Annotated in this window: 54 protein-coding genes and 1 riboswitch (1 of these 55 running past the window's edge); of the genes, 22 read left to right on the forward strand and 32 right to left on the reverse strand. The window is 68.2% G+C overall.

The genetic code is table 11. From position 1 onward, the window contains the following. Nucleotides 1-254: 254 nt before the first annotated feature. On the reverse strand, nucleotides 255-977 hold the full coding sequence (locus tag PIGHUM_RS07340) for an RraA family protein (protein WP_124078749.1): 723 nt from the start codon (nucleotides 975-977) through the stop codon (nucleotides 255-257). A gap of 141 nt (nucleotides 978-1118) precedes the next feature. On the opposite strand from PIGHUM_RS07340, the gene gcvA reads away from it, so the two are divergent. Beyond that, complete coding sequence (gcvA, locus tag PIGHUM_RS07345; RefSeq protein ID WP_124078750.1) at nucleotides 1119-2030, forward strand: transcriptional regulator GcvA; 912 nt, start codon at nucleotides 1119-1121, stop codon at nucleotides 2028-2030. A gap of 18 nt (nucleotides 2031-2048) precedes the next feature. On the opposite strand, the gene PIGHUM_RS07350 is transcribed toward gcvA, so the two are convergent. From PIGHUM_RS07350 to PIGHUM_RS07395, 10 genes are all read right to left on the reverse strand, one after another. Further along, a complete protein-coding gene (locus tag PIGHUM_RS07350) occupies nucleotides 2049-2540 on the reverse strand; it encodes a CinA family protein (RefSeq protein ID WP_124078751.1) in 492 nt (163 codons plus the stop codon). A 10-nt stretch (nucleotides 2541-2550) separates the two neighbouring features. Beyond that, complete coding sequence (locus PIGHUM_RS07355; protein WP_124078752.1) at nucleotides 2551-3066, reverse strand: phosphatidylglycerophosphatase A family protein; 516 nt, start codon at nucleotides 3064-3066, stop codon at nucleotides 2551-2553. Between the two features lie 6 nt (nucleotides 3067-3072). After that, on the reverse strand, nucleotides 3073-4047 hold the full coding sequence (gene thiL, locus PIGHUM_RS07360) for a thiamine-phosphate kinase (protein WP_246013010.1): 975 nt from the start codon (nucleotides 4045-4047) through the stop codon (nucleotides 3073-3075). A gap of 17 nt (nucleotides 4048-4064) precedes the next feature. After that, nucleotides 4065-4532: a transcription antitermination factor NusB gene (nusB, locus tag PIGHUM_RS07365; protein WP_124078753.1), complete on the reverse strand. Its 468-nt coding sequence runs from the start codon at nucleotides 4530-4532 to the stop codon at nucleotides 4065-4067. Beyond that, on the reverse strand, nucleotides 4525-5043 hold the full coding sequence (ribH, locus tag PIGHUM_RS07370; protein ID WP_124078754.1) for a 6,7-dimethyl-8-ribityllumazine synthase: 519 nt from the start codon (nucleotides 5041-5043) through the stop codon (nucleotides 4525-4527). The genes nusB and ribH overlap by 8 nt, the downstream gene beginning before the upstream one ends. Beyond that, nucleotides 5040-6233 carry a bifunctional 3,4-dihydroxy-2-butanone-4-phosphate synthase/GTP cyclohydrolase II gene (ribBA, locus tag PIGHUM_RS07375; RefSeq protein WP_124078756.1) on the reverse strand — a complete coding sequence of 398 codons (1194 nt, stop codon included), beginning with the start codon at nucleotides 6231-6233 and terminating at the stop codon, nucleotides 5040-5042. Before ribBA ends, ribH begins: the two co-directional genes overlap by 4 nt. A 139-nt stretch (nucleotides 6234-6372) precedes the next feature. After that, nucleotides 6373-7137, reverse strand: a complete 765-nt coding sequence (locus PIGHUM_RS07380) for a sulfurtransferase (protein ID WP_124078758.1) — start codon at nucleotides 7135-7137, stop codon at nucleotides 6373-6375. A gap of 95 nt (nucleotides 7138-7232) precedes the next feature. After that, a complete protein-coding gene (locus tag PIGHUM_RS07385; RefSeq protein WP_124078760.1) occupies nucleotides 7233-8228 on the reverse strand; it encodes an XdhC family protein in 996 nt (331 codons plus the stop codon). A 122-nt stretch (nucleotides 8229-8350) separates the two neighbouring features. Continuing rightward, nucleotides 8351-9187 carry an SDR family NAD(P)-dependent oxidoreductase gene (locus PIGHUM_RS07390; RefSeq protein ID WP_124078762.1) on the reverse strand — a complete coding sequence of 279 codons (837 nt, stop codon included), beginning with the start codon at nucleotides 9185-9187 and terminating at the stop codon, nucleotides 8351-8353. Between the two features lie 149 nt (nucleotides 9188-9336). Next, nucleotides 9337-10056 (reverse strand): GntR family transcriptional regulator, encoded by a 720-nt coding sequence (locus tag PIGHUM_RS07395; RefSeq protein WP_124078764.1) that lies wholly within the window; start codon nucleotides 10054-10056, stop codon nucleotides 9337-9339. A 109-nt stretch (nucleotides 10057-10165) separates the two neighbouring features. Between PIGHUM_RS07395 and PIGHUM_RS07400 the strand changes: the two genes are divergently transcribed. From PIGHUM_RS07400 to PIGHUM_RS07415, 4 genes are all read left to right on the forward strand, one after another. Beyond that, entirely contained in the window at nucleotides 10166-11212 is a 1047-nt protein-coding gene (locus tag PIGHUM_RS07400; RefSeq protein ID WP_124078766.1) for an Ldh family oxidoreductase, read from the forward strand. Further along, a complete protein-coding gene (locus PIGHUM_RS07405) occupies nucleotides 11209-12438 on the forward strand; it encodes an iron-containing alcohol dehydrogenase (protein ID WP_124078769.1) in 1230 nt (409 codons plus the stop codon). The genes PIGHUM_RS07400 and PIGHUM_RS07405 overlap by 4 nt, the downstream gene beginning before the upstream one ends. Nucleotides 12439-12464: 26 nt before the next feature. Next, nucleotides 12465-13913: an NAD-dependent succinate-semialdehyde dehydrogenase gene (locus PIGHUM_RS07410; protein WP_124078770.1), complete on the forward strand. Its 1449-nt coding sequence runs from the start codon at nucleotides 12465-12467 to the stop codon at nucleotides 13911-13913. Between the two features lie 169 nt (nucleotides 13914-14082). Then, nucleotides 14083-15510, forward strand: coding sequence for an NAD-dependent succinate-semialdehyde dehydrogenase (locus tag PIGHUM_RS07415; protein WP_124078772.1), 1428 nt, complete (start codon nucleotides 14083-14085; stop codon nucleotides 15508-15510). Nucleotides 15511-15658: 148 nt separating this feature from the next. Here PIGHUM_RS07415 and ribD read toward each other — a convergent pair whose 3' ends face one another. The 3 genes from ribD to glyA form a co-directional block, all read right to left on the reverse strand. Continuing rightward, nucleotides 15659-16816, reverse strand: coding sequence for a bifunctional diaminohydroxyphosphoribosylaminopyrimidine deaminase/5-amino-6-(5-phosphoribosylamino)uracil reductase RibD (gene ribD / locus PIGHUM_RS07420; protein WP_425466689.1), 1158 nt, complete (start codon nucleotides 16814-16816; stop codon nucleotides 15659-15661). A 33-nt stretch (nucleotides 16817-16849) separates the two neighbouring features. Next, entirely contained in the window at nucleotides 16850-17323 is a 474-nt protein-coding gene (nrdR, locus tag PIGHUM_RS07425; RefSeq protein ID WP_124078774.1) for a transcriptional regulator NrdR, read from the reverse strand. A 156-nt stretch (nucleotides 17324-17479) separates the two neighbouring features. Beyond that, on the reverse strand, nucleotides 17480-18724 hold the full coding sequence (gene glyA, locus PIGHUM_RS07430; RefSeq protein WP_124078776.1) for a serine hydroxymethyltransferase: 1245 nt from the start codon (nucleotides 18722-18724) through the stop codon (nucleotides 17480-17482). 146 nt (nucleotides 18725-18870) lie between these two features. Beyond that, nucleotides 18871-19011: riboswitch (ZMP/ZTP riboswitch) on the reverse strand. Nucleotides 19012-19223: 212 nt separating this feature from the next. Between glyA and PIGHUM_RS07435 the strand changes: the two genes are divergently transcribed. The 4 genes from PIGHUM_RS07435 to otnI all read left to right on the forward strand — a co-directional run bounded on the left by PIGHUM_RS07435 (nucleotide 19224) and on the right by otnI (nucleotide 22909). Then, complete coding sequence (locus PIGHUM_RS07435; RefSeq protein WP_124078778.1) at nucleotides 19224-20222, forward strand: Bug family tripartite tricarboxylate transporter substrate binding protein; 999 nt, start codon at nucleotides 19224-19226, stop codon at nucleotides 20220-20222. A 26-nt stretch (nucleotides 20223-20248) separates the two neighbouring features. After that, nucleotides 20249-21067 carry a class II aldolase/adducin family protein gene (locus PIGHUM_RS07440; RefSeq protein ID WP_124078780.1) on the forward strand — a complete coding sequence of 273 codons (819 nt, stop codon included), beginning with the start codon at nucleotides 20249-20251 and terminating at the stop codon, nucleotides 21065-21067. 61 nt (nucleotides 21068-21128) lie between these two features. Continuing rightward, nucleotides 21129-22064: a 2-hydroxyacid dehydrogenase gene (locus PIGHUM_RS07445; protein ID WP_124078781.1), complete on the forward strand. Its 936-nt coding sequence runs from the start codon at nucleotides 21129-21131 to the stop codon at nucleotides 22062-22064. 17 nt (nucleotides 22065-22081) lie between these two features. Continuing rightward, complete coding sequence (otnI, locus tag PIGHUM_RS07450) at nucleotides 22082-22909, forward strand: 2-oxo-tetronate isomerase (protein WP_124078783.1); 828 nt, start codon at nucleotides 22082-22084, stop codon at nucleotides 22907-22909. Here otnI and PIGHUM_RS07455 read toward each other — a convergent pair. From PIGHUM_RS07455 to tyrS, 4 genes are all read right to left on the reverse strand, one after another. Continuing rightward, nucleotides 22878-23771, reverse strand: a complete 894-nt coding sequence (locus PIGHUM_RS07455) for a LysR substrate-binding domain-containing protein (protein ID WP_124078785.1) — start codon at nucleotides 23769-23771, stop codon at nucleotides 22878-22880. The two genes, otnI and PIGHUM_RS07455, sit on opposite strands and share 32 nt — an antisense overlap. Nucleotides 23772-23821: 50 nt before the next feature. Then, a complete protein-coding gene (locus PIGHUM_RS07460) occupies nucleotides 23822-24475 on the reverse strand; it encodes a histidine phosphatase family protein (protein ID WP_124078786.1) in 654 nt (217 codons plus the stop codon). Next, on the reverse strand, nucleotides 24468-25118 hold the full coding sequence (locus PIGHUM_RS07465) for a YbhB/YbcL family Raf kinase inhibitor-like protein (RefSeq protein WP_124078787.1): 651 nt from the start codon (nucleotides 25116-25118) through the stop codon (nucleotides 24468-24470). Before PIGHUM_RS07465 ends, PIGHUM_RS07460 begins: the two co-directional genes overlap by 8 nt. 88 nt (nucleotides 25119-25206) lie before the next feature. Beyond that, on the reverse strand, nucleotides 25207-26484 hold the full coding sequence (gene tyrS / locus PIGHUM_RS07470; protein WP_425466691.1) for a tyrosine--tRNA ligase: 1278 nt from the start codon (nucleotides 26482-26484) through the stop codon (nucleotides 25207-25209). A gap of 270 nt (nucleotides 26485-26754) precedes the next feature. Here tyrS and PIGHUM_RS07475 point away from each other — a divergent pair, with 270 nt between their 5' ends. The 4 genes from PIGHUM_RS07475 (at nucleotide 26755) to PIGHUM_RS07490 (ending at nucleotide 31877) form a co-directional block, all read left to right on the forward strand. Beyond that, nucleotides 26755-28209 carry a M23 family metallopeptidase gene (locus PIGHUM_RS07475; protein ID WP_124078788.1) on the forward strand — a complete coding sequence of 485 codons (1455 nt, stop codon included), beginning with the start codon at nucleotides 26755-26757 and terminating at the stop codon, nucleotides 28207-28209. Continuing rightward, nucleotides 28206-29318 carry an anhydro-N-acetylmuramic acid kinase gene (locus PIGHUM_RS07480; RefSeq protein WP_281279063.1) on the forward strand — a complete coding sequence of 371 codons (1113 nt, stop codon included), beginning with the start codon at nucleotides 28206-28208 and terminating at the stop codon, nucleotides 29316-29318. Before PIGHUM_RS07475 ends, PIGHUM_RS07480 begins: the two co-directional genes overlap by 4 nt. A gap of 414 nt (nucleotides 29319-29732) precedes the next feature. Then, nucleotides 29733-30689: an NAD(P)H-dependent flavin oxidoreductase gene (locus PIGHUM_RS07485; RefSeq protein WP_124078790.1), complete on the forward strand. Its 957-nt coding sequence runs from the start codon at nucleotides 29733-29735 to the stop codon at nucleotides 30687-30689. Nucleotides 30690-30710: 21 nt separating this feature from the next. Then, nucleotides 30711-31877 carry a CaiB/BaiF CoA transferase family protein gene (locus PIGHUM_RS07490; protein ID WP_124078792.1) on the forward strand — a complete coding sequence of 389 codons (1167 nt, stop codon included), beginning with the start codon at nucleotides 30711-30713 and terminating at the stop codon, nucleotides 31875-31877. Nucleotides 31878-31922: 45 nt separating this feature from the next. On the opposite strand, the gene PIGHUM_RS07495 is transcribed toward PIGHUM_RS07490, so the two are convergent. From PIGHUM_RS07495 to PIGHUM_RS07525, 7 genes are all read right to left on the reverse strand, one after another. After that, the gene (locus PIGHUM_RS07495) at nucleotides 31923-32426 is read right to left on the reverse strand and encodes an aromatic-ring-hydroxylating dioxygenase subunit beta (RefSeq protein ID WP_124078794.1); all 504 of its coding nucleotides are present in this window, start codon (nucleotides 32424-32426) and stop codon (nucleotides 31923-31925) included. 13 nt (nucleotides 32427-32439) lie between these two features. Next, complete coding sequence (locus PIGHUM_RS07500) at nucleotides 32440-33759, reverse strand: aromatic ring-hydroxylating oxygenase subunit alpha (RefSeq protein ID WP_124078796.1); 1320 nt, start codon at nucleotides 33757-33759, stop codon at nucleotides 32440-32442. Nucleotides 33760-33902: 143 nt separating this feature from the next. Next, complete coding sequence (locus tag PIGHUM_RS07505) at nucleotides 33903-34658, reverse strand: SDR family NAD(P)-dependent oxidoreductase (RefSeq protein ID WP_222929233.1); 756 nt, start codon at nucleotides 34656-34658, stop codon at nucleotides 33903-33905. 216 nt (nucleotides 34659-34874) lie between these two features. Then, nucleotides 34875-35846 carry a Bug family tripartite tricarboxylate transporter substrate binding protein gene (locus tag PIGHUM_RS07510; protein WP_124078800.1) on the reverse strand — a complete coding sequence of 324 codons (972 nt, stop codon included), beginning with the start codon at nucleotides 35844-35846 and terminating at the stop codon, nucleotides 34875-34877. Between the two features lie 176 nt (nucleotides 35847-36022). Further along, nucleotides 36023-36349, reverse strand: a complete 327-nt coding sequence (locus PIGHUM_RS07515; RefSeq protein WP_124078802.1) for a non-heme iron oxygenase ferredoxin subunit — start codon at nucleotides 36347-36349, stop codon at nucleotides 36023-36025. A 6-nt stretch (nucleotides 36350-36355) separates the two neighbouring features. Next, nucleotides 36356-37801, reverse strand: coding sequence for an MmgE/PrpD family protein (locus PIGHUM_RS07520; protein WP_124078804.1), 1446 nt, complete (start codon nucleotides 37799-37801; stop codon nucleotides 36356-36358). Between the two features lie 36 nt (nucleotides 37802-37837). Next, the gene (locus PIGHUM_RS07525; RefSeq protein ID WP_124078806.1) at nucleotides 37838-38635 is read right to left on the reverse strand and encodes an HpcH/HpaI aldolase family protein; all 798 of its coding nucleotides are present in this window, start codon (nucleotides 38633-38635) and stop codon (nucleotides 37838-37840) included. 252 nt (nucleotides 38636-38887) lie between these two features. Between PIGHUM_RS07525 and PIGHUM_RS07530 the strand changes: the two genes are divergently transcribed. After that, nucleotides 38888-39685: a GntR family transcriptional regulator gene (locus PIGHUM_RS07530; protein WP_124078808.1), complete on the forward strand. Its 798-nt coding sequence runs from the start codon at nucleotides 38888-38890 to the stop codon at nucleotides 39683-39685. A 22-nt stretch (nucleotides 39686-39707) separates the two neighbouring features. Here PIGHUM_RS07530 and PIGHUM_RS07535 read toward each other — a convergent pair whose 3' ends face one another. From PIGHUM_RS07535 to rplM, 6 genes are all read right to left on the reverse strand, one after another. After that, nucleotides 39708-41642, reverse strand: coding sequence for an ATP-binding cassette domain-containing protein (locus tag PIGHUM_RS07535; RefSeq protein WP_124078810.1), 1935 nt, complete (start codon nucleotides 41640-41642; stop codon nucleotides 39708-39710). Between the two features lie 70 nt (nucleotides 41643-41712). Further along, on the reverse strand, nucleotides 41713-42081 hold the full coding sequence (gene erpA, locus PIGHUM_RS07540; RefSeq protein WP_124078811.1) for an iron-sulfur cluster insertion protein ErpA: 369 nt from the start codon (nucleotides 42079-42081) through the stop codon (nucleotides 41713-41715). 190 nt (nucleotides 42082-42271) lie between these two features. Continuing rightward, entirely contained in the window at nucleotides 42272-43084 is an 813-nt protein-coding gene (locus PIGHUM_RS07545; RefSeq protein WP_124078812.1) for a DUF6776 family protein, read from the reverse strand. Then, nucleotides 43084-44160, reverse strand: a complete 1077-nt coding sequence (argC, locus tag PIGHUM_RS07550) for an N-acetyl-gamma-glutamyl-phosphate reductase (protein WP_124078814.1) — start codon at nucleotides 44158-44160, stop codon at nucleotides 43084-43086. The genes PIGHUM_RS07545 and argC overlap by 1 nt, the downstream gene beginning before the upstream one ends. A 341-nt stretch (nucleotides 44161-44501) precedes the next feature. After that, nucleotides 44502-44894: a 30S ribosomal protein S9 gene (rpsI, locus tag PIGHUM_RS07555; RefSeq protein ID WP_124078816.1), complete on the reverse strand. Its 393-nt coding sequence runs from the start codon at nucleotides 44892-44894 to the stop codon at nucleotides 44502-44504. Nucleotides 44895-44904: 10 nt separating this feature from the next. After that, nucleotides 44905-45333, reverse strand: a complete 429-nt coding sequence (rplM, locus tag PIGHUM_RS07560; RefSeq protein WP_087781726.1) for a 50S ribosomal protein L13 — start codon at nucleotides 45331-45333, stop codon at nucleotides 44905-44907. A gap of 390 nt (nucleotides 45334-45723) precedes the next feature. Here rplM and PIGHUM_RS07565 point away from each other — a divergent pair, with 390 nt between their 5' ends. The 4 genes from PIGHUM_RS07565 (at nucleotide 45724) to PIGHUM_RS07580 (ending at nucleotide 49619) form a co-directional block, all read left to right on the forward strand. Next, nucleotides 45724-46239, forward strand: a complete 516-nt coding sequence (locus PIGHUM_RS07565) for a DUF4168 domain-containing protein (RefSeq protein ID WP_160142197.1) — start codon at nucleotides 45724-45726, stop codon at nucleotides 46237-46239. 154 nt (nucleotides 46240-46393) lie between these two features. Next, nucleotides 46394-46837: a DUF2231 domain-containing protein gene (locus tag PIGHUM_RS07570; protein ID WP_124078820.1), complete on the forward strand. Its 444-nt coding sequence runs from the start codon at nucleotides 46394-46396 to the stop codon at nucleotides 46835-46837. Beyond that, a complete protein-coding gene (locus PIGHUM_RS07575) occupies nucleotides 46834-48144 on the forward strand; it encodes a PQQ-dependent sugar dehydrogenase (protein ID WP_124078822.1) in 1311 nt (436 codons plus the stop codon). Before PIGHUM_RS07570 ends, PIGHUM_RS07575 begins: the two co-directional genes overlap by 4 nt. Nucleotides 48145-49193: 1049 nt before the next feature. Further along, a complete protein-coding gene (locus tag PIGHUM_RS07580; protein ID WP_124079051.1) occupies nucleotides 49194-49619 on the forward strand; it encodes an OsmC family protein in 426 nt (141 codons plus the stop codon). Nucleotides 49620-49626: 7 nt separating this feature from the next. On the opposite strand, the gene coq7 is transcribed toward PIGHUM_RS07580, so the two are convergent. Next, nucleotides 49627-50271, reverse strand: a complete 645-nt coding sequence (gene coq7, locus PIGHUM_RS07585) for a 2-polyprenyl-3-methyl-6-methoxy-1,4-benzoquinone monooxygenase (protein ID WP_187697764.1) — start codon at nucleotides 50269-50271, stop codon at nucleotides 49627-49629. Nucleotides 50272-50507: 236 nt separating this feature from the next. On the opposite strand from coq7, the gene PIGHUM_RS07590 reads away from it, so the two are divergent. From PIGHUM_RS07590 to PIGHUM_RS07605, 4 genes are all read left to right on the forward strand, one after another. After that, nucleotides 50508-51542: a porin gene (locus PIGHUM_RS07590; protein WP_160142198.1), complete on the forward strand. Its 1035-nt coding sequence runs from the start codon at nucleotides 50508-50510 to the stop codon at nucleotides 51540-51542. A 345-nt stretch (nucleotides 51543-51887) separates the two neighbouring features. After that, nucleotides 51888-52910: a porin gene (locus tag PIGHUM_RS07595; RefSeq protein ID WP_124078829.1), complete on the forward strand. Its 1023-nt coding sequence runs from the start codon at nucleotides 51888-51890 to the stop codon at nucleotides 52908-52910. Between the two features lie 284 nt (nucleotides 52911-53194). Next, the gene (locus PIGHUM_RS07600) at nucleotides 53195-54643 is read left to right on the forward strand and encodes an efflux transporter outer membrane subunit (RefSeq protein ID WP_124078830.1); all 1449 of its coding nucleotides are present in this window, start codon (nucleotides 53195-53197) and stop codon (nucleotides 54641-54643) included. Nucleotides 54644-54714: 71 nt separating this feature from the next. After that, nucleotides 54715-55661, forward strand: the 5' portion of a protein-coding gene (locus PIGHUM_RS07605) for an efflux RND transporter periplasmic adaptor subunit (RefSeq protein WP_124078831.1). Its footprint extends 175 nt past the window's final position; the window shows 947 of its 1122 coding nt (coding positions 1-947); its start codon is at nucleotides 54715-54717; its stop codon lies beyond the right edge, outside the window.

The following is a 55661-nucleotide window of genomic DNA, read 5'->3' on the forward strand; positions in this document are numbered from 1 at the left end:
CCCCCCTACGCACCAAGGGGAAGCCCACCCCCTACCCGCTTACGCGGGCCCCCTCAAGGGGGCGAAGCGGGTGGACCGGCAGAGCCGGATCCACCGCATCCTGGGGCTAGGCAAGGGATCTTGGTATGCAGCAACTCGCTCTTCTGCCTTACCCTCACGCACGCGAATGTTGAATGACGGGCACAGCGGATCCGGCTTTGCCGGTCCGCCAGTGCCGCCCCCTGGGGGGCGCGCGTAAGCGCGTAGGGGGGTCCTCAACTAGCCGAGGGCAGGTCCCGGATGGGGACGCCGCGGTCGAGGGCGTCGCAGCGCGCGTCCTCCATGGCGGCGCGCTTGCGCGAGAGTTCGAGGATCTCGGCGGCGCGTTCGCGCGGTACGAAGCACACGCCGGTGTCGTCGGCCACGATGATGTCGCCGGGATTGACGCGTATGCCATGGATGTGGACCGGGCCGTTGACCTCGATGGTCTCGATGCGCCACTTGCCGGTGACGGGCGACAGTTCCGAAGACCAGACCGGGAAGCCGACGCGCCGCGAATGCGCCACGTCGCGCACGCCGCCCGAGACGATGGCGCCGATCTCGCCCTGGCGCTTGCCGACCTGGGCCGAGATGCCGCCCATGTTCGATACGCCGGGTACGCCTTCGATCACCAGCACGTCGCCCTGTTCGGCGATGTTGTGCGCCTCGATCTCGGCCATGCCGTTGATGTGGGCGCGGGCATTGTCGTTGGGATGGCCGGGCAACACGGTATTGCGCACCGTCAGCGCCGGACCGACGATGGTCGCGCCGGCGATGGTGGGCCGGAGCAGCGAACCGGGCAGCACGCCCACGATGTTCAGATGGTCCATGACGTCGGACACGATGCCGGTGGCATCGCCCAGGGCCTTGAAACCTTCGATCAGGCCTTCCGGCGGGCGGGGAATGTCCAGGCTGCGGACGCATTTCGGGTCGAGCTTGCCCAGCAGGGTCTTGGTCATGGGGAGGTCTCCATAGGATGCGTTTGGTCCGGGGCCGGCCGCGCCGGCCCAACAGAACGGCTTGTGTGAAGAATTCTCATCGTTTCCCTGGCTCATCACAAACGATTTATAGTCAAATTCGTTGAGTTTTATTCACAGATCATGAGCTACAGGCTGCCTCCGCTCTATCCGCTGCGCACCTTCGAGGCCGCGGCGCGCCTGCGCAGCTTCTCGCGCGCGGCGCGTGAGTTGCACGTCACGCCGGGCGCGGTCAGCCGCCAGGTCCTGGCGCTGGAGGAATTCCTCGGCGCACGCCTGTTCGAACGCGCCAACCGCGAAGTCCGGCTCACGCCGGTCGGCCAGCGCTACCTGGACGACCTGGGCGACGTATTCGAGCGGATGGCCGGCGCCACCCGGCGCGCCATGCGCGGCAGCGACGACCAGCCGCTGCACATCTGGTGTCCGATGACCTTCGCCATGCGCTGGCTGCTGCCCCGGCTGCCCGCCTTCCACGCCGCCCACCCGGGGCAGGACGCGGTCTTCACGACGGCCCTCAAGCCGGTGGACTTCGACACCCACGACGCGGACGTCGCCATCCGCATGGGCGAAGGCGACTGGCCCGGCGTGATGTCGACTTTCCTGGTCGGCATCGAGCTGCTGCCGGTGTGCAGCCCCAGGCTGCTGGAGAACGGGCCGCCGCTGGCCGCGCCGGCCGACCTGGCGCGCCACACGCTGCTGCAATCGGTGGCCCGGCCCGACTATTGGCGGCGCTGGCTGGAAGCCGCCGGCACCCGCGGCATCGATCCCGACCGCGGCCTGACGTTCGAAAGCGTGAGCCTGGCCTACCAGGCCGCGCTGGAAGGCATAGGCGTGGCCATGGGACAGCACGCGCTGGTCGCCGACGACCTGGCCGCCGGACGGCTGGTCGCGCCGCTGGAACCGCGGGTGCCCATAGACAACGCTTTTTATCTCGTCTACCCCGAACGGCGCGCGCAGGATGCGCGCGTGGCGGTGTTCCGCGACTGGATCGTCGCGGCGGCGCAGGCGGGGCAGCGGGATGCCGGGGCGCGATAAGCGCCCGGCCATCCGTTCTCAGAGCGCCAGCACGCCCCGCAGCGCCGCCTCGACCGCGGCGCGGCGCACGCCGGCGCGGTCGCCCGGCAGCACATGGGTCGCGGTGCGCACCTGTACGGCGCCGGCTTCGCGCCATGCCCAGCCGAAGCAGACCATGCCCACCGGCTTGCCCGGCACGGCGCCGCCCGGCCCGGCGATGCCGGTGGTGGACACGGCCACCTGCGCATCGGCGGCGCGCAGCGCGCCGGCGGCCATCTCGGCCGCGGTCTGCTCGCTCACCGCGCCGTGGGCGGCCAGGGTGGCTTCGCTCACGCCCAGTTCGGCGACCTTGGCGGCGTTGGTATAGGTCACAAAGCCGCGGTCGAACCAGGCGCTGGAGCCGGCCACCGCCGTCACCAGCCCGGCCACCAGGCCGCCGGTGCAGGACTCGGCGCTGGCCATCGTCCAGGCGCGCGACTGCAGGAAACCGCCGACCTCGGCGGACAGCGCCATCAATTCGTCGTCGAACATAGTCCCTCCATCAGCCCGCGATGCGCAGGTACAGCGCGAACACCAGCAGCGTATAGAACGCCGCGATCATGTCGTCCCACATCACGCCCAGGCCGTTCTTGAGCTTGCGGTCGAAGTGGCCGATGGGCGGCGGCTTGAGGATGTCGAACAGGCGGAACAGCAGGAAACCGAAAGCCTGCGCCACGGCCGAACCGGGGATGAGCCACAGCACGGTCCAGAACGCCACCATCTCGTCCCAGACCATGCCGCCGTGGTCGGGCATGCCGAGATCGCGGCCGGCGCGGTCGCAAGCCCAGATGCCGAGGGCGAACGCGGCCAGCAGGAACAAGGCCTGGTAGGCGGGCGTCGCCAGCAGCAGGGTCAGCGGCTGCCACAGCACCCAGGCCAGCAGCGTGCCCCAGGTGCCGGGAGCCGGCCGGATCAGGCCGCTGCCCAGGCCGAAGGCGATGGTGCGCGACAGGCGCGCGCGCATCCAGCCGAAGCTGGGAGCGGCGGGCAGCGCGGCGGAGGAGGAAGCGTCGGTCATGTCGTCTCAAGCAAAATGGTCGTAGCCGGCACGCGGCAGGCTGCGCAGCGGTGCGCCCGAGGCGTCGGTCACGCGCAGGCCCGTTCCGGCCTCGACGGCGCCGACGCGGGCCACCGGCACGCCGGCCCGGGCCGACGCCTCGGCCACGCGCGGGCGCGCATCGGCCGGCGCGGTAAAGCACAGTTCATAGACGTCGCCGCCGCCCAGGGTGCAGCGGCGCCGCCAGTCCGGCGGCAGTGCGGCGACCGCGGCCGCGGCCGGCAGGTCGTCGGCGCACACGCGCGCGCCGCAGTTGCTGGCTGCCAGGATATGGCCCAGGTCCTGCAGCAGCCCGTCGGAAATATCGATGGCGGCGCTGGCCACGCCGCGCAGCGCCAGCCCCAGCGCCACGCGCGGCTCGGGCCACTCGAGCGCACGGCGCGTTGCCGCCAGCGCGGCGGCGCGGTCGGCCACCGGCAGCCCGGGCTCGTCCAGCAGCAGCCGCAGGGCCAGGTCGGCGGCGCCCAGTTCGCCCGACACCCAGATGTCGTCGCCCGGCCGGGCGCCCGAGCGCCGCAGCGCGAGCGCCTCGGGCACGGCGCCGAAGACGGTCACGGAAATGGTCGCGCCCGCCCCGCCGCGGGTGGTATCACCCCCCACCAGGGGGCAGCCGTGGGCGTCGGCCAGCGCGTACAGCCCTTGCGCGAACGCCTCCAGCCACGCATCGTCGATGCGCGGCAGCGCCAGCCCCAGCACGAACGCGGTGGGCTGGGCACCCATGGCGGCAAGATCGGAAAGATTGACGGCCAGCGACTTGTGGCCCAGGGCGCGCGGATCGACGTCCGGGAAGAAATGCCGGCCCTCGACCAGCAGGTCGGTGCTGACCGCGGTCGCCGCAGCCTGTGGCGGCAGCAGCGCGCAGTCGTCGCCCACGCCCAGCACGCCAGGCGGGGCCGGCCGCGTGAAATGCCGCCGGATCAGGTCGAATTCGCCCCCCGCCACGATGCCCCCGCCGCCGCTCAGGCGCGGCGGCCGGCCTGCACTTCGGCCGTGCGCGCCTCGGCGGCGAGCTTGTCCAGCACGCCGTTGACGAACTTGAAGCCGTCGGTGCCGCCGAAGGACTTGGCCAGCTCGACGGCTTCGTTGATCACGACCTTGTACGGGATCTCGACGTGATTGATCAGTTCGTACGAGCCGATCAGCAGGATGCCGTGCTCGACCGGCGACAACTCCTCGACCTGGCGGTCCAGGAACGGCGCGAAGCGCTGGCGCAGCGCATCGGCATCGCGCGCGGCGCCGTACAGCAGCGCCTTGTAGTGGCCCAGGTCGGCCTCGGCAAAGCCTTCGGAATCCTGCATGTGGGCATCGACCTCGCCCATCTCGCCGGCATCGGCGCCCTTGAGCAGCCACTCGTAGACGCCCTGCAAGGCGAACTCGCGGGCGCGGCGCCGCGCGCTGCGCGCGTTCTGGCGGCTGGCCTCAGTCATCCTGGTCTTCCTCGTCTTCCTCGAAGTCCTCGTCGTCTTCGTCGTCCTCTTCGGGTTCCAGCGCGGACAGCAGGTTGGCCATCTCGATAGCCGCCTGGGCGCAATCGCGGCCCTTGGTGGCGGCGCGCGCCAGCGCCTGTTCCTCGGTCTCGGTGGTCAGCACGCCGTTGGCGACGGCGATGCCGGTCTCCAGCGAGACGCGGGTGATGGCGGCCGCGCTTTCGTTGCTGACGACCTCGAAGTGATAGGTCTCGCCGCGCACCACCGCGCCCAGCGCGATCAGGGCGTCGAATTCGCCGGTATGGGCGAGCTGGGCCAGCGTCACGCCCAGTTCGAGCGCGCCGGGCACCGAGACGACCATGATGTCGCGCTCGTCCACGCCCAGCTTGCCGAGCTCTTCCAGGCAGGCCTGCAGTTCCTGCTCGCCGATGTTTTCATTGAAGCGGGCGCGCACGATACCGATGTGCAGCCCTTCGCCATTCAGATCCGGGGTCATGGTGTAGGGATTCATGATTGAGCGCCGTCCTTGTTAGTGGGTTGGTCGTGGCCGGCCTCGTAGCCGGTCACGGTGAGGGAAAAGCCCGTCATGCTGGGCAGGCGCACCGGGCGCGCCAGCAGCTTCATATTGCCGACCTGGAGGTCCCGGAGTATCTGCGCGCCGATGCCGTAGGTGCGCAAGTCCATGCGCGGCGGGGCATCGCCGCATGCCGCGCCGCTGCGATCCTGCTCGATCAGCTGCTGGAACTCGGTGACCAGGTCGTTGGAAGCGCCGTCGCAATTGAGCAGGATCACCACGCCGGACTCGGCCTGCGAAATCGCCTCGAGCGCGCTCGGCACGCTCCAGCTGTGGGTGCTCTTGGCCACTTCCAGCACGTCCAGCAGCGAGGTGGGTTCGTGCACGCGCACCAGCGTCTCGCCGTCCTGGCGGATCTCGCCGTGCACCAGCGCCAGGTGCGGCGCGCCGCTGGGCGTGTCGCGGTACATGATGGCGCGGAAGATACCGTGCGCCGTCTGGATGGGCCGCTCGGCCACGCGCTGCACCAGCGACTCGTGCTCGCTGCGGTACTGGATCAGGTCGGCGATGGTGCCGATCTTGATGCCGTGCTGCCTGGAGAACTCGATCAGGTCGGGCAGCCGCGCCATCGAGCCGTCGTCCTTGAGCACTTCACAGATCACCGAGGCAGGCGTCAGGCCGGCCATCGCGGTCAGGTCGCAGCCGGCCTCGGTGTGGCCGGCGCGGGCCAGCACGCCGCCCCGCGCCGCCTTGAGCGGGAAGATGTGGCCGGGCTGGACCAGGTCGGACGGCCTGGCGTCGCGCGCCACCGCCGCCTGTACGGTGCGGGCGCGGTCGGCCGCCGAGATGCCGGTGGTCACGCCCTGCGCGGCTTCGATGGAAACCGTGAAGTTGGTGCCGTGCTTGGTGCCGTTGGCCGAGACCATCAGCGGCAGGCTGAGCTGGCGGCAGCGGTCTTCGGTAAGCGTCAGGCAGATCAGGCCGCGGCCGTAGCGGGCCATGAAATTGATGGCTTCGGGCGTAACGTGCTCGGCCGCCATGACCAGGTCGCCTTCGTTCTCGCGGTCTTCTTCATCGACCAGGATGACCATCCGGCCGGCGCGCAGCTCGGCCACGATCTCCGGCACGGAAGCGATGGCGGACGAACCGCCTTCGGAGGCGGCAATGGGGGAAATGAATGCAGACATGGTGTCGTCCGGCGCGGGGTTGCAGTGCGGTACCGGTGGCGGCGCGCGGGCCGGCCGGAACGCGAAGGAGTAAACCGGGTATTTTAGCCTGCGCCGGAGCGAATGGGCCGCGGAAAGAGGCGTGTCCCGTTCCGGGCGCTCAGCCGATCGGCGCCGGCCCGTCCACGCCCGGCTGCAGGGCCGGATCCAGCGTTTCCCGACCGTCGAACACGAAACAGGCGCCGTCGTAGCCCTCGCCGCCCACCTCCTCGAAATACTTGAGGATGCCGCCCTCGAGCTGATAGATGCGTTCGATGCCGGCCTCGGCCAGGTAGATGGCGGCCTTCTCGCAGCGGATGCCGCCGGTGCAGAAGCTCACCACGGTCTTGCCTTCCAGTTCGCCGCGGTGGGCCTGGACGGCGGCGGGAAACTCGGTGAATTTGCCGATGCGCCAGTCCAGCGCGCCGTGGAAGGTCCCGGCATCGACCTCGAAGGCGTTGCGGGTATCCAGCATGACCAGTTCTCGGCCGTCGTCGTCGCTCCCTTGGCGCAGCCAGCGCGCCACGGTGCGGGCATCCACCGCCGCGGCGCGGTCGGCCTCCGGGCGGATCGCCGGGTGGTTCATGCGGATGATCTCGCGCTTGATCTTGACCAGCAGCTTGCGGAACGGCACGTGGCCGGAACGGCTTTCCTTGACCTCGATATCGGCCAGGCGGCCGCCGAAGGCCTCGCCATGGCGCAGCCACGCGAGCCAGTCGTCGATGCCGGCGCGGCTGCCGGCCAGGAACAGGTTGATGCCCTCTTCGGCCAGCAGCACCGTGCCCTTGAGCCCGCACGCCTGCGCGCGCTCCCGGACCGCCGCCTGCAAGGCGGGCAGATCGTCCAGCGACACGAAACGGTAAGCGGCGATATTGACGACAGACACAACAAAACTTCCTGAAAACCACACTACGGCGGCATAGACTTCGACCGACCCAGGGCACAGCGGATCCGGCTTTGCCGGTCCGCCAGTGCCGCCCCCTAGAGGGGGCCGCGCGCAGCGCGGTAGGGGCTGGGCTCAAATTCTAGCTTGTGATAGCCGTAGCGCTCGGCGGTCATGTGCGCCAGGATGGCCACCGCGATCTCGGACGGCGTGCGGGCGCCGATGCGCAGGCCCACCGGCCCATGCAGGCGCGCCAGGTCGTCGGCAGTGAGGTCGAAATCCAGCAGCCGTTCGCGCCGTTTCCTCTGGTTGGCCCGCGAACCGATGGCGCCCACGTAGAACGCCTCGGACTTGAGCGCTTCCATCAGCGCCAGGTCGTCGAGCTTGGGATCGTGCGTCAACGCGACGACGGCGGTGTGGCGGTCGGGACGCAGTTCGGTCACGGTGTCGTCGGGCATGGTGGCGACCAGCCGCGTGCCCGGTACGTTCCAGCCCTCGGAGTATTCCTCGCGCGGATCGCAGACGATCACCTCGTAATCGAGCGCCTGCGCCATCTGCGCCAGGTACTGCGACATCTGTCCCGCGCCGATGATCAGCAGCCGCCAGCTCGGGCCGTGGGTGGCGACCAGTTCGCCGTCGCCCAGCGCCACGGTATCGGCCGCGTCGCGGGCGGGCTCCAGCGTGGCCCGGCCCGAAGCCAGGTCGAGGCGGCGCAGCACGCGGCGGCCGTCCTCCAGCTTGGCCAACAATTCGTCCAGGCCGCTGTGGCCGGCCACCGGCTCGAGCACCAGCTCTAGCGTGCCGCCACAGGGCAGGCCGAAACGCGTCGCCTCTTCGCCCGATATGCCATAGCGCACCACGCTCGGCACGTCGGCCGGCCAGGCGCCGCTGCGCGCCTTGTCGGCCAGGTCGTCTTCGATGCAGCCGCCGGATACCGAACCGGCAATGGCGCCGTCCTCGCGCACCGCCACCATGGCGCCGACCGGACGCGGCGCCGACCCCCAGGTGCGGGTCACCGTGCCCAGCACGGCGCGATGCCCCTCGCGCCGCCACTGGGCCAGGCGCCTGAGCACGTCCAGATCGACGTTATCCATGATAGTGAGGCATTCCGCTTGCAAGGTCTCCGGCCCGCCATGATAAAGCAGACCGCCGGCCCTGCCCTTCTCAGTCGCGTGGGCGCAGGACACCGCACGGCCTGGGAGTGCGGAGCGCCGCGCTACATGATCGCGGGCTTGTCCACGCGGGGTGCGCGGGCGCCGGCGGCGGCCTGCTCGGCCGGCAGCGACTCGTTCCAAAGCCGGGCGACGTAGCGGCCGCCGGTCTGGCCGTTCGAAGCGTCGGAGCAGAGCCACAGGATGCCACGGCGCATGACCGCGGCCGGCAACAGCTGGCCGCCGTCCGCGGCTTTTCCGCCGGGCATGAACTCGGTGTCGGCGGCGCCGCCGGGCAGGTAGACGTTCACGTCCACCCCCGTGCCCGCCAGATCCTGCGACCATGCGCGCGAAGCGGCTTCCACCGCGGCCTTGCTCGGGCCGTAGGGCGAATAGCCGCTGCGCACCATGGTGACGTCGCTGGTGGAGATGTTGATGATCTTGCCGAATTTCTGTTCGATCATCAACGGCGCCGCGGCCCGGGACATATTGAAAGTGCCGTTGACGTTGGTGTCGACGATGGCGCGCCAGGCACCGGGATCGGTCTTCCAGAAGCGCGCCGGCTCGACGTTGAAGGTTTCGCTGACGATGCGCATGCCGATGCCGGCATTGTTGATGAGGACGTGCAATGCACCGAAGCGATCGCAGACCTCGGCCACCGCGCGGGCGCAATCTTCGTAGCGGGTGACGTCGGCGGCAACGGCGAACATCCGGCCGGCGCCGACGCTGGCCTGGGCACGCGCCACGGTCTCGTGCATGGCGTCCGAGGGGCCCGCGCCGGTGATGGCCACGCGCGCGCCGGCCTCGACCAGTGCCAGGGCCATCTCGCGTCCAAGCCCGCGGGTACCGCCGGTGACGAGGATGACGCGGTCGCGCAGGGATTCGGTGTACTCGGCTGTCATGAAACGGCTCCTGAGAGCGCGGCTGAGCCAAGGCCCTGGCTGGCCGCGCGGGGTTGGGGAATACAACAAGAAATCGTTACGGACCGTGCCGCGCTTCCCGGCCGGTGAAACAGGCCGTATCGGCAGCGTCGTGCCGGCGCATCGGCTTTTCAGTCGAGCAGATCGAAATAAGGCGCCATGCGTTCGCGCGAGCGTTCGATGTGCTCGGTCATGGCGCGGCCCGCCGCATCGCCATCCCCGGCCAGCAAGGCCTGCATGAGAGTCTCGTGCTCCTGGATCGCGTCGTCCTTTACACCCGAATGAAAGCGCAGCCTGAATAAGTGCATGTGGGCATAGAGCCGGTCCAAGGCCTCGGCAGCCAGCAGATTGCCGCTTTCGATGGCGATGCGGGCATGGAAGCGGGCGTCCTGCATCGCAAACTTGCCGTAGGCGAGCTTGGCGTCGCCCTCTTCGGGCGCGGCCATGGCGCGCGCCATGTTCGCCAGGTCCTCGCGGCTGGCGGCGGACATTCGCTGCGCGGCGCGCATGGCGGTATGCGGCTCGATCAGCAGGCGCATGTCGTAGATCTGCTCAAACCTGTCGCGCGAAGGCATGGGCGCGGCGCTGTAGCCGACGTTGTGCGTATTGACCACGAGGCCTTCCGCTTCGAGGCGGATGAGCGCCGCTCGAATCGGTGTCTGCGAGACACCCAGTTCGCGCACCAGCGCATCGACGGCGATACGGCTGCCGGGTGCGATCTTCAGGGAAATGAGCTGGGCCAGCAGCGTTTCGTAGACCGCGGTGCCGAGCGGCGTGGGGCGGACGACCGTTCGACTGGCGCGGGCGGGTTCGGTGTCGTAGTAGCGGCTGGCGCGGGATTCGGAAGACATGTGGGGCTGTGCGGAGATGTCGATAGGGCGAAAGCTTCTGGATTGACGCAATGACGACTGAACGTTAGCATTATTTCGAATAATATTTCCGATCGGATCTGAAATAAAGATGAACGACACCAGATTGTGTAACTGGGTGGAGGCAACCGAGCTCGCGGTCCGGGCATTGCAGCGAGCCGGCGCGCCCGAGGCGCAGGCCCGCACACAGGCCGAACACCTGGTCGAGGCCGAGCTGCGCGGCCGGGCCTCGCACGGCCTGCTGCGTCTGCCCAGACTGGTCGAGCGCATCCATCGAGGCGTGCTCGATCCCGTCACCCGCGGCCAGGGCCGCTGGCGCGGCGCCTCCTTCTTCGAGATGGACGGCGAACGGGGTTTCGGGCCCGTGGTGGCCTATGCCGGGATCGAAGCGGCCCGCGCGCGGGCCCGCGAGACCGGGGTGGCCGTCGTCGCCATCCACAACAACAACCATCTGGGCATGCTGGCGCTCTACGCCGAGCGCCTGGCACGCCAGGGCCAGACGCTGATCGGGCTGTCGACCAGCGAGGCGCTGGTGCATCCCTGGGGCGGACGCCACGCGATGCTGGGCACCAACCCCATCGCCATCGGCGTACCAGCGCAGCCCGAGCCCTTTGTGCTCGATATGGCCACCAGCATCGCATCCATGGGCGCCATCCATGATCACGCCCATCGCGGCGTGCCGATTCCGCAAGGCTGGGCGCTCGATGGCCGGGGCGAACCGACCACCGATGCGGCGGCGGCCAAGCAGGGGGCGCTGGCGCCGTTCGGCCAGGCCAAGGGGTACGCGTTGGGCCTGGCCTTTGAAGTGCTGGTGGCCAGCCTGACCGCGTCGGCCCTGGGCACCGATGTCGTCGGCACGCTCGATTCCGACCAGGTATGCAACAAGGGCGATGTCTTCATCATCATCGAGCCTGCCGCCGGTCCGAGACTGGAGGCCGTGTCGGCCTATCTGCAGGCCTTGCGCGCCTGCGCGCCGGCTGATCCCGCAAGGCCCGTGCTGGTGCCGGGCGACCGCGCCGCGCAGCAGCGCGAACGCGCCATGCAGCAAGGATTTCCCATCGCGGCGGAGGTCTGGGCGCGTATCCAGGCGCTGGCCGAGGCGCCGCATTCCGTACGAATCACCGAGGCACAACCGTGAACACAGCGCATTTCGGGGTGCTGCGCGCACCTCATGAAGTCATATTCGGCGCCGGCCAGCGCCGCGCCATCGGCCGCGTGGCCGCCAGGATCGGCAAGCGGGCGCTGATCTGCACCGACGCGCGCTTTGGCGCGGCCGCCGAGATGCGCGAGATCCTGGCCGAGCTGTCGGCCGCCGGCGTCGCCGCGCAGGTCTTCGATGGCACGCTGGCGGAATTGCCGGCCGAATGCATCCTGGATTGCCTGGAGATATCGCGCGCATTCGATGCGCAGATGCTGGTGGGCGTGGGCGGGGGCAGCTGCGTGGACCTGGCCAAGCTGGTCAGCCTGCTGCTCACGCATGGCGGCGAGCTGCACGACTACTACGGCGAATTGAAAGTGCCGGGGCCGGTGCTTCCGGTGATCGCAGTGCCGACGACATCGGGCACGGGCTCCGAAATGACGCCGGTGGCGGTGCTGGGCGATCGCGGACGCGACCTGAAGGTCGGCATTTCCAGCCCCTACCTGATCCCGCACACGGCGATCTGCGATCCCGAGTTGACGCTGACCTGCCCGCCAGGCTTGACGGCCTTGTCGGGCGCCGATGCGCTGACCCACGCCATCGAGGCCTTTACCGCGGTGCGCCATCCCGTTACGCCCGAACTCTCGCAAGGCCGGGTGTTCGTGGGCAAGAACATGCTCAGCGACCAGCAGGCGCTGTCGGCCATCCGGGCCCTCGCACGCTACCTGCCGCGCGCGGTCGAGCAGGGCGACGATCTCGAAGCGCGCAGCATGGTGATGTATGGCGCCGCCGCGGCCGGCCTGGCCTTCGGCGTGGCCGGCACGGCGGCCGCCCATGCGATCCAGTATCCCGTGGGCGCGCTCACGGGTACTGCGCACGGCCTGGGCGTGGCTGCGCTTTTGCCTTACGTCATGGAATTCAATGCGCCCGCCTGCCGCGCCGAGCTGGCCCAGATCGCGCAGGCGATAGGCTTGCCGCCCATGGCCGATGAGGTCAGTGCGGGCGAAGCCGCCATCGCCCGAGTGCGCGAGCTGTGCAACGGCATTGGCATTCCGCGCCGGCTGGCCGAGCTGGGCGTGACCGAAGACAAACTGGATTGGATCGCCGAGCAATCGCTGCTGTCGGCGCGCCTGGTCGACAATAATCCGCGCAAGCTCGACAAGGCGGCAATGACGCTGATCGTCGAGAACGCATTCCACGGCCGTTCGGCCCTTTTTGCCGGCTGAGCCGGCCTGGACAGGAACCCCTCGAAATGACCCTGGATACCGCGACCCTTCCCACCGACCTTTTCATCGGCGGCGCCTGGCGCGCCTCGACCTCCGGCCAGCGCATCGACGTGCTCGACCCGGCCACCGAATCGGTGATTGCCAGTGTGGCCGATGCCACGGTCGATGATGCCCGGGCCGCCGTCGATGCCGCCGACGCGGCCGCGCGGGGCTGGGCCGCTACGCCGCCGCGCCAGCGCAGCGAGATCCTGCGCAAATGCCATGAACTCATGATTCGCGATGCCGAAAAACTGGCCGCGCTGATCAGCCTGGAGAACGGCAAAGCGCTGGGCGATGCCCGTGGCGAGGTCGCCTATGCCGCCGAATTCTTCCGCTGGTTCGCGGAAGAAGCCGTGCGCATCAACGGCGACATCAGCGTCGCGCCCGGCGGAGCGAGCCGCATCATCGTGCAATACCAGCCCGTCGGCATCGCGCTTCTGATCACCCCGTGGAACTTCCCTGCCGCCATGGCCACCCGCAAGATCGCGCCGGCGCTGGCGGCGGGCTGCACTTGCGTGCTCAAGCCCGCCACCGAAACCCCGCTGACCGCCTATGCGATCGCGCAGTTGCTGGCCGAGGCGGGCGTGCCGGACGGCGTAGTCAATGTCCTGACGACCTCCACCGCAGGCCGCGTCAGCAACGCCGTGCTCGATGATCCGCGCGTGCGCAAGCTTTCGTTCACCGGTTCGACCGAGGTCGGGCGCGTGCTGCTGCGCAAAGCCGCCGACCGGGTGATCAACTGCTCGATGGAACTGGGCGGCAATGCGCCTTTCGTGGTGTTCGACGATGCCGACATCGAAGCTGCCGTCGAGGGCGCCATGATTGCCAAGATGCGCAACGGCGGCGAGGCATGCACGGCCGCCAACCGCTTCTATGTGCAGCGCGGCGCGGCGGCTGAATTCAGCCGCCTCCTGACCGGGCGCATGGCGGCGCTGGTCACTGACGACGGCCTCAAGCCGGGCACCCAGTGCGGCCCGCTCGTCAATGCCGAGGCCGTGCGCAAGGTGGTCGAGCTGGTCGATGACGCGGTCGCCAAGGGGGCCACGTTGCTCACCGGGGGCAAGCGCCTGGACCGCCCGGGCCATTTCTTCCCGCCCACGGTGCTGGCCGACGTGCCGCCCGACGCGCAATTGCTGTCGGAGGAGATTTTCGGGCCGGTGGCGCCGATCGTGGTGTTCGACGGCGAAGACGAGGCCGTCGAACTCGCCAATGCCACTGAATACGGCTTGGTCGCCTACCTCTATACCGGCGACCTGGCGCGCGGCTTGCGCGTTTCCGAGCGTGTCGAGGCGGGCATGATCGCGTTGAACCGGGGTATCGTGTCCGATCCGGCCGCGCCCTTCGGCGGCGTCAAGCAAAGCGGCTTGGGACGCGAAGGCGCCCATCACGGCATGCTCGAGTTCATGGAAGCCAAGTACATCTCGACGAATTGGTAAGGGCGCCTGCGGCGGCTGCCGGGACGCCAGACTCATCCTGCCCTGCCGTGCTAGTCTAGGCAGTTGAGTGCCTCCAGGCACCCGGTTCCAGGCTTTGCACCCAATCCGATAACCCGTTTTCGGGCGGCCGCCCCTCGCCGGCCGCCGCTCTCGCTCTCAGGAGACAGGCATGTACCAGGATCTCGCCCTCTACATCGATGGAGAATTCATCAAAGGAGGCGGACGCCGCGAGCAGGACGTCACCAACCCGGCCACCCAGGAAGTCCTGGGCAAACTGCCGCACGCCAGCCGCGACGACCTCGACCGCGCGCTCGCCGCCGCGCAGCGCGCGTTCGAATCCTGGAAAAAGACCTCGCCGCTGGAGCGCTCGCGCATCCTGCGCAAGGTGGCCGAACTGGCGCGCGAGCGCGCCAAGGAAATCGGCGAAAACATGACGCTGGACCAGGGCAAGCCGCTGGCCGAGGCCGTGGCCGAGATCGTGACCTGCTCCGAGCACGCCGAGTGGCACGCCGAGGAATGCCGCCGCATCTACGGCCGCGTGATCCCGCCCCGCAACCCCGCCGTGCGCCAGTTCGTCGTGCGCGAGCCGGTGGGCGTGTGCGCCGCCTTCACGCCGTGGAATTTCCCGTTCAACCAGGCCATCCGCAAGGCCGCGGCCGCCATCGCCGCCGGCTGCACCATCATCCTGAAAGGCCCGGAAGACACGCCCAGCGCGGTGGTCGCCATGGCCCAGCTGTTCCACGACGCCGGCCTGCCCCCGGGCGTGCTGAACATCGTCTGGGGCGTGCCCAGCGAAATCTCCACCCACCTGATCGAATCGCCCATCGTGCGCAAGGTGTCCTTCACCGGCTCGGTGCCGGTGGGCAAGCAGCTCGCCGCGCTGGCCGGCGCGCACATGAAGCGCGCCACGATGGAGCTGGGCGGCCATTCGCCGGTGCTGGTGTTCGACGACGCCGAGGTCGAACAGGCCGCGGACATGCTGGCGCGCATGAAGATCCGCAACGCCGGCCAGGTGTGCATCTCCCCCACCCGCTTCTACGTGCAGGAAAAGGCCTACGACAAGTTCGTCGCGCGCTTTGCCGACACGATCTCTTCGATCAAGGTCGGCGACGGCCTGACCAAGGGCACGGAAATGGGCCCGCTGGTGCACGAGCGCCGCCTGCTGGCGATGGAAATGTTCCTCGACGATGCCAACCAGCGCGGCGGACGCGTGGTGACCGGCGGCTCCCGCCTGGGCGAAAAAGGCTTCTTCTTCGCGCCGGCCGTGGTCACCGACATCCCGGACGACTCCAAGCTGATGACCGAAGAGCCCTTCGGCCCGATCGCCCCGGTCACCCGCTTCAAGACTACCGAGGAAGTGCTCAAGCGCGCCAACAGCCTGCCCTTCGGCCTGGCGTCCTACGTGTTCACCAACTCGCTCAAGACCGCGACGGCGGTATCGAACGGGCTGGAGGCCGGCATGGTCAACATCAACCATTTCGGCGTGGCGCTGGCCGAGACGCCGTTCGGCGGCGTCAAGGATTCGGGCATAGGCAGCGAAGGCGGCACCGAGACCTTCGACGGCTACCTGGTTACGAAGTTCATCACGCAGATCTGACCCCCCCTTCGCGCTTACGCGCGCCCCCGGGGGCGGCACTGGCGGACCGGCGGAGCCGGATCCGCTGTGCCCTTGGGGGAATCGGGTGCGTGCTGTTGCTGCCTCTATAGGTTCCCCTGAGAGCGCGAGCTTGGACACGCCCCTGGAGTCAGATGCGTGGGACTGGCTGCGCGGCGGAGCGTGCTTGCGCTAGCCGGGCGGCATCCTGGGCGCGGGCGCGCAGGTCTTCGCCTACGCGCTGGACGTCGGCGAACACGAAGCGTCGCGCCTGCGCCAGGTCGTCCAGGCGCGGCAGGCTGGCCATTGCGCGCGCGTCGCCCAGCAGCATGGGGGCGAGATAGACCAGCAGTTCGTCCACGCAGCCGGCCTGCAGCAGCGCGCCGGTCAATTGCGGGCCGGCTTCGGCATGGATTTCGTTGATGTCGCGGCGGCCCAGCCATTGCATGACCGCCGGCAGGTCCACCCGGCCGTCGGCGCCCGGCAGGCAGACCACCGTGGCATTGCGCGCGGCCAGCGCGGCGGCCTTGGCCTCGTCGCGCACAGCGGCGAAGATCCAGGTCTCGGTCCCGTCCAGCATGCGGGCATCCGCCGGCATGCGCAGGCGCGAATCGAGCACGATCTTGCGCGGCTGGCGAGCCGTTTGCACATGCCGGACGTCCATGCGCGGGTCGTCGGCCAGCACCGTGCCTATGCCCGTCAGCACCGCGCAGCTGCGTGCGCGCCAATGGTGGCCGTCGGCGCGCGCGGCTGCGCCGGTAATCCATTGCGACCGGCCATTGTGCAAGGCCGCCCGGCCATCCAGCGAGGCCGCCATCTTGGCCCACAGCCACGGCGTGCCGCGGCTCATGCGGGCGACGAAACCCAGGTTCAGCGCGAGGGCCTCGTCCAGGCACACGCCCGCCGTCACGGCGATGCCGGCGGCGCGCAAGCGCGCCAGCCCCTGGCCGTTGACGCGCGGATTGGGGTCTCCCATCGCCACCACCACGCGCGCCGGCGCGGCGGCGACCAGCGCATCCACGCAAGGCGGCGTACGGCCGTGATGGCTGCACGGCTCCAGCGTCACATAGACCGTCGCGCCGGCCAGCGCATGGCCGCGCGCCTGCGCATCGCGCAAGGCGCAGACTTCGGCATGCGGCCCGCCGGCCGGCTGGGTCGCGCCTTCGCCCAGCACCTGGCCGTCGCGCACGATCACGCATCCCACGCGGGGATTGGGCGAGGTGCGATACAGCGCGCCTTCGGCGAGCGCCAGCGCGCGCCGCATCCAGGCGGCATCATCGGTTTGTCGGGAAGGGAAATCGGACATCATGGTCCTGGCATCATGCGCAGCGCAACGCCGCGCTCAGGACTTCGCGTCCGGCAGCGGCGGACCCTGGATCTCGCGCACCACGTTGGTGAACTCGTCCACGTCCTCGAAGCTCATGTACACGGACGCGAACCGGATATAGGCGATCTTGTCGAGCTTTTGCAATTCCTGCATGACCAGTTCACCCACCCGTTTGGAAGGCACCTCGCGCAGGCCGCTGGTCATCAAGGCTTCCTCGATGCGGGTCACCGCGGCCTCGACCGCGTCGGCGCTGACCGGACGCTTGCGCAGCGCCAGCACCAGGCTGGCGCGCAGCTTGCCCGGATCGTAGTCGGTCCGGCTGCCGTTGCGCTTGACCACCGCGGGCATCTGCAGCTCCACCCGCTCATAGGTCGTGAACCGCCGGTCGCACTGCGTGCAGCGGCGGCGGCGGCGAATGGCGCTGCCCTCTTCCAGCACCCGGGTCTCGATCACCTGGGTGTCGTCGTGGTGACAGAAAGGACACTTCATGCCTGGTCCCCGGTCAATATGGCGTCCATGTCGGTTTCCCCGGCACCCGCACTGGCCCTGGAGTAGCTGCTTCCCAAGGCGCCGCGGATCCGGCCTGGCCGGTCCGCCAGCGCCGCCCCCTCGAGGGGGCCCGCGTAAGCGGGATGGGGGCGGGTCTCAACGGTAGACCGGGAACTTCGCGGTCAGGGCGTTCACGCGCTCGCGCACCGCAGCGAGGCTGGCCTCGTCGCGCGGGTTGTCGAGCACGTCGGCGATCAGGTTGGCCGTCAGGCGCGCCTCGTCTTCCTTGAAGCCGCGGGTGGTCATGGCCGGCGAACCGACGCGGATGCCGCTGGTGACGAAAGGCTTCTCGGGATCGTTGGGGATCGCGTTCTTGTTGACCGTGATGTGGGCCTGGCCCAGCGCCTGCTCGGCTTCCTTGCCGGTAATGCCCTTGGCGCGCAGGTCGACCAGCATGACGTGGCTTTCGGTGCGGCCCGACACGATGCGCAGGCCGCGCTCGACCAGGGTCTCGGCCATCACCTTGGCGTTGGCCACGACCTGGGCGGCATACGCCTTGAACGAGGGATCCAGCGCTTCCTTGAAGGCCACCGCCTTGGCGGCGATGACGTGCTCCAGCGGACCGCCCTGGATGCCCGGGAAGATGGCCGAATTGACGGCTTTCTCGAACTCGGCCTTGCACATGATCAGGCCGCCGCGCGGGCCGCGCAGCGACTTGTGCGTGGTCGAGGTGACGAAATCGGCGTGCGGCACCGGGTTCGGGTACGCGCCGCCGGCCACCAGGCCCGCGTAGTGGGCGATGTCCACCATGAACAGCGCGCCGTTGGCCTTGGCGATCTCGGCGAAGCGGGCGAAGTCGATGCGCAGCGCGTAGGCCGAGGCGCCCGCCACGATCAGCTTGGGCTTGTGTTCGGCGGCCAGGCGCGCGACCTGGTCATAATCGATCTCTTCCTGGGCGTTCAGGCCGTAGGACAGGAAGTTGTACAGCTTGCCCGAGGCATTGACCGGCGAGCCGTGCGTCAGGTGGCCGCCCTCGGCCAGGCTCATGCCCAGCACCGTGTCGCCGGGCTTGAGCACGGCCATGTACACGCCCTGGTTGGCCTGCGAGCCCGAGTTGGGCTGTACGTTAGCGGCGTCGGCGCCGAAGATCTGCTTGACGCGGTCGATGGCGAGCTGCTCGACGATGTCGACGAACTCGCAGCCGCCGTAATAGCGCTTGCCGGGATAGCCCTCGGCGTACTTGTTGGTCAGCTGCGTGCCCTGGGCCTCCATCACGGCCGGGCTGGCATAGTTTTCCGAGGCGATCAGCTCGATGTGCTGTTCCTGGCGCTGGTTTTCCAGCTCGATGGCGGACCAGAGCTCGGGGTCGGCTTGGGCAAGGGTGAGGCTGCGGTCGAACATGACGGGGTTTCCTTCCTGTGCAGAATGGGGCCGACCGGCGTGTTCAATGAGGACCGGCCAGCCGATTTTGCGAAAACCGCACACGCCCCTCTGGCCATGCCTGGCCGGCATTCCGGGATGAGACGATGCGATTTGCGAACCTGCCTAACGGCTGCCCAGGCGAACGGCGGGACGGCCCCGGCCACGCACGCGCGCCGGTTGCCGCCAGAACCCTGCGCTTCCTCGTGGTTGACCCACCCGGCAACGACCGCAAGCCGCCGCCAGTATCGCCAGTTACGCAGGGTGAAGGCAATCCGCTTATTTTAGCGCAGAACAGCGATCCGGCGTTCCATCCTCTCTAAATGGCCGACCACCGCGCAGTCCCAACCCAACCCATCTCGAATCGGCATATCAGTTCTCCTCCCATCCCCATATCGCAGCATCTTCCGTTTCGCCACAATGGCCTTCGAAGCGGGACCACACCGCGCCCGGCCGCCGGCCGACAACAGGAGACATCGACATGAACCGCCCTCACCGTCCGCGCCCCGGGCGCACCGCCCGCTGGCTGCTTGCCGTTTCCGCCCTGGCCGCGCTGCCCGCCGCCTGGGCCCAGCCCTTCCCGAGCAAGCCGGTCAAGATCGTCGTCGGCTTCGGCCCCGGCGGGCTGGGCGACACGGTGGTGCGCACGCTGGCGCAGAAAATGAGCGAGTCCATGGGCCAGAGCGTCATCGTCGAGAACGCCCCCGGGGCGGGCGGCATCACGGCCGCGTCCATGGTCGCGCGCGCCGCGCCCGACGGCTATACCCTGCTGCTGGTGAGCGGCCAGAACGCCTTCAGCCCCTATCTGTTCAAGTCGCTGCCCTATCATCCGGTGAACGATTTCGCCATGATCTCGACGATAGGCACCTTCCACTTCGTGCTGTTCGTCGACAAGAACAGTCCGCTGAAGACGGTGGGCGACGTGGTGGCCGCGGCCAAGCGCGATCCCGCGCATTTCAATATCGGCACCATCAGCGTCGGCAGCGCCCAGCATCTGTCGGCCCGCCTGTTCACAACCATGGCCGGCATCGACGTGCCCATCGTGCCTTTCAAGTCCACCGGCGACGTGATCGCCGCGCTGCGCGGCGGCAATATCCAGGCCGCGATGGAGACGGTGACCGGCGCGCTGGCGCAGATACGCGGCGGCGCCTTGCGCGCCATCGCCACGACCGCGCCCGAGCGCATCGGATTCCTGCCCGACACGCCCACCGTTGCCGAAAGCGGCGGCCCGGCGCTGGCGCGCTACGTGTCGGAGTCGTGGAACGGCATCGTCGCGCCGGCCGGCACGCCGCCGGCGGTAGTGCAGCGGCTCAACCGCGAGATCTCCCAGGCGCTGGAGGCGCCGGACGTGCGCCAGCGCCTGGCTACGCTGGGCATCGAGGCGCGCGCCAGCACGCCCGAGGCGCTCAAACAGGTCTTCATCGACGACGCCGCCAAATGGCGCGTCGTGATCGAGGAAGCCGGCATCGAGAAACAATGAAGGAAATGAAGGAGCACCGCGACATCATGGCATCCCCACACACGCCCGCGCCGGCAGGCGCGCCACGCACGGTTTTCCATCCGGATGCAAGCGAGGCGGAGCGCCGCGTGCGGGTCGACCTGGCCGCCTGCTACCGGCTGGTCGACCTGTACGGCATGAGCGACATGATCCTGAACCACATCTCGGCGCGCGTCCCCGGCGCCGACGAGCACTTCCTGATCAATCCCTTCGGCCTGATGTACGAAGAGATCACCGCGTCCAGCCTCATCAAGATCGATCTGGAAGGCCGGATCGTCCACAACCCCGACCCCGCATACACGATCAACCTGCCGGGCTACGTGATCCACAGCGCGATCCATGCGGCCCGGCCCGACGTGGGCTGCGTGCTGCACACCCATACGCCGGCGGGCATGGCGATCTCCGCGCTGGAATGCGGCCTGCTGCCGCTGAACCAGACCGCCATGCGCTTCGCCTCGGACGTGGCCTATCACGAGTTCGAAGGCGTCGCGGTGGACGTGGACGAGCGCCAGCGGCTGGCCGCCAACCTGGGCGGCCGCGACGTCATGATCCTGCGCAACCACGGCCTGCTCGCGGTCGGACAGACCGTGGCCGAGGCCTTCGTCAACATGCACAGGCTGGAGCGCGCATGCCAGACGCAGCTGCTCACGCAATCGGCCGGTTCGCCGCTGCACATGCCCGCCGCGGCCGTCATCGAGCACGCCTACCGGCAACTGCGGCGCGCGCCCACGCCCCGTCCCGACGGCAGCTTCCCGCCGCACGGCGAGCGCGAATGGCCGGCGCTGCTGCGCATGCTGGACCGGCGCGACCCAAGCTACCGGGATTAGCCCGCCCGCCACGACGGGTGTAGGCTAGCGCCACCCCATATATCGACTACGAAGGACGAGGATGAAGCATCGCATTGTGCAGATCGGCCCGATCACCCCGCCCGCGGACGCCCGCCTGGCGCGCGACTACGACGTCACTCCGCTCTGGAAGGAAGCGGATCCCGCCGCCTTCCTCGCGGCCCACGGCGCGCAATTCGAAGGCGTGGCCGTGCACGTGCGCGATGCCTGCGGCGCCGGCATCATCGACGCGCTGCCCAACGCCAAGGTGATCGCCAATTTCGGCGTCGGCTACGACAAGATCGACGTCGAGGCCGCGCGGCGCAAAGGCATGCAGGTCAGCAACACGCCCAAGGTGCTCGATGGCTGCGTGGCCGACCTGGCGATGGGCCTGGCCATCGACGTCGCACGCGGCATCAGCACGACCGACCGCTTCGTGCGGGCGGGCGGATGGAAGACCGGCCAGCGGCCGCTGATGACGCGCGTCTACGGCAAGAACATGGGGCTGCTCGGCTTCGGCGGCATCGGGCAGGCGGTCGGCCGCCGCGCCGCCGGTTTCGACATGGCGGTGCGCTATCACACGCGCCGGCCGGTCGAAGGCTCGCCCCACCAGCACGAACCCTCGCTGCCGGCGCTCGCGCAATGGGCCGACTTCCTGGTGGTGGCCTGCCCGGGCGGGCCGCAGACGCGCCACCTGGTCGATGCCGCCGTGCTGGAGGCGCTGGGTCCGCGCGGAATCCTGGTCAACATCGCGCGCGGCAGCGTGGTCGACGAAGCCGCGCTGGTCGAGGCCTTGCAGACGGGCAAGCTGGGCGGCGCCGGCCTGGACGTCTACGAGAACGAACCCAACGTGCCCGAAGCCCTGCTCGCCATGGACCAGGTGGTGGTGCTCTCGCATATCGCCGGCTTCACGCGCGAATCGCGCGCGCAGATGGAAGCCACGGTATGCGACAACCTCGATGCCTACTTCCGCACGGGGCAGGTCCTCAATCCGGTCTGACCGACCCGGGACGCCGCATGCCGCGCTTTGCCGCCAACCTCTCGATGCTCTACCCCGAGCACGCATTCCTGGACCGCTTCGCATGCGCGGAGCGGGACGGATTCGAAGCGGTGGAGTTTTTCTTTCCCTACGCCTATCCGGCCGAAGAACTGGCGGCGCGGCTGCGCGCCCACGGCCTGGAACTGGTGTTCTTCAACGCCACGCCCAGATCGCATCCGGACGAGCGCGGCATCGCCTGTCTGCCGGAACGCCGCGACGAGTTTCGCGCGAGCTTCCTGCGCGCGCTGGACATCGCCGAGACCCTGGATTGCGCGCGCCTGCACGTGATGCCGGGCCGCGTGCCGGCCGGCGCCGACCTGCGCACGCTGCACGCGGTCTACGCCGAGAATCTCGCCTGGGCCGCCGAGCGCGCGCAGGCCAGCGGGCGCTCGGTGCTGATCGAACCCATCAATGTGCGCGACGTGCCGGGATTCTTCCTGACGCGGCAGGCCCAGGCCCATGCGCTCATCGAGGAGATCGGCTCGCCCTGCGTGCAAGTGCAGATGGATCTCTACCATTGCCAGATCGTCGAAGGCGACCTGGCCGCGCGGCTGCGCAGGTACCTGCCGACCGGACGCGTCGGCCACCTGCAGATCGCCGGCGTGCCCGACCGCCACGAACCGGACGAGGGCGAAGTGCATTTCCCCTATCTGTTCGAGCTGATCGACGCGCTGGGCTACGACGGCTGGGTCGGATGCGAATACCATCCCCGCCAAGGCGATGCGCCGGGCGGCACGTCTGCCGGGCTGGAATGGCTGCGCCGGGCCGGCGGCCTCACGCCCCGCGCGGCCCGACCAGTTCGGTGATGATGTCCTGCACAGCCTGCTGCGTGCGCGTGGCCGGCCGCTGCGCGCTGACCGCCAGTGCCAGCTTGCTGCGCAGGCGCGGCCGGACGATGGGCACGGCATAGAGGATATCTTCGCGGCCGGAGGCGCGCACCGCGTCCACCGACAGCACCGCCGAGCCCATGTCTTCGGCCACCAGGTCGAGGATCGCGGCGATGCCGTCGATCTCCATGGCGATGCGCGGATGCCGGCCGATGTGCGCCAGCTCGGCCTCGACCAGCATGCGGATGGTGTTGGGGCGGGTGGGAATGATGAGCGGTTCGTCCGCCAGCTCATCCAGGGTGATCGCGGTCCGGACCGGCCGGCGCCTGCGCGGCATGACCAGGTAAAAGTCTTCGTCGAACAGCACGCGGCTATCCAGATCGGGGGACGGCACCGGGTTGTACAGCAGCGCGATGTCCAGCCGGCCGCTGACCAGCGACTCCTGCAAAGCCGTCGACAGGCCTTCGGAAATCGCCAGCACCGCCTCGGGCAGCCGCTCGCGCACCGCGCGCGTCAAGGGGACGGTTAGCATCTTGGCGAAGCGCGGCGGCAGGCCGATGGCGACGCGCCCGGCCAACGCGCCGCGCACGCGCCCGAGCTCTTCGCGCGTACGCGCGACCTGGTGCAGGATGCCGCGCGCATGTTCGAGCAGCACCTTGCCCGCTTCGGTCGCCACCACGCCGCGGCCATTGCGCACCAGCAGGCTCTGGCACAGCTCGAGCTCGAGTTCGCGCACCTGCCGGCTCAGCGCCGACTGGGCCACGTTGAGCGCAATCGAGGCGCGCGTGAAGCCGCCCAGCTCGGCCACGCGCACGAAATATTCCAGTTGCCTGAGTTCCACGCCGATCTTCCTCCGGATGCCCCCGGGCGAGCGCGCCGGTAGCCTGTTCCCTAGGCAGCGTCGGCCGGTTCTTCCCAGGCGTCCACCGGCATGGCGTCGAGATGGGCCACGTCGCCCCAGTTCAGGACGCGCCAGCCCTGCGGCTCGACCACGAAGCGGTTGATGCTGACGTTGTGCACCGAGTGGCGCCGGCCCGCGCTCAGCGACATGCCCTGCGCATGGCGATACGCGGTGTCGAGCACGCCGCTATGGGTGAAGACCAGCACGCGCTGCCCACGATGGGCGGCGGCGATGCGCTCGAGCGCCGCGACCACGCGCACGTGGAACTGCCGCAGCGACTCTCCGCCATCGAGTTCGTAGTCGGGTTCGCGCTCGCGCACGGCGGCGGCCGCCCGCGGAAAACGCTCGGCCAGCTCGTCGAAGTTCAGGCCTTCGAAAATGCCGTAGCGGCGTTCCCGCAGGCTGACGTCCAAACGCACGTCCAGGCCCAGGGCCGCCGCGGTGGGGCGCGCGGTGTCGTACGCCCGGACCAGGTCGCTGCTATAGACGGCGTGCGCCGTCTCGGCGCCCGCGCCGAAGCGGGTGGCCACCCGCCGCGCCTGGCTGTGGCCGAGCTCGTTCAGCCCGACGTCGAGCGTGCCCTGCACCCGGCGCAGCCGGTTCCAGGCGGTCTCGCCGTGGCGGATCAGCCAGAGCTCACTCATCGGCTGCGATCTTGGTGGGCGCCAGGGCGGGGTTCAGCGTATAGGTGCCGGACAGCGCAGCCTGCCCCAGCACGTGCTTCTCGATCGCCCGGCGCACGTCGGCGCCGCCGAAACGGCCCTCGACCCCGACGCGCGGCACGTCCAGCGCGTAGACCGTGAACACGTAGTGGTGCACGATGGAGTCGTTCCATGGCGGGCACGGGCCATCGTAGCCGTAGTAGTCGCCGCTCATGTCGTGGTCGGCGGCGAACCAGCCGGTGTAGTCGTTGATCCCCTGGCGCGTGCCGCCCGGGGCGACCGGGCCGCCCTTGCCGCGCGGCGTCACGCCATTGCAGAACGCGCCCTCCTCGATTTCGGTCGCGGCGGCGGGCAGGTCCACCAGCACCCAGTGGAAGAAATCGACGCGCGGCAGGTCCGCCGGCACCAGTTTGCCGGCCTGGTTGACGTCGTCGCCTTTGCTGGGCACGTCGTAGTCGTGGCAGATGACCGCGAACGACTGCGTGCCGGCCGGCACGTCGTCCCAGGCCAGGTGCGGGTTGACGTTGTCCGACAGCGTCACCTGGGTCTTGGGATCGATCTTGCCGAAGGCGTGGCGCGCCGGGATCGGCTGCCCGTCCACGAAGGAATTGCTCCACAGTTTCATCGCGATGCTCCTGAAATGGGTTGGCCACGGCATGGCCGGCCCGTCCGGCGCGCACGGAGCGCGGCGGACGGCGATCCGGCCCGGCCCCTCATCGTACCGTGACGCGCGCGAACTTTCGTTTACCGACCTGCACGACGTAGGTGCCGGCGTCGACCTTCAGGCCCTTGTCTTCGACCCTGGCCGAATCGATCCTGACGCCGCCCTGCTCGATATTGCGCTGCGCCTCGGAAGACGACGCGCACAGCCCCGCCTCGCGCAGCATCTGCAGCACGCCCAGGGGCGCGCCGGCCACCGTCACTTCCGGCATCTGGTCCGGCACGGCCTTCTGCTTGAAGCGCGCCTCGAAATCGGCCAGCGCCTGCTCGGCCGCCGCCTGGGAATGGAAGCGCGCGACGATTTCCTGCGCCAGCAGCACCTTGACGTCGCGCGGATTGCGGCCGGCCTCGGTTTCGGCCTTGAGCTGCGCGATCTGTTCCAGGGACTTGAACGACAGCAGTTCGTAATAGCGCCACATCAGCGTGTCGGAAATCGACATCAGCTTGCCGAACATCGACTCCGGCGCTTCCGAGATGCCGATGTAGTTGTTCTTGGACTTGGACATCTTCTCGACGCCGTCCGTGCCGACCAGCAGCGGCATGGTCAGGATGCACTGCGGCTCCTGGCCGTATTCCTTCTGCAGCTCGCGCCCCACCAGCAGGTTGAACTTCTGGTCGGTGCCGCCCAGCTCCAGGTCGGCCTTGAGCGCGACCGAGTCGTAGCCCTGCATCAGCGGGTACAGGAACTCGTGCACCGAGATCGGCACGCCGCCCTTGAAACGCTTGGTGAAATCCTCGCGCTCAAGCATGCGCGCCACGGTATAGCGCGAAGCCAGCTGGATCATGCCGCGCGCGCCCAGCGGGTCGCACCATTCGGAGTTGTAGCGCACCTCGGTGCGGGCCGGATCCAGCACCAGGCTGGCCTGGGCGTAATAGGTCTTGGCATTGGCCTCGATCTGCTCGCGCGTGAGCGGCGGACGGGTGGCGTTGCGGCCGCTCGGGTCGCCGATCATCGAGGTGAAATCGCCGATCAGGAAGATGACCGTGTGGCCCAGCTCCTGCATCTGGCGCATCTTGTTGAGCACCACCGTGTGGCCGAGGTGGATGTCTGGCGCGGTGGGATCCAGGCCGAGCTTGATGCGAAGCGGCGTGCCGGTGGCACGGCTGCGCGCCAGCTTGCGCGCGAATTCCGACGCCACCAGGAGCTCGTCGGAGCCGCGCCGCACGATCGCCAGGTCGCGCTCGACCTCCGGTGTAACCGGATATGACACGCTCACGGCCGCGGCGGCATGGCGTGTGTCGGGCGGATCGGACGGCTTGGTGTCGGTCATGGCAGGAACGGCTCGGGAAAAAATATGTAAATGGTAATAAGCGATGTTGGCAGGCCCGGGGGAGTTTCTATATACTCGGCCCGTTTCAGTTGCATCCCGTTGTTACACTAAAATGCGAGGGTTCGCACGATCGAACCTCGCTTTTTTCTTTTGCGCTGCACACGAACGTTGCACCAAAACAACGGATTGATGGCGAACTGGAACATATCGCGCTGAGGACCCGCACTCCGACAGCAATTCTAGCCCAACCGACCCCAGGGGCCAGGACGCATGAATCGTAAGTTTTCCAGCATCGCCGGCGCCGTGCTCAAGCGCATATCGGCCGCGATGCAGCAAGTCTTTTCCGGCATCACCTCCCATCCCGCCACGCTCACCATCACCTCGTCGCCGCTCAAGCGCCGCATCGTCATCGGCACCGGCGCGGCCGGCCTGTTCGTGACCGCCGCCGCCATCGGCGTGGCGCCGCTGGCGCCCGACGCGGCGCTGCTGCCCACCACGCGCATCGTCCAATCGCTAGAACTGCCCGACCTGGCCGAGCAGGCCGTCCAGCAGGAGGCCGCCACGCCCGACTTCATCCGCGAAGAGCGGGTGCAGCGCGGCGACTCGGTCGCCACGCTGCTGAACCGGCTGGGTGTGGACGACCCCGAACTGGAGCGCTTCCTGCGCACCTCGGCCGACGCCCGCAGCTTCTACCAGCTCTACCCCGGCCGCGTGGTGCAGGCCGCCACCAGCGCCGAAGGCGAGATCCGCTGGCTGCGCTACATCCATACGCCGGGCAGCGAGACCGACGGCAAGGTCGTCTCGCGCATGCTGCAGGTCGAGCGCTCGGCCCAGGGCCTGGCGGCGCGCGAGGTGCAGCTCGACACCGAACGCGAAACCCGCGTCGCCCACGGCGAAATCACCAGCTCCCTGTTCGGCGCGACCGACGCGGCCGGCGTGCCCGACTCGGTCGCCACGCAGATCGCCGAAATCCTGTCCGGCGACGTCGACTTCCATCGCGACCTGCGCCGCGGCGATCATTTCAACGTCGTCTACGAAGCGTATACCCACCAGGGCAACTACGTGCGTGCCGGCAAGGTGATCGCGCTCGAGTTCGTCCACAAGGGCAAGCCCTACCAGGCCGTCTGGTTCGACCAGCAGCCCGGCGTGAGCGGCGGCTACTACACCTTCGACGGCAAGAGCCTGCGCAAGGCCTTCCTGCGCTCGCCCATGGAGTTCACCCGCGTGACCTCCGGCTTCTCGATGCGCCTGCACCCCATCCACAAAACCTGGCGCGCGCACACCGGCGTGGATTACGGCGCGCCCAAGGGCACCCCGATCCGCACCACCGCCGACGGCACCATCGACTTCATCGGCCAGCAGAACGGCTACGGCAACGTCGTCGTGGTGCGCCACCATGGCCAGTATTCGACGCTGTACGCCCACATGAGCGCGTTCGCGCCGGGCCTGACCAAGGGCGCGCACGTATCTCAAGGCCAGATGATCGGCCGCGTGGGCTCCACGGGCTGGGCCACCGGCCCGCACCTGCACTACGAGTTCCGCATCGCCGGCAAGCCGGTGGACCCGCTGGCGGTCGCACTGCCGCAGGCCCCCGAACTCAACGCCCGCAGCCTGGCGCTGTTCCGCCAGCAGACCGAGCCGCTGCAGCACCAGATGGCCTTGCTGGCGCAGTTGAAAGACTTCAGCATGCCCGCAGGCGACACCTCGCTGGCCAGCAGCCGGTGAACCGCGCGGCGGTGCCCTACATCGGTCTGATGTCGGGCACCAGCCTGGACGGCGTGGACGGGGTGGCGGCCGTGTTCGACGGCGCGGCCCCGCGCATCCTCGCCCACGCCGAAACCGGTATTCCAGCGCCGCTGAAGACGGCGCTGCTGGCATTGAACACCCCTGGCTACGACGAAATCCACGCCATGGCGACGGCCGCCGGGCAACTGGCGGACCTGTATGCCGAGGTGGTTGCTCAGTTGCTGGCCCGCAGCGGCCTGCCCGCGCACGCGGTGCGGGCCATCGGCGCACACGGCCAGACCGTGCGCCACCGCCCCGACGCAGGCTACACCGTGCAGTTGAACGCGCCTGCCCGGCTGGCGGAGCGCTGCGGCATCGCCGTGGTGGCCGACCTGCGCAGCCGCGACCTGGCGGCCGGAGGCCAGGGCGCGCCGCTGGTGCCCGCCTTCCACGCCGCCGTGTTCGGCACCGGCCGGCCACAGGCCGTGCTGAACCTGGGCGGCATCGCCAACATCACGCTGCTCCAGCCGGCCGGGACCACCGGTTACGACACCGGGCCCGCCAATCTGCTGCTGGATGCCTGGTGCGAACGCCAGACCGGCCAGCCCTACGATCGCGACGGCGCCTATGCCGCCAGCGGCACCTCATGCCCCGGCCTGCTGGCCGAACTGCTGGCCTCCGAGCCCTGGCTGGACCAGCCCCCGCCCAAATCCACCGGCCGCGACCTGTTCAACCGCGACTGGCTGGACCGGCGCTTGCGCGCCTGGCAGGATCGCCACGGCGCGCTTCCCGGCGCCGACGTGCAGGCGACCCTGCTCGCCCTGACGGCGGAGACCAGCGCGCGCGAGATCCGGCGCCGGCTCCCCGCCTGCGAACAGGTCTGGGTATGCGGCGGCGGCGCGCGCAACGGCGCGCTGATGCGCGCCCTGGCGGCGGCGCTGCCCTGCCCGGTCGCACCGACCGACCAGGCCGGCGTACCGGCGCAGCAGATGGAAGCGCTGGCTTTCGCCTGGCTGGCACAGCAGCATGTAGAGGGCCTGCCCGGCAACCTGCCCGCGGTGACTGGCGCGGCCGGGCCTCGCGTCCTCGGCGCCTACTACCCCGCCTGAGCGCCCGGAGCCCGGCCACGTCCGGGCCCGGCCTACCTGCCTGCGACACCTAGACGGACCCCGAAGCGCATGCAGGCGTATTCACGCCGCAACACTAAAGTGAATACATTTAAGCCAAATTTCTATTTCCTCGTTCGGGTATTTACCCCATACAACCCGAAAATTCATTGACCACCCATAGAAAAGTACATACATTTCAACCATGCATGGCGCTGCGCGCCACCCACTAACACCGCTCGATCCAGGGCATAGCGGATCCGGCTCTGCCGGTCCGCCAGTGCCGCCCGCTGGGCCCGGCGCCGGGCCGTCCCAAGGCGGGCCCAGGCTCCCCCGGGGGGCTGCCGCGTAGCGGCTGGGGGCCCACCGTGCCGGGCGCGCGTCAGCGCGTAGGGAAGAGCCTCATCAAGGACCGTCATGAGCTTTCCTCTGGGTCTGCGCCTGCCCGTATTCGCCGCCCCCATGTTTCTGGTCTCCGGCCCCGAACTGGTGATCGCGGCATCGCGAGCGGGCATCGTCGGCGCCTTTCCGAACAACAACGTGCGCACCAGCGAGGAATACGGCGAATGGCTGGGCCGGATCGCGGAGGCCCTCGGCTCCCACGGCCAGCCCGGTGCGCTGCCCTGGGCCGCGAACCTGATCACGCACTCCACCAATACCCGCCTCCCTACCGACCTGGAGCAGATCGCTCGCTGGCGGCCGCCCATCGTCATCACCTCGCTGGGCAGCCCGCGCCCGGTCATGCAGACCGTGCGGGCCTACGGCGGCCTGGTGTGCGCCGACGTCACTACGCTGCGGCTGGCGCGCAAAGCCGCCGAAGCCGGGGTGGACGGACTGGTGTGCGTCTGCTCAGGCGCGGGCGGACACACCGGCCAGCTGTCGCCGTTCGCCTTTATCTCCGCGGTGCGGCGTTTCTTCACGGGCACCATCATTGCCGGCGGCGGCATTGCCGACGGCTGGGGCATTGCCGGCGCGCTGGCCGCGGGGGCGGATTTCGTCTACATGGGCACGCGCTTCCTGGCCACGACCGAGAGCCTGGCCGCCGAGGGCCACAAGCGCATGGTGGTCGACTGCAGCGCCGACGACCTGCTGATCAGCGATGCCGTCACCGGCACGCCCGCCTCGTGGCTGGTGCCTTCGCTGGTGCAGTGCGGCCTGGATCCGGCCCAGCTTCCCGACGCCCGCCAGCGCGTCTACGACAGCGGGCGCAGCAAGGAAACCCGCCGCTGGAAAGACGTCTGGTCGGCCGGACAGGGCTTGGGCGCGATCGACGGCATCGTGCCGGTGGCGCAGGTCGTCGCACGGCTCGAGGAAGAATGGCGCGCCGCCTGCGCGCGCTTTGCCGGCCTGGCGGCATCCGCCGCCCAGGCCTGACCGTACCGGGAGAGACATCAGGTGGCACACGCAGACACGCAACGCGGCGGCCCGCTGGCCGGAATCAAGGTGCTGGACCTGACCTGGGTCATCCTGGGGCCGTTCTGTACCCAGCTGCTGGCCGACCACGGCGCCGAGGTCATCAAGCTGGAAGCGCCCGACGGCGACCCGATGCGTAGCGTCGGCCCGCGCCGGACCAACGACATGGGGCCGTCCTTTCTGCAGTTGAACCGCAACAAGCGCAGTCTGACGCTGGACCTCAAGCAGGAAGCCTCGAGCCGGGTGCTGGAGCGGCTGATCGGCTGGTGCGACGTGTTCGTCAGCAACATGCGGCCGCAGGCCCTCGAGCGCCTGGGACTGGACTACGAGCGCGTGCGGCGCATCAACCCGGGCGCCATCTACGTCAGTTGCTCCGGATTCGGCGAGGACGGCCCCTATGCGGGCCGGCCCGCCTTCGACGAAGTCATACAGGCGATGACCGGCCTGGCGGCCGCCCGCGCGCGCGACGGCGACGGCATGCCGCAGTCCTGCCCCTTCCCGCTGGCCGACCGCTACACCGGCCTCTATGCGGCGTTCTGCATCAGCACCGCGCTGGCGGCCCGCGCGCGCGACGGCGTGGGGCAGAAGCTGGAGATCCCGATGTTCGAGGTGCTGTCCCAGCTGGTGCTCGGGGACCACATGATAGGCAGCCTGTTCCAGCCGCCGCAGTCCGCCCCGGGCTACGACCGCTACCTGAACGGCCTGCGCACCTACTTCCGCACCGCCGACGGCCATCTGTGCGCGGCCATCAATACCGACCGCCAATGGCGCAAGTTCCTGGAAGCGGCGGGCCGGCCCGAGCTGCTGGACCACCCTTCGTTCGCCACCCGCGCCGCGCGCGCCCGCGACGCCCAGGCCGTGGACCGGCAACTGCGCGAGCTGTTCGAGGGCGACACCACCGCGCACTGGCTGGCCCTGCTGGAACGGGCCGAGGTGCCGGCCGCCCCGGTGCGCGGCATCGCCGACCTGCTCGACGATCCGCACCTGCAATCCGTGGGTTTCTTCCTGTCCGCGCCGCACCCCACCGAAGGGGAGCTGCGGATGCCGGGCTTTCCGGCGCGCTGGAGCGCCACGCCGCCCTCGTATCGCCGGCCCGCGCCGACGCTGGGCCAGCACACCGAGGAAATCCTGCGCGAACTGGGGCTCTAGCGGGGCTGCCCGGCCGGCGCCTGACGGCGCCGGCCGGGCCAAGGCTCACAACAGGAAGGTCAGGTTGCCCAGCCAGGCGTCGTGGTTCATCAGCGTAATGGTCTTGCGGACGAAGCGCGCGCCCGACGGCGTGACGCGGCAGATGTGCTCGACCGTCGCCACCAGCGGCTGGATCTCGGCGACGCCGACCTGGGCGCTGTCGCCCATGCGCATCTCGTAGATCACCTGGTTCGAGCGCACCAGCGCGCCCTCTTCATGCGGCAGCACGCGCACGTTGCCGACCATGTGCACGGTGCGCGAACGCGGCGACTGGGCGGGAAAATCCACATGCAGCAGGTGATACACGCGCTCTTCGCGGCGCAGCGTATCGTCGCAGATGATGGCCGCGTTCAGGCCGATTTCCTCGGACGGATCCAGCGGTATCCAGTACATGCCGTCGGACGTGAACAGCTCGAGCCATTGCTCCAGCTGCAAAGTGTCCAGCAGTTCCGCCTCGCGTATCAGCAAGTCCTCGGCATCGGCGCGGCTCAGCGTAGGGGTGGGGTGCATGCGATCGGTCTCCTCAGCGTTGCGCCATCAGTTGCTTCCAGGCCTGCCACAACGCACGCTGGGGCGCCTCGCTGGCGGGCAGGCCCTTGGTGTCGCCATTGGCCAGCTTCTCGTCGGTCTGCAGGCCGCGCTCCAGCAACAGCCATTCGACCGCGCTGCCCGCCAGCCCCTGCTGGTTGCGCGCGAAGATGTCGACGTCGTCGGCCATGCCGTGCCCGGCCGGCCCGTAGAATCGTTCCTGGCTGCGCATCCAGCCGTCGTTGAACTCCTTGGGCGCGTCCACCAGGTCGTACAGATAGATGGTCACCTCGGTCACGTCCGGCGCGATGGGGCGCCAGGTGCGGATCTGCTGGTGGATCAGGCCCAGATTGGGGAAAATCGTGCCGGACATGCGTCCGACGACGAAGGGGAATTCGTCCGGGCCGTGGATGTCGCGCAGGGCCTCGTAGTACTCGCGGTGCGGACCGCTGAGCAGTTCGTCGGGGTTGGCCGTACCCGAGTTCTCCAACTGCGCGTGGCCGTGGCGCAGGGCCCAGCTGGAGCCCTTGAAGCGAACCTGGCGCATGGCCTTGGCCGAGCCGCCCTTGTGCGCGCCGTAGTCGCCGGTGGTTTCGCCGTACTTGGCCTGCAGCGCGACGAAGCCCTTGTGCGTATGCAGGAAATGGTAGGCGTCGACGATGTTCTCGACCTGGAATTTCCAGTTGCCCTGGTAGCGCATCACGAACGGCTTGCCGCGCACCGCGATGCGCCCCACCGGCGAGCGCCCGAACTTGCGGTCTATGGTTTTCTTGGCTCGACCGAGGTAGGTGTCCAGATCGACCGCGTCCGGATCCAGGCAGGCGAAGATCAGCCCGCGGTAGGAATCGACGCGCGGCACGCGATGCAGTCCTTCGGGCACGTCGAAGTCCGGCGCGTAGCCGCCCGAATCGTTGCGCTCGGACACGGCCAGCAGCTTGCCGTCCAGGGCGAAGACCCAGCCATGGTAAGGGCAGGTGAAATCGCGCACCGTACCGCGCGCCTCGCGCGCGATCACCGCGCCCCGGTGCACGCAGCGGTTCACCAGCACATGGACCGCGCCGTCGTCGGCACGCGTGACGATCACCGGCTGCGTGCCGATGTACGCCGTCTTGTAATCGCCCGGGTTCGGTATCTCGCTATCGTGGCCGACGAAGACCCACACGCGCGCGAAAATGCGTTCCATCTCCGCATCGAAAACCGCCTGGTCCGTATACGCCCGCGTATGCACGCGGTAATGGCGCTCGTCCTCCCAGATCAGCGACGCCGGATCCAGCTCGGACGCCGCGCCGTATTCTCTTGCATTCATCACAGACATATCGATTCTCCATACTGCCGTACATCAGTCATAACCCAGCATCCACGGCACCGCGCCGAGTTTCTCCGGGCACCGCGGATCCGGCTCCGCCGGTCCGCCAGTGCCGCCCCCTGGGGGGGGCGCGTAAGCGCGTAGGGGGGGGCCTAATCCATGAATCGGCCGCCGGACAGATTCAGCGTTTCGCCTGTCACGTACGCGCCATGGCGCGACGCCAGGTAGAACACCGCGTGGGCGGCCTCGATGGACCGGCCCACACGGCCGACGGGTATCCCCTTGACGACCTCCTGCATGCGTTCCGCGCTCGCGCCCGCCACCTGTACATCGAACAAGGAAGTGGCGATCACGTTGACCGTGACCCCATAGGGCGCCAGCTCGGCCGCCATCACCCGCGAATAGGCGATCAGCCCGCCCTTGGCCGCCGCATAGGGCGCCACGTGGCGATGCACCCCGGTCTTGCCCGACATGGACGAAAACGACACGATGCGTCCTGCGCCGTGCTCCTTCATCCGGCGCGCCGCGGCCTGTATGCACAGAATGGGCCCCATCAATTCGCGCGCCAGCACGTCGCGGTAGCGCGCCGCGGGAATCTCCAGCGCATCGGCGGTGCTGACGGGCGCGGCCACGTTGACCAGTATGTCGAGCCCGCCCAGCTGCTCCGTGCAGGCATCGAAGAAGCGCTCGACCTCGGTCTCGTCGTCGATGTCCACCGGAATGCAACTGGCGCCGGGAACGTCCCGCGCCACGGCGGCCGCATGCGCGGCGTCCTCGGCCGGCGTGACCCCGACCACGACCTTGGCGCCGCATGCCGCAAACGCGCGCAGCAGCTCCGGCCCCGACCCGAGCGCGCCCCCCACCAGCACCACGGCCGCGCCCGCGAACTCTTCCGATTCAAACAACATATCCGTCTCCATAATGCTGCGCGCCCCCCACCCCGCATAAAACAGATGCCGCCCGACCCAGGAAACCGCGGATCCGGCTCCGCCGGTCCGCCGGCTTCCGCCCCCTGGGCCCGGCGCCGGGCCGCCCCAAGGCGGGCCCAGGCCCCCTCGGGGGCTGCCGCGTAGCGGCTGGGGGCTCACCATACTGGGCGCGCGTCAGCGCGTAGGGGGGGTCCGCTAATTAGCCGTGATGTTGTTTTTCTTGATGATCCGCGTGAAGCGCTCCAGCTGCGTATCCATCAGTTCCTGCAGCACCTGCGGCGACGAAGGCAGCACGTCCAGTCCGGTCTTCTCCAGGGCCGACTTGACGTCGGGCAGTTCCAGAATGCGCGTGATCTCCTTGTTGAGCTTGTTGATCACCGCCACCGGCGTGCCCTTGGGCGCCAGGAAGCCGTACCAGGCCGGCATGCCCGGCGTAATGCCCAGTTCGGAGAACGACGGCACGCCCGGCGCGCTGCGCTGGCGCTCGTTGCTGGATACGCCCAGGTTGCGCAGCTGGCCGGCGTCGACGAAGGGACGCAAGGTGTGCGTGGCCACGAACATGGCGTCCACGTGTCCCGCGACCACGTCGTTGACCCCCGGCGCCGTCCCCTTGTAGGGCACGTGCAGGAAGGAAGTCTGGGTGGCGTCCTCGAATTCGGCGAGCAGTATGTGGGAGGGCGAACCGACCCCGGCCGAGGCGAAATTGATCTTGCCCGGGTTGGCCTTGGCCGCGGCGATCAGGTCCGCCATGGTCCGGTAGCCCTTGCCCGGATTCACCGCCAGCGAGTTGGTGCCGCGCGCGGCGATCATCACCGGCGTCAAATCCTTCATGGGATTGAAGGTGGGCGACGGATACAGGATGGAGGTGATCACCAGATTACTGGCCGTCACCACCAGCGTGTGCCCGTCCGGCGCCGCGCGCGCCACCTGCTCGGCGCCCATGTGGCCGGCCAGGCCGGTCTTGTTCTCGACGATGACGGGCTGCTTCCAGCTTTCGTACAGCTTTTCTCCGACCAGCCGGGCGATGTTGTCCATGCCGGTGCCGGGAGTGAAGGGAACGATGAAACGCAAGGGTTTGGATGGAAAATCGACCGCCGCATCGGCCGCAAGCGCGGCGGTCGATACACAGCTCAAGGCCAACAGCACAGCACATGACGTGATACGCATTTCACTCTCCCCAAGATTTGGAACGGATACGGAACCTGCTCCCCACACTTGCCGCCGCGGGGTGGCGGCGCCCCCGGCCGCCGGGGCGCTTGCTCATTTCCTTACTGCCACGGGCGGACCCGGCTCCGGCCCGCCGCTAGAACAAAAACGGCACATATCCCACGCGGCGGCTTCGGCTACGCTGCCCCGCCCGCGGGCGTCAGATCGACCAGCACCGTGTCTTCCTCGATGCGAACGGGATAGACCCGGATGGGGATGCTGACCGGCCCCGACACCGGGCGGCCGGTCGGTATGTGGAACACGCCTTCGTGCAAGGGGCACTCCACGCAATCGCCGCTGACGAAACCTTCCGCCAGATGCGCCTTCGCGTGCGTGCAGAGATCGTGCGTGGCGTAGATGCGGCCCTCGAGCTTGTACAGCGCGAGGGGCTCGCCTTCGACACAGACCGAGATCGCATCGCCTTCGGGCACGTCGTCCACTTTTGCTGCCTGACACCAAACCATGTACCGCTACTCCGTTGCCGGCTGCGCCGGCTCCACGCCCTGGGCGCCCGCGCCCAGCAGGGCGCACAGGGGCTCGACGCTGTCGGCGCCGTGCAGCGCCCGGACCGCCTGCAGGATCTCCCGCGTGCGCGCCGCGCCCATGACGGGCTCGACGTTGACCCGCAGCTTCTCCTCGAAATCGCCGTCGCTGAATGGCTTGAGGATGTGTCCCGGCGGCGGGCCTGCCTCGCCGACGACCACCTCGCCGTCGTCCAGCGTCACCTCCACCCGGGCCAGAAAACCCGCGGCCGAGCCGCCGCTCAGGTCCGCCGACGGCTCGACCACCAGCTTGTCGTTGAGCACCGTGCGTACGTCCGGATGCGTGACGCGCGCCTGGGCGAACGTGCCAGTGTCGACCCGGCCGTCCAGCAGCGCCATCGCGACGATGCAGGGCAGCGAGTGGTCGGCGGTCTCGCGCGATACCGGATGCCAGGGGTCGGCGCGCTGACTGACCAGGTGGTCGTACACACCCTCGTCGGCCAGCACCCGGACGCTCGCGATGCGGGCCGGATCGGGAATCCGGCTGCGCGCCTGCAGCGCCGCCTGGATCGCGCTCTGGCCACGCGACCCCACCGGCCACAGCTTGTAGGTCACCCGCTTGACGGCCTCCAGCGGCCGGGCCGGGTCCAGGCGGCCCAGCAGCGCGGCATGATCGGCCTCGGACAGTTCCAGCTGCGCCAACAGCCCGTACCGGCCCTCGAACGGCCGCACCGCGCCTTCCGCGCCCGCCTCCGCCAGCAGACATGCGTACACCGACTGCCGGATCGCATCGCTGCCGTTGAAACGCTTCCACATGGTCAGGTCGCCGCGCCGATTCAGGTCGTTGGACTCGACCTCCAGGCTGGCCAGGTGCGGGATCACGGTGATCGCCAGCGCCTCGGCCGCCTGCGTCTCGGACAGGTCCAGCAGGCGCGCGGCCGCACAGGTGCAGGCGATGGCCACGATGTTGGGATAATCCAGCCCGCCGTTGCGCAGGCGCAAGTGGTCGAACAGCGCCACCGCGACCTCGTAGCCCAGCGCGATCGCTCCCATCAGCGCGGGGCCGTCCGCGCCGCGCCACTGCGCCAGCGCCACCAGGCCGGGAACCATGTCGCTGGGATGGCCACCCGACTTGCCGATGTACAAGTCGTTGTAGTCGTAGGCCCGCAGCGGCACGCCGTTGACCAGCGCGGCGGCCTCGGCCGTCACGCGCTCGCCGGTTCCCCACAGGGTGGCGCCCTGCGCCACGGCGGCATGGCGCGCATAGCGGCGCGCCGCCACCGCGGCCGGATGCGTCAGCGCGCCCAGCGCCACCGCCAGCGTGTCCAGCAGCGCCGCCTCGACGGCACGCTCCACCGAAGCGTCGCACGCCAGGCTGGCGTTCCGGGAGAACGCGGCCAGGGCCTGCAACAGACGGTCAGGGGTCGTATTCAATGCTTCTCTCCAAGAATCCGGGTCTGAGCCCGGGGGTCAGGTATAGCCCTGGGCTTGCGCGGGGCTGCCCGCATCGCCGAGCGCCGCGCGTATTTCCTGGCGCGCGCCCGCCTGCAGCAGCGCCGAATCCTTGATCACCGTGATCAGGCCGAAACCGCGTTCGGCATAGGCGCGGCCCGACTTGCCGGAGGCGCACTGGATCCCGGCAACGATGCCGTGGCGGCGGCAGGCCTGATAGATCTGCTCGACGGCGGCCACGTGCTCGGCCTCGGTCTTGTCCAGGTCGGGCGGCAGGCCCAGGCCCAGGGCCAGGTCGGCCGGTCCGATATAGATGCCGTCCAGGCCGGGGGTGGAAGCGATCTGGTCGATGTTCTGCAGCGCCTCGCGCGTCTCCACCATGACGAAACAGAGCACGTTGTTGCCCAGCGCCTGGGTGTCGCGCGTGGCGCTGACCAGCGCGGCGCGGACCGGGCCGTACGAGCGCACGCCCGCCGGCGGGTAGCGGCAGGCCTGCACCGCCGCAGCGGCCTGCTCGCGGGTATTGACCATGGGTACGATCACGCCCTGGGCGCCCGCATCGAGCGCCTTGCCTATCATCCAGCCCTCATTGGCGGGCACGCGCGTGAACGGCGCCACGCCCCGCCCTTCGGCGGCGCGGTACATGTCCAGCGTCTGCGCATAATCGATCAGGCCATGCTGCTGATCGACGCAGATGTAGCCGACGCCGGTATGGGCCATCAGCTCCACGGAAAACGGCGTGGGCAGCACCGCCCAGCCGCCGAACACCGGTTTTCCCTCCCGCCAAGCGGCACGCAGCGCCTGTGCTGTACCCATTTCCTTTCCCCTGTTGCGAAGCGAATGCTTGCACCATACGCCCAAGATCAAAAAAAGAATACATTTTTTTGACATAAATCAATGAAACACAGGGTTTTCATGGGTAAAACCCGTTATGTGTATGCACTTAAACGATGCAGGGAATGAAAAAATGAATACATTTTTGACCTCAAGCAGATGTGATACTGTCTGAAGCCAATCAGCGGCGCTCCCTATCCGGGATGCGCGATCCGAACTTCACAGGATGGCCCAGTGACCCACGATTCGACCTGCGGCGAAGCGGCGCTGCCCCAGGGCGACCCGGGCAGCGCCCTGCCCGGGAACGTCCCGCCTCTCGACAGTCCGCGCGCTTCGCGCGGCGATCTGCACGACGTCTACGAACGGTTGCGCCATGACATCCTGGACGGCAGCATCGCCGCCGGGTCCATGCTGAACCAGGTGCACATCGCCCGGAGCCTGAACGTCAGCCGCACCCCGGTGCGGGAAGCGCTGCGCATGCTGCAGGCAGAAGGATTGGTCGAGGTCAATTTCCAGCACCGCATCCGGGTGGTTCCGATCACGCCCGAGGAAATCGATTCCGTCTATGCGATGTGGCTGCTGATGGCCTGCCTCGGCATCTCGCTGACGGTTCCGCGCATGACCACGGAAGATGCGGCGCGCCTACGCGCGGCACTGGACGCGATGAACGGCAGCCGGGCCGGCGACTGGGCGCAGCGGCACATCGATTTCCACAAAATGATGATCATGCACGCGGGCGACCACATCGTCACCGCGTACGAGAATTGCCGCACCAACTCCGAACGCGCGCGCAAGTCGTTCATGGGGCAGCAGCAGCCCTACTCGTGGCTCGCCTCGGAAGAGGAACACAATGCGCTGGTCGAGGCCTATGAAGCGCGCGACCTGGACACGGCGATCCAGATCATGAGCAGGCAGTTGTCCCGCATCGCGCTGACCGTGATGGGCAACATCGATCCCACCTACGAACCCGTGGCGATCCGGCAGGCCATGAAGCTGGTGGCGCGGTCCGCCGGCACGGCGTCCGGCCGCTGACCCGCCGCGACGGCGGGCAGCGTCAGCCGCGCTTGCTTTCGAGCAGCTCCCAGCGTTCGAGCCTGGCCATCAGCTCGTCTTCGATCGCGGCAAGGCGCTGCTGGATGGCGGCGGCCCCGGCCGGATCTTCGCGATAGATCAGGCCGTCGGCCAACTTGCCGGTCAGCGCCTGCTGCTCGGCCTCCAACGCGGCGATGGCATCGGGCAGGCCGTCCAGTTCCTTGGCTTCCCATGAACTGAGGCGGGACCGCGCGGGCTTGGGCAGCGCCGCGGATTCGGCGCGCGCGGCCTCCCGAGCCGGCTTGGCGGGAGCGGCCGGCCTGGGGGCGGGCTTGGCCGCCTCGGCCGCGCGCGCGCTTTGCGCCGCCCAGTCGTCATAGCCGCCCACGTAGTCGCGCCAGCGCGCCTCGCCTTCGTAGGCGATGGTCTGGGTCACCACGTTATCCAGGAAGGTGCGGTCGTGGCTGACCAGGAACACCGTGCCCGAATAATCCTGCAGCAGCTCTTCCAGCAGCTCCAGCGTCTCGATGTCCAGATCGTTGGTGGGTTCGTCCAGCACCAGCACGTTGGCGGGGCGCGCGAACAGCCGCGCCAGCAGCAGGCGCGCGCGCTCGCCCCCGGACAGGCTCTTGACCGGCGAGCGGGCGCGCTCGGGCGGAAACAGGAAATCGCCGAGATAGCTCATCACGTGCTTGCGCTGGCCGTTGATCTCGATCCACTCGCTGCCCGGGCTGATGACGTCGGCCAGCGCCATGTCTTCGTCGAGCTGGCTGCGCATCTGGTCGAAATAGGCGACGGCCAGGTTGGTGCCCTGGCGCACCGTGCCCGCGTCGGGCGGCAGTTCGCCCAGGATCAGCTTGAGCAGCGTGGTCTTGCCCGCGCCGTTGGGGCCGATCAGGCCGATGCGGTCGCCGCGCATCACCGTGGTGGAGAAATCGCGGATCACGGTCCTGTCGCCGAAGGACTTGGACACGCCGGTCAGTTCCGCCACCAGCTTGCCCGAACGCTGTCCTTCGGCCACGTCGATGCTGACCTTGCCCATGCGCTCGCGCCGCTCGGCGCGCTGCACGCGCAACTGCTCCAGGCGCTTGACCCGGCCGACGCTGCGCGTACGGCGCGCCTCCACGCCCTTGCGTATCCAGACTTCCTCCTGGGCGAGGAGTTTGTCGAAGCGGGCCTGCTCCAGCCGCTCGGCCTCCAGCATCTCGGCCTTGCGCGTCTGGTAGGCCGAGAACGAGCCCGGGAAGCTGGCCAGCGCGCCGCGGTCGAGTTCGACGATGCGCGTCGCCACCGCATCGAGGAAACGGCGATCGTGGGTGATGAACACGACGCTGCCGGAGAAAGCCTTGAGCAATTCCTCCAGCCAGGCGATGGCCTGGAAGTCCAGGTGGTTGGTGGGCTCGTCCAGCAACAGCAGGTCCGGATCGCCCAGCAGCGCGCGCGCCAGCGCCACGCGCTTGCGCGTGCCGCCCGACAATCCGGACACCGGCGCATCGGCGGGCAGGTCCAGCCGCGCGAGCGTGGCCTCGACGCGCGCCTGCACGGTCCAGCCGTCGTGCGCCTCCAGGTCGCCCTGCAAGGCCTGCAGCCGGACCAGCAGCGCATCGTGCCGCTCGCCGGCCTGGGTCTCAGCCAGTTCATGCGTGAGCCGCTGGTAGGCCCGCAACAGGTCGCGCCCCTGCGCCAGCCCCTCGCTCACCGCATCGAACACCGTGCCCGACTCGTCGAACGCCGGCTCTTGCTCCACCGTGGCGACCTTGAGCCCTTCCTGGCGCGAGACCAGGCCGTCGTCCGGCACCGAGCGTCCGTCCAGGATCTTGAGCAGGGACGACTTGCCGGTGCCGTTGCGGCCGATCAGGCCGACCCGCTCGCCGGGCTCGACCGCAAAGCCTGCCCGGTGCAGAAGGGGGACGTGGCCGTAGGCCAGTTCGATGTCGGTCAGTGCGATGAGGGCCATGGAGAGCAAACGAAAAGCGCCCCCTGCTTGCGCGAGGGCGCTTTGGTGAAGAAAAGAACCGCGAGGCGGGTTAGACCGAGAACGACGAACCGCAGCCGCAGGTGGACGTGGCGTTCGGGTTCTTGATCACGAACTGCGCGCCTTCCAGGCCTTCTTTGTAGTCGATCTCGGCGCCGAGAAGATACTGGTAGCTCATCGCGTCGATCAGCAGCTGGACACCGTCCTTGTCCAGCGTGGTGTCGTCTTCGTTGACGTCTTCATCGAAGGTGAAGCCGTACTGGAAGCCGGAACAGCCGCCGCCCTGCACGAAGACGCGCAGCTTGAGCGCCGGATTGCCTTCTTCCGCAATCAGATCCTTGACCTTGGCCGCGGCCGAGTCGGTGAAGACCAGCGGGGCGGGAGGGGCTTCGAGATTGGCTTGTTCGACTGCTGCGTTCATGACTGCTCCTAGCGTGCGCGCCGGCCGGAATACCCCACCCACGCGCTGTATATCGTTGATCAACTGTACATTCAACTGCTATTGGCGCCCGATTTCAACCCTGGGGGCGCCAGGGGATCTGGTCAGCTACCGGGCCGCTCCCAGGGCAAAAGCGCTTTGCTGCTATTAGATGCGGGCGGCGGCCCGGGGTTCAAGCCGGCACGTTGATCGTGCTCTGCGACCGGACCGTTCCGCCCTCGAGCACCCGCACCGTCACGCTGCGCACCACAAAACCGTCCGGAACCTCGAGCATGCCCTCGGCCCGCTGATACTGGCGGAAACGCAGCGCCAGCGCATCCGCCGCGCTTCTGGGCGCCGCGGCGACTTCGCCGTCGACCGCCGGCGGCGGCGCTGGCACCGACGCCGGACGCAGATCCACCGTGGCCGTGGCGCCCGCCTGCGTACCCGACGCGGAAAACTGCAGGCGTCCGCTGAATTCGCCCGAAGGCCGCCCGCCCCGCATCAGCAGCACCCGGTAGCGCAACTGCGCCCCCTGGCGATCGAACTCGGCCGTACGGATATTGACCTGCGCCTGCCTAGGATCCATGGGAATGAGCTGGTCGAAAAAAGCCAGGTCATTGCGCATGTCGCCCATTTCCTTCTGCGCCGCGCGCAGGTCGGCCGCGAGCTGGTCCTTGGCCGCCCGCTCGATCGCCAGGCGGCTCTCGGACGCGGCCAGGCTGCCTTGCAGGCGTTCGCTGTCTGCGATCAGGCGCTGGTTCTCGGCGCGCAACTGCGCCAGCTCCGACGCCGATATCTGCGGCGCCATGCCGGTAAAGCGCAGCGCGGATTCGTACAGCGCGGTGCCCAGCGCCGCCCCCAGGGCGAGCAGCACCAGCAAGACCGCCACGCGCCACGGCGACGATGCCTTCGCGGGCAGGTCCGCCATGCCGGCCCGCGCGCCCGCCCCGCGCTTGAGCCTGCGCGGCACCAGGGCGGGGAACAGCGGCCTGCGCCGAGTCATCAGGGCAGCACCGCCACCTGCGCCAGCCCGGCGTCTTCAGGCAGGCCGAACATCAGGTTCATGTTCTGCACCGCCTGGCCGGACGCGCCTTTGACCAGATTGTCCTGCACCACCAGCACGACCAGCTGGTCGCCGTTGCCGGGGCGATGCACGGCAATGCGGATCATGTTGGACGCACGCACCGAACGCGTCTCGGGCGTGCTGCCCGCCGGCATCACGTCCACGAACGGCTCGTCGGCGTAGCGCTCTTCGAACAGCTTCTGGAAATCGACCCCCCGCGCCTTCGGATCGATGCGCGCATAGAGAGTCGAATGCATGCCGCGGATCATGGGCGTCAGGTGCGGCACGAAGGTCAGCCCCACGGGGCCGCCATGCAGCGCCTGCAGGTGCTCGACGATCTCGGGATGATGCCGGTGTCCCGACACGCCGTAGGCCTTGAAATTGTCGCTGGCCTCGGAGAACAGGATGTGGATCTCGGCCTTGCGGCCGGCGCCGGTCACGCCGGACTTGCAGTCGGCGATCAGGGTCGAAGCATCCACCAGCGGCTGCCCGGCGCGGCCCTCGAGCAGCGGTGCCAGCCCCAGCAGCACCGTGGTCGGGTAGCAGCCGGGGTTGCCGATCACGCGCGCGCCGCGGATCTTCTCGCGATTGACCTCGACCAGGCCGTAGACCGATTCGCCCAGCACGTCGGGGCAGGCGTGCGGCATTTTGTACCACTGTTCGAACGCTGCCGTGTCGCGCAGCCGGAAATCGGCGGCCAGGTCGATGATCTTGACGCCTGCAGCCAGTAGTTCGCGGGCCTGCGCCATCGCCACGCCGTGCGGGGTGGCGAAGAACACCACGTCGCACTGGTCCAGGCGCGCCTTGTCCGGCGAGGAAAACGCCAGGTCGACCTTGCCGCGCAGGTTGGAGTACATGTCGGCGACGGGCATGCCGTCTTCCTTGCGCGACGTGATCGCCGTCAGTACCACGTTAGGGTGCTGCGACAGCAGGCGCAGCAGTTCGACGCCGGTATATCCGGTGCCGCCGACGATGCCTACCTTGATCTTGTCGGAACCTGCTTCAGTGTTCTTCATGAAAAACCCTCCGGCGCGCCGCCCCTGGAGCCCGGGGCGTCGGGGTCAATGATAGTGGGACGCCGACCGTCCCGATTCCTTGCCGAGCATACCCCACTGTCGTGACGACAGCTTGCTGCCCAACGGTAAAAAGCTCAGCGCAGGCGCCGAACCGATCCAGGGCACCGCGGATCTGGCTTTGCCAGTCCGCCAGTGCCGCCCCCTTGAGGGGGCGCGCGGAGCGCGTAGGGGGTGGACTTCCCTTTCGGCCCGACGGCAAAAAGAAAAAGGCCGCGTGAGCGGCCTTTTTCGTTGCCGTCCAGCCGGCCGAAGCCGGCATGGAACAGCGGGATCGAAGCCGATCAGCGCTTGCTGAACTGCTTGCGGCGTCGCGCCTTGTGCAGACCGACCTTCTTGCGTTCGACTTCACGGGCGTCGCGCGTGACGAAGCCGGCTTGCGACAGCGCGGGCTTGAGCGTGGCGTCGTAGTCGATCAGGGCACGGGTGATGCCGTGGCGCACCGCGCCAGCCTGGCCGTTCGAACCGCCGCCTTGGACGTTGATGTGGAAATCGAACGATTCCAGATGGCCGGTCAGTGCCAGCGGTTGACGGACGATCATGCGGCCCGTTTCGCGGGCGAAGTACTCGTCGACGGGCTTGCCGTTGACGGTGATCTTGCCCGAACCCTTCTTCAGGAAAACACGCGCCACCGAGGTCTTGCGGCGGCCGGTTCCGTAATTCCAGTTACCGATCATGCGCGGCTCCTCAGATTTCCAGCAGCTTGGGCTGCTGCGCGGTGTGCGGATGCTCGGATCCCGCGTACACCTTCAGCTTCTTGATCATGGCGTAGCCCAGCGGACCCTTGGGCAGCATGCCCTTGACGGCCTTCTGGATCGCACGACCCGGGAAGCGCTGCTGCATCTTCAGGAACGTGGTTTCGGTAATACCGCCGGGATAGCCCGAGTGGCGGTAGTAGCGCTTGTCCTGCGCCTTGTTGCCGGTAACGACGATGTCGGCCGCGTTGATGATGACGATGTAGTCGCCGGTGTCAACGTGAGGCGTGAACTCGGGCTTGTGCTTGCCGCGCAGACGACGTGCGACTTCGCTGGCCACACGACCGAGGACCTTGCCCTTGGCGTCAATCACGTACCAGTCACGCGTCACTTCTTGCGGCTTCGCAACGAAGGTTTTCATGATGGATCTCTAAACAGAGCGCCGCCGGAATGCTTCCATGCCAGGCACGGAAAACCGCAGCGGCGCTTGGGTTATGCCCGAAAGCCCCCTGTGGACTTTCGCGGCGTGCTACCCGCTCCACCTAGGCATTGTCAGTTGCAAGTGTGGCAAGGGTAGCCAAACATAATAGCCCGACGAAAGCCATCACGTCAAACCCTATTGCAGCAGGCTTCGTCCGCCCCCGGCATGGCGCGAAGCGCAACTGTAACGACATCCCATGTCCGCGCCGCCTTTGCCCGCAAATGCCGGGGATACCCTACATGCTTTGATAAACATCCACACCTTAAGAAAAGCCCCTGCCCTGGCGAGGCGGCGGAAACTGGACGTTCTAGGCTAACTGGAGATCCGTCCATGAAAACCATGCAAACGCTGTTGATCGCCGGGACACTCTCGGCAGCCCTGGCCGCTTGCGCCGGCCCGGAACGCGAGGCACCCGCAGAAATGACCGTTTCGCCGCAATCGGTCACCTCCGACCAATTGCAGCGCTTCACCAACGCCGCGCGAAAGGTCACGGCAATTTCCCAGGAGTATGCGCCGCGCACGCAAGGCATGCGGTCCGACCAGGCCACACTGCTCGAGCAGGAAGCCAACGGACGCAAGGCGCACGCCGTATGGAGCGAAGGGCTGACCGTGCCCGAATTCAACGCCATCAACACCGCCGTCCAGCAGGACCCGGCGCTGATGAGACGCTACGGCGAATTGACATGGGGCGGATCGGCGGCTCCCAGCGGCGGCGCCGGCTACCCGCCTCCGCCTCCTCCGGGCGGCTCGATGGGGGGACCGGGCTACTCGCCCCCGCCCGCAGGCGGCCCGGGCGGCATGGGACAACCCGGAACCATGGGCGGTCCAGGCATGAGACCGCGCTAAGCGCACCGACTCGGTCTGAATCGGGGGCACTGCGGATCCGGCTTGGGCGGTCCGTCAGTGCCGGTCTCCTGCGCATACCGGCCAATCCGCCGCACCGCCCTTGACATACCGCCCGGCAGGCATGCCCCGCCAGGTAAATGCAGGAGCATAGAAAATGAGCACTTCCCTCCGGCCACGGCGCTCCGTGGTCGCCAATGCCCTCTACGGCGTTCTGAATCCGATCCCGTTCGGCTTTTTCGTCGGCGCGCTGATTTTCGACGTCGTCTATGCCAACACGGCCGTCATGCTCTGGATGAAGGGCGCCGCCTGGCTGATCGCGCTCGGTCTCGTGTTCGCCATCATTCCCCGCATCGTCAACCTCGTCCAGGTCTGGATCACCTCGAGGCGCGCGGCGCTGCCGGGCGAACGGCGGGACTTCTGGATCAATCTGGTCGCCATCGTAGTGGCGATTTTCAATGCGTTCGTGCATAGCCGAGACGCATATTCGGTGGTGCCGGCGGGCGTCTGGCTGTCGGCCATTACCGTCGCGTTGCTTGCAATCGCGCAAGTATTGGCGGCGGTCGACAATACCCGGTTGATCTGGAGGGTCGAGCCATGAACCAGCGTCGCAAGCTGACCTTTCTTGCCCTGTGCCTGAGCGCCGCCCTGAGTGCTTGCAGCGACGGAGCCAAGTACGATCCGCCGCAGCAGTCCGGCGCACAGCCGCCGTTACCCGAACAGAAGCATTTCCTGCTGCCGCCCATGCAGGTGCCCGAAGGAGTGGGCTGGAAGGACGGCCAGACGCCCAAGGTGGCGGAGGGCATGAAGATCGAGAAGATCGCCGGCGACCTGCAGCATCCGCGCCAATTGCTCACGCTTCCCAACGGCGATGTGCTCGTGGTGGAGGCCAACGGTCCGGGACAGGAGCCGACGACGACGCCCAAGCAGTTGATCGCCGGCATGGTCAAGGGGCAGTCGGGCAAAGGAGGCAAGGGTGGAAACCGCATTACGCTGCTGCGCAAGACCAGCGGCGGCGAATGGGAAAAACACGTATTCCTGGAGAACCTGCACTCGCCGTTCGGCGTGCAGCTGATCGGCGATACGCTGTATGTGGCCAATACGGGCGCCATCGTCAAATATCCGTATACGGCCGGCGCGACGCGGATCACGGCGCCGGGCGTGGAACTGGCCGACCTGCCCGACACCATCAACCACCACTGGACCAAGGCGCTGCTGGCCAGTGCGGACGGCAGCAAGCTCTATGTGGGCGTGGGATCCAACAGCAACATCGGCGAGAACGGGCTCGACGTCGAATACCGCCGGGCGACTGTGCTGGAAGTGGACGTAGCGACCGGCGCCAGCCGCGTCTACGCCGCCGGCATCCGCAATCCGACCGGGCTGCACTGGGAACCGGCCAGCGGCAAGCTATGGGCCATCGCCAACGAACGGGACGAAATCGGCGCGGACCTCGTGCCCGACTACCTGACGTCGGTGCAGGACGGCGGCTTCTACGGCTGGCCCTATAGCTACTACGGCAGGCACCTCGACACGCGCGTGAAAGAGCAGCGTCCGGATCTCGTCGACAAGGCCATCGTGCCGGACTATGCCATCGGCTCGCACGTGGCGCCGCTGGGCCTCTGGTTCTCGCAGGACAATGCCCTGCCCGCGAAATACCACGGCGGCGCGTTCATTTCCGAGCATGGCAGCTGGGATCGATCGCCGTTGAGCGGCTACGAAGTGGTTTTCGTCGCTTTCAAAGACGGCAAGCCTGTCGGGCAGCCCGAGTCCGTGGTCACCGGCTTTTACTCTGACGACCACAAGCAGCTTTACGGGGCGCCGGTCGGCCTGACTCAGGACAACAGCGGCGCGCTGCTGGTGGCGGACGACGTCGGCAACGCGGTGTGGAGGGTGACTGCGGCGAACTGAGTCTCGATCTGAATCGTCGCCCCACCAATGGGCCGAAATGCCCGTCCCTGCGCAACCGTGAACCGACCCCGGGCACAGCGGATCCGGCTCTGCCGGTCCGCCAGTGCCGCCCCCTCGAGGGGGCGCGCGAAGCGCGTAGGGGTGGGCTTCCCTTCATAAAAAAAACCCGAAGCCGCGAGGCTTCGGGTTAATCCACCAAAGGAGGAGGTGGAGGAGACACCGGTAGATGGGCTTTGCGGGGCTATCCGACGATGCCGAGGGGCCCGAGGCCGTGTCGACATACAAAGCGTCATCCGTTGACTGAATTATAGAGGCACACATGGTGCATTGCAAGAGTTCTTTTGCAGAAAATCCACCATACGAAGTATCATTTCAAGATATAAAATTCTATACAAAACAAATACTTATATCTTTATCAGCACAGCTTTTCCGGAAAATTCATCCGAAATAGCTGGAAACAAAAAGCTTTCATGGCCGAGCACACTGGCGACCTCGGTTGATGCGCTGCATCGCAACAATTCATTTCTCCCCTATTCCGCCCACACCGATACGCAGCACAGGCACCGCGCCGCCAGGTCGATCGCACGCAAAAAAAAGCCCGAAGCCTGTAGGCTTCGGGCTAATCCACCAAAGGAGGAGGGTGGAGGAGACACCGGTAGATGGGCTTTGCGGGGCTATCCGACGATGTCGAGGGGCCCGAGGCCATGTCGACATACAAAGCGTCATCTGTTGATTCGATTATATGGAGATCATTTGTGCGACGCAAGAACTTCCTAGGGTTGTTGCTTAAGTACAAAAACGGATGCTTCGCACCAGAGAAACATCATTAAGAATCAACTACTTAGGAAAATCAACCCGCTTATCCCCGCTGAACCAAGGTGTTTCCGATGCGCAACACCTACGATCCGGCTTGGAGCTGGCCCAGTGCTGCCTATTTATTTTGCAATGCAGCATTCATCTCGCCAGCAAGCGCCGTTCCATGCCTGCTCCCGCCAGCCGCTATGATCGAGCCTGATCCGATTCTTATCTACCTGCAGCGCGAGGAAATTATGGAATGCACCGTAAGCTGGGGCGGCCCTCAAGGCATGCTATTTACGGCCCAGACTGGCAGCGGCCACGTCGCCGTGATGGACGGCGCGCCCGATGGCGGCGGCAACAACCTGGCCCCCCGCCCGATGGAATTGGTTTTGGCCGGAACCGGCGGCTGCACCGCCTATGACGTCGTGCTGATCCTGAAACGCGGCCGGCACGCGGTGCAGGGCTGCACCGTCGCCATGCAGGCCGAGCGGGCCGAGACCGACCCCAAAGTCTTTACCAAGATCCATTGCGCCTTCACGGTCACGGGCAAGAACCTGCCCGCCGCAGCGGTCGAACGCGCCGTGCAGCTCTCCCACGAGAAATACTGCTCGGCATCGGCGATGCTGGAAAAAACCGCGCAGATGACCTGGTCGGTCGAGATCGTCGAAACGGCGTAGCGGCCGATCAGATGTAATAGGCGGTCGAGGTCATCAGCCTGGAGGCGCCGCGCATGGCCGCGCGCACGGGCGCGGGCAAGGCCGCGCCGCCTTGCTGCTCGGCCGTGATGCGATGCTGGCGCTCGTCCGCCGCCATCTGTTCGACGATGGCGCGCGAGCGCGCATCCTGCGCGGGCAAGGCATCCAGATGTCCGTCCAGGTGCTGCTCCACCTGGCGCTCGGTCTCGGCCATGAAGCCGAGATTCCATGCCACCCCCGCCTTCCCGGCCACCATGCCCAGGCCGAATGCGCCCGCATACCACAGCGGGTTGAGCAGGCTGGTGCGGCTGCGCAGCTCGCGCAGCCGCTGGTCCAGCCATGCCAGGTGATCCGTTTCCTCCTCGGCGGCGCGCAGAAATACTTCGCGCGTGCCGGGATGGCGGCACACCAGCGCCTGCCCCCGGTACAAGGCCTGGGCGCATACCTCGCCCACGTGGTTGACCCGCATCAGCCCGGCGGCATGCCGCCGCTCGGACGCCGACATTTCCGCAGGATCCGGCTCGCCCGGCATGGCGCGGGCCGCCGCGTCCGCGGGATTGGGCCGTTGCGGCGCGACGGCGCCGCCCAGGACGCGCACCGCGCGATCGGCCTCGCCCAGCACGCGATCCAGCAGAGAAGAACGACGAAAAGAGGCGGTTGCGGTCATGGGAAAAACTCCGAGCCGGATCGATGCCGGAAACGATGAACGTAGCTCCCAGAGTATAGGCAATCCCCATTCGTTGCTCCCAAGCAACAAAAAGGGAAGATTTCAGGGCTGTCATTTTCGCCACATCTTGCCTCGTCATCCTTGCGGCCGAGCACTGAAGAAATGCCTTGCGTGCCACCTGACAAATCACTCGGAGTACTGACTTGAAAAAGACCCTCATCGCCGCCGCGCTGCTGACTGGCTTCGCCGGCGCCGCCCATGCCCAGAGCAATGTGACGCTGTACGGGATCGTCGACATGGGCTACGTGTACGATAAGTCCGACGGCTCGTCGGGAACCAGCAAGCTCGACAGCGGCGCGCTCGGCAGCTCGCGCTTCGGCCTGCGCGGCACGGAAGACCTGGGCAACGGCCTGAAGGCCAACTTCCAGCTCGAGAACGGCTTCAAGGCCGACACCGGCGACATGGGCACCGCCAATACCCTGTTCGACCGCGCCTCCTGGGTCGGCGTGTCGGGCAGCTTCGGTGAAGTCCGCCTGGGTCGCCAGGATTCGCTGGGCTTCAACTGGTTCCGCGGCGCCGTCAACCCGTTCGGCAACTCCTACCTGCAAGGCCAGAGCGCGACGATCTTCAACGTCCGGGGCCCTGCCGACCGCTTCAGCAACAGCGCCTTCTACTACTCGCCCAAGTTCAGCGGCTTCCAGGGCGGCGTCGGCTATAGCTTCAACACGTCCGCCGGCGAAACCACGGGCAACGACGGCGACAACAGCGCCTACTCGCTCGGCCTGCGCTACAACGCCGGCCCGCTGCTGGCCGTGCTGACCTATGAACAGCAGAACGGCGCGGACAACACTCCCGCCCAGGCCGACATCAAGAACCTGCAACTGGGCGCGGTCTACGACTTCGGCATGGTCAAGCTGCACGCCGGCTACGGCCAGATCCGCAATGCCAACTACGCGCAAAACGCCAAGAAGCAGAACGCCTACCTGATCGGCGTGTCCGTGCCGTTCGGCGCCAGCACCGTTCTCGCCACCTACCAGCGCGTGGACAACGCCAACCTCAACGCCGGCAAGGCCGACAAGGACATCGGCGGCTTCTCGGTGGCCTACAACTACGCGCTGTCCAAGCGCACCACCCTGTACGCGCTGTTCAACCAGTACAGCGACATCGTGACTCGCGTCGACAACGGCCAGTTGGGCGACCGTCGCCAGTTCGCGGTAGGCGTGCAACACAAGTTCTAAAGTCCTGGCGGCCCGGGCGCACGGGTCCGTGCCCAGGCCGCCGAAGCACCTCCTTCAGCGGAAAAGCTTTCCCGCCTTCGTTGCATGCCGGAGGCGGGATTTTTTATGCGGCGTCTCAAAAAAACGACGACTTCCGTAAGAATTAGTAAAAACCCGAGGTCTGAAAGCCTTTAAGCCTTGGTAGAAACCCGTATTTTTTGCTGCAATGTCTCCAGCTTCCTACCAGGAAGCGCTGGTTTACCCGCGGCGGACAGACACCCGGCGATGGATCGCGCAGTCCATCAGCCCGTCGCAACCACCCCCGCTGCTGCCTCGGGAAACCAGGTAATCATGGAGATTTTTGCAATGAAGAAGACTCTGATCGCTGCCGCCGTCCTGGCCGGCATGGCCGGCACCGCGCAAGCGCAAAGCTCGGTGACCCTGTACGGTGTGATGGACATGGGGTACCTGTACTCCAAGACCGACGGCTTGAAAGCCCGCAGCGCACTCGACAGCGGCCTGCAAAGCGACTCCCGCTTCGGCCTGCGCGGCACGGAAGACCTGGGCAACGGCCTGAAGGCCAACTTCCTGCTGGAAGCCGGCATCAACGCCGACGACGGCACCACCAGCCAGTCCGGCCTGTTCAACCGCCAGTCGTGGGTCGGCCTGTCGTCCAACAACTTCGGCGAACTGCGCCTGGGCCGCCAATTCATCCTGGGCTCGCAATTCTTCACCAACATCGACCCGTTCGGCACGACCTTCCGCCAGGCCGGCATGGGCTCGACCTTCATCGCCGCCAACCAGGTCCGCAACAGCAACAGCGTGATGTACTTCACGCCGGTGTGGTCCGGCGTCCAGGCCGGCATTGGCTACAGCTTCAACCGTTCGTCGACCGAAACCCCGGTCAGCGGCACCAACAACCGCGCCATCACCTCCGGCGTGCGCTATGCCAACGGCCCCATCGAAGTGGCCCTGACCTATGACCAGGTCGAGCCCGCCACCGGCGGCAACGTCGGCCGTGCCACCCAGCTGGGCGGCACCTACGACTTCGGCGTGGTCAAGCTGCACGCGGCGGTTGCCGACCAGCGCAACGTCGCGGTCAACGTCGGCGACGTCCCGGGCTGGAACGGCCGCTACGCCAAGAAGACCCTGTCGTACATGGTCGGCGCCTCGGCGCCGGTCGGTACCGGCTCGCTGTTCGCGTCCTACCAGAAGGCCAAGGACTGGGACATCAAGGGCTTCAGCGTCGGCTACACCTACCCGCTGTCGCGCCGCACCAACGCCTATGCGTTCTACAGCGACATCGACAACGTCGGCAACTACGGCCAGGCCGCGGCCCGCGACGTCGGCACCCGCCAGCTCGGCGTGGGCCTGCGCCACTCGTTCTAAGAGGAAGGCCCACCCCCTACCCGCTTACGCGGGCCCGGCATGGTGGGCCCCCAGCCGCTACGCGGCAGCCCCCCGAGGGAGCCTGGGCCCGCCTAGGGGCGGCCCGGCGCCGGGCCCAGGGGGGGCGGCGCTGGCGGACCGGCAGAGCCGGATCCGCTGCGCCCGGGGTCTCCCCTGTGCACGAGCAGCACAGGGGAACAGAATTCATCACGCATTTCGATTACGCTAGCGAGACGTTCAAGCACCATAACGCGGCCAACGGCCGCCTGCCCCTCTTCGCTCGCATGCCCCTCGCACGATCCAAGGCCGGCTCTGCCTGGCCCTCCCTGGCCGCCCTCATCCTCCTGGCCGGCTGCGCGCTGCAGCCGCCGGCGCCTTCGGTTCCGCTGACGACGCCCGCACGCTGGGAAGCGCCCTTACCCACTGCGGCGGCTCAGCCGGCCGGCAGCCGGCAGTTGCGCGACTGGTGGCGGCAGCTCGGCGATCCGGCCCTGGTCGCATTGATCGATGCCGCCCAGGCCGCCAGCCCGACCATCGCCACCGCGCGCTCGCGCTTCCTCCAGGCGCAGGCCACGCGGACCTCCGCGCAAGCCGCGCTGGGCCCCACACTGGACGCCTCGACGCAGAGCAGCCGGGGATTCTCGCAAATCGCAGGCGGCGTCGCCACCCAGCACCAGGCCGGACTCCAGACTTCATGGGAAATCGACCTGTTCGGCGCCAACCGCACGACGCGCGATGCCGCCGACGCGAGGCTGCAGGGCGCGCAGGCGCAATGGCATGACGCGCGCACCTCGGTCGCCGCCGAAGTCGCCAATGAAGTGAACAGCGTGCGCAGCTGCCGGCGCGATCTGGCGATCCAGGAAGCCGATGCGGCCTCGCGCGCGGAAACCGCGCGGCTGACGGGGCTGGCGATGCGCGCGGGCTTCCAGTCCAGCGCCAACGCCGCGCTGGCCCGCGCCAGCAGCGCCGAGGCCTCCGCCCGCGTGACCCAGCAGCGGGCGCAGTGCGACATCGGCATCAAGACCCTGGTCGCGTTGACCGCGCTGGAGGAAGCGCAAGTGCGCGCGCGGCTCGAGACCCCGCCCGCCGCGCCGCCGCCGGATGCGCTGTTCGCCATCGATACGCTGCCCGCCGCGATACTGGCCCAGCGCCCCGACGTCTTCGATGCCGACCGCAACGTGGCGGCCGCCAGCGCCGAAGTCGGCAGCGCCCAGGCCAAGCGCTACCCCCGGCTCACCCTGGGCGGCCAGATCGGCGTCGCCTCGTTCCGCACGCGCGGCATGGAAACCGACGTCACCGCCTGGACCATCGGGCCGCTGCAGGTCAACCTGCCGCTGTTCGACGGCGGCCGCCGCGTGGCCGACATCGACGCGGCGCGCGCCCGCTACGACGAAGCCGTGGCCCAGTACCGCGCCACGGCCCGGCAGGCCGTCAGCGAAGTCGAGCAGGCCCTGGTCAACCTGCACGGCACGGCGGCGCGCACCGCCGACGCCCAGGCGGCCGTCGCCGGCTACCAGGCCTCGTTCAACGCCATCGAACAGAGCTACCGCAGCGGACTCGCGAGCCTGCTGGAACTGGAGGAGTCGCGGCGCACGCTGCTGGCGGCGCGCACCACGCGCTCGGCGCTCGAGCGCGAACGCCTGGCCGCCTGGATCGCGCTGTACCGCGCGGCGGGCGGCGGCTGGACGCAGGGCGAACCGGCGCCCGCCGAGCCCCGAGCCTCCGCCTCATAACGCATCAGATTCGCCGCATCGCCCTTCTATCGACCCGTCCCCCGCCGGACGCCACCCACAGTGCCCCAGACATGACGCTACGCCCGACCTTCGCCGCTTCCCTGCTCGCCGCCTGCGCCGGACTGGCGCTGGCCGCCACGCTGCACGCCGCCGGCAGCGACGCCGCCGGTCCCGCCCCGCGCCCCGCCCTCACCGTCAGCGCCGTCCAGCCGCAGATGCAATCGCTGCGCATCGCGCTGCAGGCCAACGGCAGCATCATGGCCTGGCAGGAGGCCAGCATAGGCGCCGAGATCGGCGGCCTGCGCCTGCAGGAGGTGCGCGTCAACGTCGGCGACAGCGTCAAGGCCGGACAGGTGCTGGCGACGTTCGCGGCGGAAACGGTGCAGGCCGACATCGCCCAGGCCCGCGCCGCGCTGGCCGAAGCCCAGGCGAGCGCAGCCGAAGCGCGCGCCAACGCGGAACGGGCGCAATCGCTCAAGGCCTCGGGCGCCTTGAGCGAAGCGCAGATCAACCAGTACCTCACCGGCGGCCAGACCGCCCAGGCGCGCGTCGAATCGGCCCGCGCCGCGCTCGCCAGCCAGGAACTGCGGCTGCGCTACACCCAGGTCCGCGCCGCCGACAGCGGCGTGATCTCCTCGCGCACCGCCACCGTGGGCGCGGTCGTCAACCCCGGCACCGAACTGTTCCGGATGATCCGCAAGGGACGGCTGGAATGGCGCGCCGAAGTCACCTCCGCCGAGGTCGCGCGCATACGCGTGGGCAATCCGGCCACGGTCACCGCAGCCAGCGGCGAGCAGTTGCAGGGCAAGGTGCGCGCCATCGCGCCCACGGCCGACCCGCAGACCCGCAACACCCTGGTCTACGTGGACCTGCCCGGCGTGGACGCCGCCGGCTCGTCGGCCAAGGCCGGCATGTTCGCGCGCGGCGTGTTCCAGCTCGGCACCGCTTCCGCGCTCACCGTGCCGCAGGAGTCCGTGGTCATGCGCGAGGCCTTCAGCTACGTATTCGCGATCGGCCC

Origin of the sequence: Pigmentiphaga humi, assembly GCF_900606115.1 — a bacterium.
GTDB classification, from domain to species: domain Bacteria; phylum Pseudomonadota; class Gammaproteobacteria; order Burkholderiales; family Burkholderiaceae_B; genus Pigmentiphaga; species Pigmentiphaga humi.

Bases quoted from the DNA above. Each gene is read 5' to 3' on its own strand.
- PIGHUM_RS07340 (WP_124078749.1), bottom strand. From the start codon at position 977: ATGACCAAGACCCTGCTGGGCAAGCTCGACCCGAAATGCGTCCGCAGC.
- gcvA (WP_124078750.1), top strand. From the start codon at position 1,119: ATGAGCTACAGGCTGCCTCCGCTCTATCCGCTGCGCACCTTCGAGGCC.
- PIGHUM_RS07350 (WP_124078751.1), bottom strand. From the start codon at position 2,540: ATGTTCGACGACGAATTGATGGCGCTGTCCGCCGAGGTCGGCGGTTTC.
- PIGHUM_RS07355 (WP_124078752.1), bottom strand. From the start codon at position 3,066: ATGACCGACGCTTCCTCCTCCGCCGCGCTGCCCGCCGCTCCCAGCTTC.
- nusB (WP_124078753.1), bottom strand. From the start codon at position 4,532: ATGACTGAGGCCAGCCGCCAGAACGCGCGCAGCGCGCGGCGCCGCGCC.
- ribH (WP_124078754.1), bottom strand. From the start codon at position 5,043: ATGAATCCCTACACCATGACCCCGGATCTGAATGGCGAAGGGCTGCAC.
- ribBA (WP_124078756.1), bottom strand. From the start codon at position 6,233: ATGTCTGCATTCATTTCCCCCATTGCCGCCTCCGAAGGCGGTTCGTCC.
- PIGHUM_RS07385 (WP_124078760.1), bottom strand. From the start codon at position 8,228: ATGGATAACGTCGATCTGGACGTGCTCAGGCGCCTGGCCCAGTGGCGG.
- PIGHUM_RS07390 (WP_124078762.1), bottom strand. From the start codon at position 9,187: ATGACAGCCGAGTACACCGAATCCCTGCGCGACCGCGTCATCCTCGTC.
- PIGHUM_RS07395 (WP_124078764.1), bottom strand. From the start codon at position 10,056: ATGTCTTCCGAATCCCGCGCCAGCCGCTACTACGACACCGAACCCGCC.
- PIGHUM_RS07400 (WP_124078766.1), top strand. From the start codon at position 10,166: ATGAACGACACCAGATTGTGTAACTGGGTGGAGGCAACCGAGCTCGCG.
- PIGHUM_RS07410 (WP_124078770.1), top strand. From the start codon at position 12,465: ATGACCCTGGATACCGCGACCCTTCCCACCGACCTTTTCATCGGCGGC.
- PIGHUM_RS07415 (WP_124078772.1), top strand. From the start codon at position 14,083: ATGTACCAGGATCTCGCCCTCTACATCGATGGAGAATTCATCAAAGGA.
- ribD (WP_425466689.1), bottom strand. From the start codon at position 16,816: ATGATGTCCGATTTCCCTTCCCGACAAACCGATGATGCCGCCTGGATG.
- nrdR (WP_124078774.1), bottom strand. From the start codon at position 17,323: ATGAAGTGTCCTTTCTGTCACCACGACGACACCCAGGTGATCGAGACC.
- glyA (WP_124078776.1), bottom strand. From the start codon at position 18,724: ATGTTCGACCGCAGCCTCACCCTTGCCCAAGCCGACCCCGAGCTCTGG.
- PIGHUM_RS07435 (WP_124078778.1), top strand. From the start codon at position 19,224: ATGAACCGCCCTCACCGTCCGCGCCCCGGGCGCACCGCCCGCTGGCTG.
- PIGHUM_RS07440 (WP_124078780.1), top strand. From the start codon at position 20,249: ATGGCATCCCCACACACGCCCGCGCCGGCAGGCGCGCCACGCACGGTT.
- PIGHUM_RS07445 (WP_124078781.1), top strand. From the start codon at position 21,129: ATGAAGCATCGCATTGTGCAGATCGGCCCGATCACCCCGCCCGCGGAC.
- otnI (WP_124078783.1), top strand. From the start codon at position 22,082: ATGCCGCGCTTTGCCGCCAACCTCTCGATGCTCTACCCCGAGCACGCA.
- PIGHUM_RS07460 (WP_124078786.1), bottom strand. From the start codon at position 24,475: ATGAGTGAGCTCTGGCTGATCCGCCACGGCGAGACCGCCTGGAACCGG.
- PIGHUM_RS07465 (WP_124078787.1), bottom strand. From the start codon at position 25,118: ATGAAACTGTGGAGCAATTCCTTCGTGGACGGGCAGCCGATCCCGGCG.
- tyrS (WP_425466691.1), bottom strand. From the start codon at position 26,484: ATGACCGACACCAAGCCGTCCGATCCGCCCGACACACGCCATGCCGCC.
- PIGHUM_RS07475 (WP_124078788.1), top strand. From the start codon at position 26,755: ATGAATCGTAAGTTTTCCAGCATCGCCGGCGCCGTGCTCAAGCGCATA.
- PIGHUM_RS07485 (WP_124078790.1), top strand. From the start codon at position 29,733: ATGAGCTTTCCTCTGGGTCTGCGCCTGCCCGTATTCGCCGCCCCCATG.
- PIGHUM_RS07495 (WP_124078794.1), bottom strand. From the start codon at position 32,426: ATGCACCCCACCCCTACGCTGAGCCGCGCCGATGCCGAGGACTTGCTG.
- PIGHUM_RS07500 (WP_124078796.1), bottom strand. From the start codon at position 33,759: ATGTCTGTGATGAATGCAAGAGAATACGGCGCGGCGTCCGAGCTGGAT.
- PIGHUM_RS07505 (WP_222929233.1), bottom strand. From the start codon at position 34,658: ATGTTGTTTGAATCGGAAGAGTTCGCGGGCGCGGCCGTGGTGCTGGTG.
- PIGHUM_RS07510 (WP_124078800.1), bottom strand. From the start codon at position 35,846: ATGCGTATCACGTCATGTGCTGTGCTGTTGGCCTTGAGCTGTGTATCG.
- PIGHUM_RS07515 (WP_124078802.1), bottom strand. From the start codon at position 36,349: ATGGTTTGGTGTCAGGCAGCAAAAGTGGACGACGTGCCCGAAGGCGAT.
- PIGHUM_RS07525 (WP_124078806.1), bottom strand. From the start codon at position 38,635: ATGGGTACAGCACAGGCGCTGCGTGCCGCTTGGCGGGAGGGAAAACCG.
- PIGHUM_RS07535 (WP_124078810.1), bottom strand. From the start codon at position 41,642: ATGGCCCTCATCGCACTGACCGACATCGAACTGGCCTACGGCCACGTC.
- erpA (WP_124078811.1), bottom strand. From the start codon at position 42,081: ATGAACGCAGCAGTCGAACAAGCCAATCTCGAAGCCCCTCCCGCCCCG.
- PIGHUM_RS07545 (WP_124078812.1), bottom strand. From the start codon at position 43,084: ATGACTCGGCGCAGGCCGCTGTTCCCCGCCCTGGTGCCGCGCAGGCTC.
- argC (WP_124078814.1), bottom strand. From the start codon at position 44,160: ATGAAGAACACTGAAGCAGGTTCCGACAAGATCAAGGTAGGCATCGTC.
- rpsI (WP_124078816.1), bottom strand. From the start codon at position 44,894: ATGATCGGTAACTGGAATTACGGAACCGGCCGCCGCAAGACCTCGGTG.
- rplM (WP_087781726.1), bottom strand. From the start codon at position 45,333: ATGAAAACCTTCGTTGCGAAGCCGCAAGAAGTGACGCGTGACTGGTAC.
- PIGHUM_RS07565 (WP_160142197.1), top strand. From the start codon at position 45,724: ATGAAAACCATGCAAACGCTGTTGATCGCCGGGACACTCTCGGCAGCC.
- PIGHUM_RS07570 (WP_124078820.1), top strand. From the start codon at position 46,394: ATGAGCACTTCCCTCCGGCCACGGCGCTCCGTGGTCGCCAATGCCCTC.
- PIGHUM_RS07575 (WP_124078822.1), top strand. From the start codon at position 46,834: ATGAACCAGCGTCGCAAGCTGACCTTTCTTGCCCTGTGCCTGAGCGCC.
- PIGHUM_RS07580 (WP_124079051.1), top strand. From the start codon at position 49,194: ATGGAATGCACCGTAAGCTGGGGCGGCCCTCAAGGCATGCTATTTACG.
- PIGHUM_RS07595 (WP_124078829.1), top strand. From the start codon at position 51,888: ATGAAGAAGACTCTGATCGCTGCCGCCGTCCTGGCCGGCATGGCCGGC.
- PIGHUM_RS07600 (WP_124078830.1), top strand. From the start codon at position 53,195: ATGCCCCTCGCACGATCCAAGGCCGGCTCTGCCTGGCCCTCCCTGGCC.